The sequence below is a fragment of the Thiothrix sp. genome, assembly GCF_028714775.1.
Lineage (GTDB): Bacteria > Pseudomonadota > Gammaproteobacteria > Thiotrichales > Thiotrichaceae > Thiothrix.
In genome coordinates this window covers 54,244-111,914 of record NZ_JAQTLS010000010.1, presented here as the reverse complement: position 1 = coordinate 111,914, position 57,671 = coordinate 54,244, and the positions used below count along the sequence as shown (strand labels likewise).

Here is a 57,671-nt window from a genome sequence, read left to right as displayed (position 1 = left end):
AACGACACGCTATTCAGCAGAAGCTTGTTCAGCCACCGCAACCTCGCAGGACGGTTTCAAATTGGAACTGGACGATAGCGGACATGGCAGCGGCACTTCTGCGCCGGGAACACTCACATGGACAGGCGCGAGTGCAAAATGCGCAATCTTGGTTGGCAAAACAGAACAACAGCCCTCTGCCCCTATGCTCGCGACATGGCGCATTCTTGATGGAGTGCCGGATGATGGTTTCGGCGACCAGCAAACCAAATCCGCACTATGGAAACAGCTTGGGCAGGCCGAAGGGCCGCTTGCCCGCAAATGCTTCGAGGAGACATTTGCCAAGCTCAAGAAACCGGATAATGCGGAAATCAAGGGACGAATCGAAACCGCTGCTTACCAGCAGCACATGGTTGAAGTGGCAGTGGAAGCCGCCAAAGCCGATGATTTTGATCCAAACTGGCTGGAATCGGCCAAAAGCATTGGCGGTTCTGGTGATGCCAAGCAGCGGGTAACGGATACACTGGCAAAAGGTTTGCCGGGATTATTCGGGACGCTGGTGCGGCTTTCGCAAAAAGCTTACCGCCTCTCCAACGGCCTCAATGAAAAAGCACTTTTACCAAAGCTCAAAGGCAAACTCTATGATGCCTATGCTGCGGAACGTGCCCAACGCCCGAATGATCCGCCCGCCGAAGTTTTAAAAGATGCCAGCACCCATGTCGGCACTTGGGAAAAACTAAAAACCGATCTGATCAAACATTTCCCCGGCGCGAACGATGATGCCCGTGAGCGTGCAATGGCGGAATATCTCGCCGCCCGCTTCGATTTTTTGGCGAAAGTGCGTGAAATTGCCGCCAACAAGGAAAAACATCTGGCAGATGCGTGGAAAAATGCCGCCGATGACATTGCCCGCGTTAGGGGTGACATGCTCAATTGCATGGTGAAGTAGGGGTATCCGGCTTTCAGGCCACTTGCCCCGCGCACCACCCCGATGCCCACGCCCACTGAAAATTGTAACCGCCCAACCAGCCCGTTACATCCACGGTTTCACCAATAAAATACAAGCCCGGCACTTTCCGCGCCTCAAAAGTCTTGGAAGACAATTCGCGGGTATCCACCCCACCAACACTGACTTCTGCGGTGCGCATCCCTTCCGTACCTGATGGTGTCAGTTCCCACCCTTGTAATTGCTGCCCAATCGCCTGTAACTGCTTTTCGCCATACTGGCCGAGCGGGCGGTTAGGAAATAGGCTTTCACACAAGCGTTGCGCCAAACGATTAGGCAATATTTCCGACAATACCGTTTTCAATTCGGCCTTGGGGCGCTGCTTCTGCATAGCTTGCAACCATGCCGCCGCATCTTTGCCCGGTAACAAGTCGATCACTATGACTTCACCTTTCTGCCAATAGGATGAAATCTGCAAGATCGCTGGGCCACTCAAGCCCCGGTGAGTGAACAACATCTGCTCGCGGAAGTAACCTTCCCCACAACTTACAGCCACTTCCGTGCTCACGCCTGCTAGTCCTACGAACAAACCTTCCAGCACATCCTGCGGGAAGGTGAAAGGGACAAGAGCGGGGGAAAATGGGATACTTTTCAAGCCAAACTGTTTCGCTACGCGCACACCGAAGTCAGTCGACCCCATACGCGGAATAGAAGGCCCTCCTGTGGCGATGACCAGCGAAACAGCATCCAACCTACCTTGTGCGGTTTGCAGGCGAAAATTCGCCTCATTACGGCTAATTTCACCCACCTCGGCATTCAGACGCAAATCTACCCCGGCATCGCGGCATTCTGCCCATAACATTTCCACCACCGCAGGCGCTTTTTGGTCGCAGAAAAGTTGCCCCAAAGTCTTTTCGTGCCAGCTCAGATTGTGTTGGTGCATGAGGGCAAGGAAATCCTGCGGGGTGTAACGTGCCAGCGCGGATTTGCAGAAATGCGGGTTTTGCGACAAGTAGGCGGTCGGATTGACATGCAGGTTGGTGAAATTGCAGCGTCCACCGCCGGAAACGAGGATTTTGCTGCCGATCTTGTCCGCTTTGTCGAGCAGCAGCACACGCCGTCCGCGTTGGCCTGCTATCGCAGCACACATCAAACCGGCAGCGCCTGCGCCGATGATAATGACATCGTAGGGTTCTGTTATTTGCATGGGCGCATCATAAGCCGACTTCCCCAAAGAAAAAAGCCCGCATAAAGCGGGCTTGAGAGTTCTCCTTCAATCGATTCCGTCATCTTACCAATGGATGGTGACGCTGCGACGCCCCCAGAGCTTGGCTGCTTTACGATCTTTACCCATGTAGATGTCGATCTTTTTGCGCCAGCGCGGGTGCATCTTGTCAAGGACGGTGTATTCGCCCTCAAGACCTCTGATCTGGATTTTGTCACCACGGGACAAACCATATTGTCTCAGTAGGTCTTTGGAAACAGCGACGGCCTTCATGCCGGGGTGTAAGTAGTCGCCCCATGCGGCGAGGTTCGGATTACCATCCGTTTGTGACGGAAGCGAGTTGTAAGCAGTAGCGGTAACACTAAGGTTGTTTGACCGGCTTTTTCCTGCGGAGGCTGTTCCCACCATACTCATGGCGAGCGCAAGCACAACAAGAAAACGAGTTACAGTAAACATGACTTTTTACCTAAGTAATTGATTAATTGAATATTAACGAGGATTTAATTGAAGATTTAAGGATATGATTGAAGCGAGGATGCGAACGTTAGCATAGAATTATATGCTAATGGAAGCCTTCGGCTAAGATTCCGACTAACGGGGTCGGGGCGGAACGTACTAGATTTTTTAATTTGCCTGTACATATAAAATCTCTCCACGGGGACAAGCTACCTGCTAAAACGGAAACGCGCATCCTTTCGCTTCCCGCGTGTAATAGTTTGGATACGTTTTTTCTTGGGGTAAAATTAACGTAAGCAAACAACAACATACGATGCGCGGAGTGTAGTGCAGATTTGTGCGGATGTCATTTATTTGTGCAAACTTTCTTCTTTAATGGATATTGACAGGTATTTTTAAATAGAAAAAGATCACTATTAATCAATATATTATGTGATATAATTAACATTCCGCTTCCAGCAGTGTACCTCATGCCTGATATTGTCCTGACAACCCTAAATGCCCGTTACACCCACGCCTCTTTGGGGCTACGTTACCTGTATGCCAATCTGGGCGAATGGCAAGCAGGGGCACGGATTATGGAGTTCACCATTGCCATGCGCCCGTTGGACATTGCTGAACAATTACTCGCTGTTAAACCGCGCATCATCGGCTTGGGTGTCTACATCTGGAATATTAGTGAAACCACAGCGCTGGTCGAATTATTGAAAGCTTTAGCGCCCGAGATCACGATTGTCCTCGGCGGGCCAGAAATTAGCCACGAAACCGACAAACAGACCATTACCCAACTCGCCGACCACATTATTACGGGTGCGGGCGAGACCAGTTTCCGCCAATTATGTAGGCAATTGCTCAATGGACAGCCACCCGCGCGGAAAATTATTGCCGGGGAACAGGTTCCGCTCGACCAACTTGAGCCACCTTACGCTTATTATTCTGATGAAGATTTGCGCACACGCGCCATCTATGTAGAAGCCTCACGCGGCTGCCCATTCAAGTGCGAATTCTGCCTTTCGGCACTCGACAAGACTGCTTACCCCTTTGAATTATCCGGTTTCTTAGTGGAAATGGAGCACCTTTGGCAGCGTGGCCTGCGTCAATTCCGCTTTGTTGACCGTACCTTTAATCTGAAAGTCCAAACCACGGTTGCGATTCTGGACTTTTTTCTAGCACGTTTAGATGCGGAAACCTTCCTGCACTTTGAATTAGTGCCCGACCATTTGCCGGATGAACTCAAGGAACGCATCACCCGCTTCCCCGCCGGGACATTGCAGTTTGAGATCGGTATCCAGAGCTTTAACCCGACGGTACAAGCGCTGATCAGCCGCAAGCAAGACAATGGGAAATCAGCAGAAAATATCCGCTGGTTACGCGAACACTCCCATGCGCACCTGCACACTGACCTGATTTTTGGCCTACCGGGGGAAGATTTGCAAAGTTTCGGCGAAGGTTTCGACAAACTGATGGCGCTCGACCCGCACGAAATCCAGATGGGCATCCTCAAACGGTTGCGCGGCACACCCGTAATCCGCCATACACAAGCCTTCGGCATGGTGTTTAACCCGCAGCCACCGTACAACATTTTGCGCACGGATCGGGTAGATTTTGCTACCGCCCAGCAGATGGGGCGTTTTGCGCGTTACTGGGACATGATCGGCAATTCGGGGCGCTTTGCCCATACCTTGCCGTTATTGTTAGGAGATGCGCCGTTCTCACGCTTCTGGCAACTCTCGGAATGGATTTACACGCAAGCGCAGCAAACGCACCAAATTGCCCTGCCGCGCCTGTTCGTACTGGTACATCAGGGCGGGCAAGAAACATTGGGCTTGGAACGTGAGGCGCTGGAAAGCGCATTGCTGGAAGATTACGCCCGTACTGGGCAGAAAGGGCAGATTCCGTTCCTCACGGAATTCCGCCGCAATGCCCCGGCAACCAGCAGCGGCAACCAGCGGCAATTACGGCATACTTGAGATTATTTGCTGCAAACTTCCTTGGCGAAGGATTCGTAATCAGCGGGTTGTTGGCTGGCACAGGCGGCAATGCAGTGCTTATTAAAGGATGCAGCATCGAAACCGGGGAAATCAGCCATTGCTGCTACGCCACGTGACAAGTAACCGGCAAATTCGGCCTGCGGATCAGCGCATTTATCATCTACCTCATGGTAATCAACACAAGCACTTAGCCCATCGGTGTGTAACCATTGGCATTTTTCATCGCCAAGAAACGTTTTGGGTACGGTTTCCAGCACGACTTTCAGCGCATCGTCTTCCAACACCGCCGTTTTGTGTTTGCCTTTGTCAAAACCGAGGTCAAGCACGATTTTTTCACCATCCGTCTTGGCGCTCAGGTCGTCAGGATAAGCGGTGAAATCATCCAAGGTGACAGTTTGCGGTTTTGCATCCTTGCTCAACACCAAAAAGTAGAAATGGTTTTGCGGGCAACCTGTTCCGCCGCAATTGGAGCCGAACAGCACCAAGTCACGCTTGCCCTGCTGTATATACTGATGCAGGGAAAGGTAAAACGCTTCTTCGCGGAAAACTTGACCACCATCCAGTTTCAGGGTATCAGGCGGCATGTCCGCTTTCGCACGGGTAATTTCCAACTTGCCGTAACGGGTTTGGAGGGAATCATCTTCCAGCGCAATCGGCTGGATGTGGGTTTCCAGTACTTCGACCTTGGGTTCGCTTTTCTCGCCATCGTTGCAGCCCGGCAAAGCCAGCAACAACGCGCAACAGCAAATCCAAGTTAATGGTTTAAACACACTCATGTTATTCCTCATTCACAGTCCGTGCCCATAATAGCGGCAATTCCCTGTTTCCATACAGCTTGTATACGCTCGCCTATCGCTACGAACGCGGGGTTCTCCCGTTGGTATGCCTGTAATTCAGGCAATGTTGCCTCCAGACCGTGTGCTACCCACTCAAGTAGGCGGCTGGCGCGGCGTTCGTTGATGTTGCAGAACTGGCGGGCAAAGATCAATAAGGCTTTGCGTTCTGGAAACGATTTACTGCCCCCAAACAACAATGCCAACGTATCGTTGGGGATGTAGGGCGTGGTGGAAACAATATCGAAAGCCGGGGCAAATTGCACTTCGCCTTCCGGGTCATCGTACAGCACCCCAAAGTTTTTCAAATGCGCATCGCCGTTCCGCACCGCACACGTCAGCGCCAACGACAGGAAAAACTGTTCCAACGCCTCGTGCACCCGGTGCGGTGAAACAAATTGGCGGATACGTTGGGCGATGTCCTGATAACTGCCCACGTATTTGTCGTCGGTCGCAAGTCCGTTCAGTACGCAAAAATCCTCGAAGCCACGATAGCCACCTTTGCCATCCAAATCGAAGCGTTTGACGATCAACAAGCGCCCTTGGGCGACGAGTTCCACATCTGGCGTTTCCAACCCGGCTTTACGGGCAGCTTGCATACAAAAATATTCATTGGCAGCGAGTTGCGGGAAACGTTCCGGGTTCCATGCTTTGACGATGTGGGTAGCATCGCGGTAGCTGAATTGCTCCAATTGCGCGGTAGCGGAAACGGTTGCTGCATCCCGCACCAGTACTTTCGGTTGTACCCCAGAAATGCCGGAGTAGTTAGCGTAACGCTGCAACAAATCACTGAACAAGTCTTCCGTTCCTGTGTAGGTGCGTAATTCCTGCATATCTTGTAAAGGTATGGAATCCGGTTCACTGCCAGCCGCAGCCAGACGGATACGCCCAATCTGCGACTGCCCAATGATGCCCAGCAGCGCCAGATCGTCGAAATTCTGCACAGCTTTCTGGAAACGGTTGCGCAGCAGTTCGCGCAATTCGCCTTCCGGCAAATTCATCTGGAAAATCGGGTGGACGCCTTGCTGATAGCCGTACTGGTCAGGCATTACTGGCATCGTGAGGGAAACCGCCTGTTGCGGTTTGGCATCTGGCAAGTAACTGAACACATAAGTATGTGCGTGCACAGCACTACGTCCCAAATTACCGCTGCATGTCCCCTGCACATAAATGTCGAGGCTGCCTTGGTCAGTTTGCGGGTGTTTGCTCATGAGCTGCCTGTTTTGCGCTGGGTGGCTTCGTCAACGAGGGTGTGCAGGGTCGGGCGGCGTGAAGCTAGGGTTTGCACGGAAAGCTCAAGACCGAGCGCAGAACATAAAGCCATTACCTTGCGGATACCGACTTCGCCGATAGTGCCATTTTCGATACCGGATAGGGTAGCGCGGCTCATCCCCACCATTTCGCACAAGTGGGTTTGGGTAAGGTTGCGTTGTTTGCGGGCGGTACGCAGGGCTTCGCCCAGAGCTTGCATTTCCATGTCTAATATATAGTGCAATTTTTGTTAGTTATCAAGATATGAATAGTTTTTAGTGCATTTTTTACAGCATGTCCGCATGAGCATCAGCCTTTTTCAGGAGTGCCATGAACGCTTATGGGCTTGGGTGAGGATACGTTTGCCCACTAATGAAAAAAGCCGATCCAATAATGACCGACTTTTTTCACTATTAAGCGTTAATTAACGATATTGAATGACGCCACCAACAACCTTTGGTGCGGCAGTAACAGTTGGTATCGCCCCTAAAGTAGGAGTAGGAGATTGCAAATCACCAATGACAGGTAAGTCAAAAGATGTTGTCGTCATCCCTGTGCAACCGGCATCGTTCTTACGCATATGCTGCTCCATTCCCAGTCCTTTTACCAAATAAGTTGTACCATCTGAATCTGTAACTTCAGTTCCATCAGCTATACTGAATTCAGGAATCCAACGGGTATTTGGGCCACACGTAACAGACTCATGGGTAGACATACTGACACATTTTCCTGGAATCCCTTGTAAATTACCAAACCCAGCATATTCTAATCTAAATTGACTAGTAGTATCATCATTATTGGCATGAGCATATTTCACTTGCAAAGGTTGTGAAAAGCTTTCAAACGTACCGTCGGCTTTTCGTAGGGCAGTCAATTGATTCCAAGAGTTTGAACCTGTTTCCCAAGTATAAAAAGCTTCAAGATTCCAAGCCTTCCATGTACAGGTCTGTGGGTTTTGTGCCGTACTCCAATCACAAGCCAAGTTAGTACCAACCGGAACAAGTGCACCCGTATGTAAACCCTCTTGACTGGTTGAGGTAATCGGAGTGCCTCCAACCTTTAATAGCATATCTGTGCCGAAAGTATAATTGGTGGGGGTATCGCTATGATTTACCGTACTGCCATTTGCTTGTATACACTGGTCGTAGCATTGGAGAGTGACAGGCACAGCATCCCCCGGCATGACAGTTGTGCGTTTGTACAATGTAACAGCGGTGTCGGCTCTCAATGCTGCTTGGTTCCCATTGCCATCACGCAGTGGTATCCGTACATTCCCACCCAATGCATTTGAATAAGCATTTATATCATCGCTGTCAGCGGCAAATGTTAAGTTTGGATTTTGAACTGGTAGCCAATAACATTGCTGATTATTGCCACTACCTGTACATTCCATCTTCTGTGTTTTAATGAATGCCGAACCATTCCATTCAGCTTGATAATCTTGCCGACTCCCATTTTCATCTATACCAATATTAAGAGGCACGTTTTTAATGGCATTAAGGGTTAGTGTTTCTTTCTGATTCTTAATCAGTTTTCCACCTGTTTTCAGGACAGTATAAGCCGTACCTGCATCAGTCCCATCATTATTAACTTTATAAAGGGCTTGACCATTAGTCAGATTCTGACCGTTAGGTAGCCATACTCCCCAATAGCTTGCCCAGCCAGAATCGCGGTTATTGAGATCAGTTTTGACTTGAAAACCACTGTTTCGATTAACTCGCGCCCCATTGCTTGGATTGTATAAGCCATAACTCCAAACATTATTTACATAGTCATTACGTGAGAAACACATGTTTTCTGAGCCAGAATTACGCAAAAATTCATTTTCAGTAAATGCAATATTAAAACTTCCTTGGTATCCATCTTCCGCTGAGTAGGTACTTCCGTACCCCGCAGATGCGCTTGTCCGAATCAACGTTGCTTTCGTCTCGGAATCTCCTCTTGTATCTTGATCAAAGAATCGTAAGCGGGCACGATTTTGTGTATCGGTATCAGAGGTCATGAAACCCTTAAATATCACATCATTATAGTCAATTACTACATTACCAGTAGTGGCTGGATAACCTATCCAGTCCATACGAAACTTACCAAGCGGACTAGTGGCATTGGGCGTTTCCGTCACTGTCATTAAAAGTTGGATTTGCTGGTATGGATCACCAGTACGATCTCCCGCTGAAAGTATCCACATCTTTGCTTGCACAGGTGAGTTTGCATCCGCTTGTGTAACATCCATAGTAAACTTCTGATAATCAGGCGCTAAACTAGCGGCGGACTGTCCTTCGCCAGAGGAAGAGGCTGCATTAGAAGGGTTGGCTTTATCTGTCTTTCCGCATAAATTATTATCAACAAGAGCCACATACGACCCTTTATTTATAAATTCCTCAGCTTTTGTTTGCCCTACAAGACACATAATCTCATTAGCTGAGTCAAATGCACCTGCTGACACTTCATTAATATATTTATCAACGCGATCCGTGTAATAGGGCGTCCCCGCAGGGGGTGCTGCAAAAGCAGGCATTGCCAACAATACAGCAGCCACGATGAAAGTATGCTTAAACTTAGGTTTCATGTTTCAATCTCCAACTTACTTTGCATCGACAACGCTAACGGTTGTGGGAATAAGAGCAACACCCTGCTGGATGTTGACACCCGACGTTGTTGTGGTTGTGCCGCCACCGCCGCCGCCACAAGCTGCGAGAGACAAAGCCAGCAGCACACTGACAGCTAAAAGACTTTTTCTGAACATCCCAATTTCTCCTCTTGAACCTGAGCTAAAGTTAGCCACGATCTGCAACGCACGAGGGTACTACAAAAAATGTAAACTCAGGTTTACATCACGCATAAATAACTTGATGAATGTCATTATTGTGTAAATTAGCAATAAAAAAAGCCGGTCTATGCAGACCGGCTATCCAGTATGTCAGCGAGGGTTAGTTGAGGGAGTCAGGCTGACACGTGGAAGGTTAGCAGTGGTGCTTACTGCTTCCTGAGAAAGATGACTTCCACGATGCTAACAAAGAAAGTGTAAACTGCGGTTTACACCCCTAAACTTTTTTGCGTCATTTCAGCACAAAATGACGCATTTTTATGTTACCCACGCTTGCGGCGCGTAACCGTCACTTCCGAATATTGATCGCCCATCGCCACGCAGCGGCTTTGTTCTGCCCAAAATGAAGTAGGTGAGCGGTTGATTTTGTAGTAATAATCCATGTTCAGGTTGGGTCTGGTGGTCATATCCCCTTCATACATCAGGTTCATCAAGGATGCGGCGACACCTGTGACCAGATAATCGACCGGGTGGTCGGCGTAACCAAACCAGCGCAGATACCCCAGTGATTCATACGGACGCCATACCCGCACCACCAGCTTTTCCCCCGGAACCAGTTCCGCGACACGCCAAACACCCCAGCCCAGCGCGTTAATGACGGCAATAATGCCATGCAGCCAATCTTCGCGCTCCTGCACCATCGGCATCACCAAGCCATCCCACGCATCGGAACTCATGATCCCGCCCATGGTATTAAAGCCGCAAATATGCCCGGCTTCAGTCAGCAGGGTACGCGACAAGGCCATGCCTTCCAGATTGATATATTGTTTGTAAAAAAACAGTGCGGGGTAATCGTAGATCAGCAAATCCGCCAACGCTGGGCGTTTTTTCAGGACTTCTGCCAACTGGCGCTCAAAGCGGAAGGAAACCAAGTTGTAGTAATCGGCGTAGTGGCGGGTCAATTCCACACCGAAAGCCGGAATCAGCCCCTGTTGGTTGCCAAACAAGGGGGCTTGGCTAACGCCAGCAATGATCGCGGCTTCATCAATATTCCCGCTAAGGGTACGCTCCGGGATCACCGATGCCATGCCTGCCACTTCCAGATACGCGGGTGTGCCGCTTTCCAGCCCGAACAGGTATTCAAACTCATCCCCACCGACATAGATGTGGAAAGTGCTTTGCCGACCTTTGAGGGAAATCGCTTCCTTGGTCAACTCGCCGCTGAAGGCTTCGCCAAACACCGCCGAGAGTGCGCCGATGGTGAACCCCAGATCAAAGTATTCCCCCGCGCCGCGCCGTTTCTCGAAATTCAGCGCCAATGCCCGTCCGTAATGGGATGAATAGGTGGTCAGGTCAAACTCATTTTGACCCACGGCTTTTTTGACCGTCTCTGCTAAGGGCAACAAACCAAAACCGCAGAAGCTGTAAAGTTGTTCCGCATAACGCAAACGCTCGTCCGGTTTCATCCCCGGATGCTCGCGGAAGTGTTGTTGCAAGCCGAGGAATGCCACCTCAGCCGCTGATTGGATCAATACTTTCTGGTTGTCGATATGACGGCAGTTTTCAATCGTATTCTGCAATGTACGGTTGTAGTGGTTGCAGTGAAACACCACTGCTTGCCCGTCAATGGTGCAAATGCCAGTTGCCGCATCTGCTTGAGGATTAATGCCCATAGCCCACACCCTTCCTAATAAATAAGCTCTATGTATTTTTAGTACAAATCGAAGCCAAAGGCAGAAAAATCTGGATGAGCGTAACTATTTGATCAGAATGGTTAATTGCCTATCGGTGGTAAGCGCAATTTTTCAGCTTCGATCCAGTTTTCTACTTGTTGATTAATCGCATCCGCCTTCATATTTTTGGTGGAGAAAGCAGGACCAATGCTAACAGTGATCGTCCCCGGCCTTTTGATCCACGCATGACGCCGCCAGCTCATCCCCGCATTGTGTGCTACTGGCACAACCGGGAAACCGGCATGGGACGCCAAGATTGCCCCGCCAATTTTGTACGGCAGCTTTTCGTCCGGTGCAACGCGCGTGCCTTCGGGAAAAATCACGATGCTGATGCCTTCTTCCAGCAACGCTTTGCCTTGATGGGAAATCTGCTTCACCGCCGCACGCCCTGCCGCACGGTCAATCGCAATCGGACGAATCAGGCGCAAGCCCCAGCCAAAGAAAGGGATTTTCAGCAATTCGCGCTTCATGACCCAACTCAGGTGTTGCGGAAAAATGCACGGTATTGCGAAGGTTTCCCACGTTGACTGGTGGTTAGCCATGACAATGAATGCGCCCTCGGTAGGGATATTTTCGCGCCCGATGACTTGGTATTTCACCCCGCAGGTCACTTCCAGCCACCAGCGGTTGAAACAGTTCCACAGGGTCACGCCGGGGTAACGCAGCTTGAGTGGGACTAACCACAACAGTGGAGCCAACAAACCCGCCAGCACGGTGCTGATGGCAGAGCCAATCCAGAAAACAGTGGCGCGAGTACCTAGCCAGAGCGTTGTCAGTGCATTCATTTAAGTATCGGTTCCGGGAAGTGAGTCAACGTAGTGTGACAGGTTATCAAACACAGGTATATCCGCAGGCAACTTACCGCCTGCCAGCGTGCGTTCGCCTTTACCCGTGCGGACTTGCGCATAAGCAGCCCCCACCGCCGCCGCTGCTTGCCAATCACGCAGAGAATCCCCCACGACCGTGGTTTCGGTCAAATCAGCCGCAAAATATTGCGCAATTTCCAGCAGCAGACCGGGCTTGGGCTTGCGGCAATCACAGTGGTCATCACTGACATGCGGGCAATAGGCGATGTAATCCACTTTGCCGCCGTGTTCCGCCAATAAGCTGCGTAACTTTTCGTGCATGGCGTCCAACGTTGCCGTCGTGTAATAGCCACGTGCAATGCCGGATTGGTTGGTGGCAACCGCCAGCGTATACCCTGCCCGTGACAGTTTCGCCATTGCCTCAATGCTGCCGGGAATGGGAACCCATTCTTCCACGGACTTGATGAAATCATCCGAGTCGGCATTGATCACGCCATCACGGTCGAGGATGATGAGCTTCATGCCTTAGGTTCCCGCTCCAGCAATTCATGCAGTTTGCGCAGAGCTTGCCCGCGATGGCTGATGCGGTTTTTCTCTTCTGGTGGCAATTCGGCGGAAGAGCAGCCGTGGGTCGGCACGAAAAACAGCGGGTCATAACCGAAACCGTTTGCACCGCTGAGTCCGTGCAGGATGCGGCCTTCCCAACTAGCTTCGGCAATGATCGGCAGTTGGTCATCGGCGTGGCGCAGGTAAACGATGCAGCAGTAGAAACGCGCCGTGCGCTGTTCCTCTGGCACATCTTTTAAGGCTTCCAGCAATTTGGTGTTATTAGCAGCATCACCGCCGTGTTCCCCTGCATAACGTGCGGAATACAGCCCCGGTGCGCCACCGAGTGCATCCACCACAATACCGGAATCGTCCGCCATTGCAGGCAATCCCGTCATTTTCGCAGCGTTGCGGGCTTTAATCAGCGAGTTTTCGACGAAGGTTAGGCCATCTTCAATGGCATCAGGTACGCCGAGTTCACTTTGGCGCACGAATTCCAAGCCAAGATCAGCCATCATCGCGCTGAATTCGCGCAACTTTCCGGCGTTACCCGACGCCAACACAATGCGTTTGCTCATAAACCCAACACCTCTTGTTGCGCTTGCATGATTTCACGGATACCTTTTTCTGCCAGTGCCAACATCGCATCCAACTCGTCGCGGCGGAATGCATGGCCTTCTGCCGTGCCTTGCAGTTCGATGAATTGGCCTGCCTCGTTCATGATCACGTTCATGTCAGTTTCGGCATTGGAATCTTCCGCGTAATCCAAATCCAACACCGGCACGCCGTTATAGATGCCCACGGAAACGGAGGCGATTTGCCCGTGCAGTGGATTCTTTTTCAGGCGGCGGTTTTTTTGCAACCACTTGATCGCATCGCACAAGGCCACGTAAGCACCACTGATAGAAGCCGTGCGGGTTCCGCCGTCGGCTTGGATCACGTCGCAGTCGAGGGTAATTTGGAATTCGCCCAGCGCTTCGAGATCAACAATTGCACGCAGGGAACGCCCAATCAGGCGCTGGATTTCCATCGTGCGCCCGCCTTGCTTGCCTTTGGCGGCTTCGCGGGCAGTACGGCTGCCGGTGGAACGCGGCAACATGCCATATTCCGCCGTCACCCAACCTTGGCCTTTGCCTTTCAGCCAACCGGGCAGTTTGTCTTCAACGGTTGCGGTACACAGCACCTTGGTATTACCAAACTCCACCAGCACGGAACCTTCAGCATGGCAGGTGTAGTTGCGGGTGAACTTGACGGTTCGCATTTGCTCGGGTGCGCGTGCACTGGGTCTCATCGGGATTCCTTTTCATCAACTGTTAGGCTGGCGATTATACGCATCCTGCCCCTGCGTTTCACGGTAATGCGCAACAAAGCCCGGACTTTTCGTAGCACACAGACGTTGGTAATCGCGCTACCAAAGTGATATAGATAAGCACTTGTCACTACAGTAAAAAATGAGGAGGAACTATGCGTACTTTGGTAAAACTCTGGCTGGCATTACTGTGCCTTTTACCGGCATTCAGCCATGCTGCCGACAACTTTACTGCCCAACAAACCTTTGCCGGACAAGCCCTGAGCCTGAACGGCAAAGGCGTCCGTACTAAGGCAATTTTCGACCTCTACACTGCCGGTTTGTACTTGCAGGCAAAAAGCAGCGATGCGCCTGCGATTTTGGCAGGCAACCAAGCGATGGCAATACGGCTGGAAGTGACCTCATCCATGATCACCAGCGAACGCATGGAAGAAGCCGTGCGCGAAGGCTTCAAGAAATCCACTTCCGACCCTGCGATCCAACCACGCATTGAGCAATTGATCGCGGTGTTCAAGGAAGAAATCAAGCAAGGCGACCTCTACGATTTCGTCTACAAACCGCAAAGCATTGCCATCATCAAGAATGGCAAATCATCCGCCACTATCGCCGGGAATGATTTCAAGCAAGCGTTTTTCGGTATTTGGTTGGGCGAGAAGCCTGTACAGGCAAGCTTGAAGAAGGCGTTGCTGGGGCAGTAAGCAGTAGGGCAGGCTTTTTAGCCTGCCCAACCTCACCCACAACAACTACAATTCCTCTTATACTTCTCCATCTTCCCAATCCCCGGATTAAACGTATTGGTCGGATCAAGCCGCTTGTAAAACTCCCGTAAGCCACTTTCCGCCTCATACAAATGCCCGACATTATGCTCCGCCGGATACTTCGCCCCCCGCGCATCCAGCAACGCCAACATCGCCTTCTTCACCGCATGGGCATCCGCACCCTTTTTCAAAATATAATCCTGATGGAAAACATGGCACATGAAATGCCCGTAATACAAGGTATGTTCAATCTGGCTGCGAATGTGTTCCGGCAACACTTCCACCCAATCCGCATCATTGCGCCGCAACGCAATATCCAACGCCAGCATCTCGCCGACCTCATTGCTGTGCAAGGTCTGGCAACGAATCGCCGCACCCGCCGCCGCAAACCGCTGCAAGAATGCCTTACTCGCCTCCTGCGGCGTACACTCAAAATACGCCCCCGCATTGCCCGCATCCGCGAAGAATTCCGGCAAAAACGCCTGCGCCTCGGCAATCCCACCCTCACTCATTTTCAGAATCAAGTGATGCTCATAACGGTCACGGAATTCCAGCAAACGATCCGGCAAATGCTGCGGAAACAAATGACTAACGCCCTGCATCACCCGATCACTCAAATATTTGGGCAGCAACGGCAGCTTGTTCAAGGTCGCATCGGTACGCCCCTTGTACGCAAACAGTTTGGGCATCACATCCGTCCCCAACTTTTCAATCGTCAGAAACGTATCCTTGCCGTACTTTTCCGCAATATTGAAAATATCGCGGTGCATGTATTCGCCCACTTCGGGCACATTTTCAAACTGGCTGAGGATGTGCCGACGCAAGCGCGTCAACACCTGCGGGTCATTCGTGCCGATGTAAAACGCTTGTTCCTGCTGCACCATCGGAAACGTATCCAAGCGCACCGCAAACACCGCCAATTTCCCCGCGCACCCACTGGCTTCAAACAAACGGCTTTCATCGGCATTGAAACGCGCTGGTGTTGCCGCATCCACATCGCGCAAGCGCACCACGTAGTCGCGAGCCGATGCCAGCTTACCGCCATCATCCACCCCGTCTTTGGCAAAATCGCCAGACTCCAGCCGTGCAATCATCTCCTCCGGCGACTCACCCAAGGCAATGCCCAAATGGTTAACCATTTCCAGCTTGCCCTGTTCATTCACCTGCGCAAACAGCGCCATTTCAGTGTAAGCGGGGCCACGTTTGACCAATGCCCCGCCCGAATTATTCGCCACGCCGCCGACAATCGACGCGCCCAAACAGGACGAGCCGATCACCGAATGCGGCGCACGTTTCAACGGTTTCAGCAGTTTTTCCAGCTTATGCAACGTCGCACCGGGGAAACTCAATACCTGAGCGCCGCCGTTCAACAGCACCAGATCATCCATCGCCAGTGTATTGATCACCACCACCTCACGGTCGTAATCGTTACCGCTGGGGGTCGAGCCTTCGGTCAGACCAGTTTTCGCCGCCTGCATAATGATGATGGTGTTGGCATCCACACAGGCTTGCAACACGCGCCACAAATGCAGCAGCGTTTGCGGAAACACCACCGCCAAGGCCGTGCCGCAGCCCGACCGGAAGCCGCTGCGGTAATACTCGGTTTTACGTGGATTGGTGGCAATGTTGGCTTCACCGACAATTTCGGCTAATTGCTGCACGAGTGTATGGCTGGGCATTAAGTTTCTCCTCTCGATAGTCCTGCTTTTGGTCTTACCAAATTATCACGAATTTAGGTGGTAACGCTATAAAATCATTGACAATCTGTTGGTTCTGCCCATAGTATCGCAAAACTGGTAAGTTGGTAATACCAAATAACCAGTTTCGGAGGAAATTTTACCGCTAGTTCGTTCTCTATGGAGGAGACCCCTATGCAAACCTGGGCGCAAGTCTATGACCCGCTAGGCAATATCTGGCTGTCCAGCCTGATTGCTTTGATTCCTATCGCTTTTTTCTTCATGGCACTCACTGTGTTGCGTATGAAAGGGCATATCGCTGGCACGATTACCGTGGTGCTGGCGTTGGCAGTTGCCATTCTGTTCTACCAAATGCCTGTACCGATGGCGTTGGCATCTGCCGGATATGGCTTCCTGTATGGCTTGTGGCCGATTGCATGGATTATCATTACTGCGGTTTTCCTTTACAAAATCACCGTAAAAACGGGGCAGTTTGATATTGTCCGCAGCTCGGTGCTGTCGGTAACAGAAGACCAACGCTTGCAAATGTTGCTGGTCGGCTTTGCTTTCGGCGCGTTCTTGGAAGGTGCGGCAGGCTTTGGTGCACCCGTTGCGATTACCGCCGCCTTGTTGGTTGGCTTGGGTTTCAACCCGCTGTATGCCGCTGGTTTGTGTTTGATTGCCAATACCGCCCCGGTGGCGTTTGGCGCAATGGGCATCCCCATTACCGTTGCTGGGCAAGTGACTGGGATTGACCCGTTCCACATTGGGCAAATGGCAGGTCGTCAATTGCCGTTGCTGTCGGTCATCGTCCCGTTCTGGTTGGTCGCAATTATGGATGGTTGGCGCGGTATCAAAGAAACCTACCCGGCGATTTTGGTGGCAGGTGTTACCTTCGCGATTACCCAATTCCTGACCGCTAACTTCATTGGCCCTGAACTGCCGGACATCACCTCTGCGATAGTGAGCTTGATCAGCTTGACCCTGTTCCTGAAAGTGTGGAAGCCGAAAAACATCTTCCGTTTCCCCGGTCAAGAACGCACCAAAGCGCAACAAAAGGCTGAGCCAACCCATGATGCTGGCAAAATCTTCAAAGCATGGTCGCCGTTCATTATCCTCACCGTGATGGTGACGATTTGGAGCTTGAAACCGTTCAAAGCCCTGTTTGGTAAAGACGGTATGTTGGAAAGCTGGGTGTTCAAGTTTTCGATTCCCTACCTCGACAAACTCGTCACCAAAATGCCGCCGATTGTTGCCGAAGCCAAGCCCTATGAGGCGATGTACAAGTTTGACTGGTTCTCCGCGACAGGCACTGCCATCCTGATTGCTGCCATTATTACCTTGTTCGTATTGCGCATGAAACCGCTGGAAGGGCTGCGTACTTTTGGCGAAACCATCAGCGAATTGAAACGCCCGATCTACACCATCGGCATGGTATTGGCGTTCGCGTTCATTGCTAACTACTCCGGTTTGTCTGCAACCTTGGCGTTGCTGTTGGCGGGTACTGGCGCAATGTTCACTTTCTTCTCGCCGTTCTTGGGCTGGTTGGGTGTATTCCTGACAGGTTCGGATACCTCGTCCAACGCGCTGTTCTGTAGTTTGCAGGCGAATACCGCGCATCAAATCGGCGTGCAAGACACCTTGTTGGTAGCAGCGAATACCACGGGTGGCGTAACCGGCAAGATGATTTCACCGCAATCCATCGCGGTCGCTTGTGCGGCAACCGGGTTGGTGGGCAGAGAGTCGGATCTGTTCCGCTTTACGCTCAAACACAGCCTGATGTTTGCAACCATCGTGGGTATTATCACTACGCTGCAAGCGTATGTGTTCCCGTGGATGATTCCTTGATTGGGTGATTAAAACCCCCTACACTCGGTCTTATCAAAATTGGTAAGACCAGAGTGCATGAAGAAGACCAGACTTTCCGACCAGATTGCCGAGCAACTCGAAACCATGATTGCTACGCAGGGACTCAAACACGGGGATCGTTTACCCGCTGAACGCCAACTAGCTGAACAATTGGAGGTGTCACGCCCTTCCTTGCGTGAAGCCATCCAGAAATTGATCAGCAAGGGCCTGTTGGTCAGCCGTGCTGGGGGTGGGACATTTGTGCAGAGTGCCCCCCAAAACCATTGCGCCGATCCGTTGGTGGCACTGTTCCGCGATAACCCTGAATACCGTTTCGATGTGCTGGAAATCCGCCATGCAATGGATGGCAATGCCGCGTGGTATGCCGCATTACGGGCGACGGAGGCTGACAAAGCGAATATCCGCGCACGCTTTGACGAAATGATTGCGCTGCATGGCAGTGATGACCCAATGGATGAAGCGCACGCTGATGCGGCGTTTCACTTATCTATCGTCGAAGCCTCGCACAATTTGGTATTGCTGCACGTCATGCGCGGGCTGTTTGAACTGCTGCAAAACAGCATTTCACACAATCTGGATAAGCTTTACACCATCCCACGGGTATTTGATCCGCTCAAGGAGCAGCACCGTGAACTGATGGAGGCAGTGGTTGCCAGTGACCCCGAACGCGCACGCAAGGCAGCACAAGAACATCTGGCTTTTGTGGAAGATTCCCTCAAAGACATCGACGCTGACGAAGCCCGCAAGGTGCGTTCGCTGCGTCATCTAACACTCGTTGGAAGGTAAGCATTATGGCTACACGACCCGATACGATTTACTTTTTCGGCACTTGCCTGATTGATCTGATGTACCCGCAAGCGGGCGTATCGGCGATGCAACTCATCCAGCGCGAAGGGGTGAACGTGATTTTCCCACAAGCGCAAACCTGTTGCGGACAACCCGCGTGGAACTCAGGCTACCGCGACGAAGCGCGAACCGTTGCCCGTGCGCAAATCGCACTATTCCCCAAACCGATTCCCGTCGTCATTCCTTCCGGCTCGTGTGCGGGAATGATGAAAGTGCATTACCCGGAACTCTTCGCTAATCAGCCTGACGAAGCGCAAGCTCTGGATGTGGCGGGGCGCGTGTACGAACTTACCGAATTTCTGGTCGATGTGTTGCAGATTGAACTCAAGGATTTGGGTGAACCCGTGAAAGTCGCGGTACACACCTCTTGCTCCTCCCGCCGCGAAATGGGTGTGGCGGACAAGATCGAATCGCTGTTAGGGCAGCTGAGCAATGTGAAACGGGTCGAGCAAATCCGTAAGGCCGAATGCTGCGGTTTCGGCGGTACGTTTGCGGTCAAGCAGCCGGAAATTTCCGCCTCAATAGTGTTAGAAAAGGTTGAAACCATCCGCGCTACCCAAGCCGACCGGCTAGTTGGGCAGGATGCGGGTTGCCTGATGAACATTGGTGGGGCAATGGAAAAACAGGGCGACGCGATTCCACACCAACATATTGCCGAATTTTTGTGGGAACGTACCGGAGGTGTAGCATGACCACCGAATTCCGTCACAACGTCACCCTCAACCTCGCCAAACCCAACGTCCGCGCCAACTTCCGCAAGGCGATGGATGGCCTGATGTCACGCCGCCTCGACCAGTTTCCCGACAAGGCTGAACTCGAACGTTTGCGCACCCAAAGCATGGCGATCCGCGCCAATGCCTTGAGCAAACTGCCCGAATTGCTGGAACAGCTTGAAACCAACCTGACCCGCAACGGCATCCACGTCCACTGGGCCGAAACGCCGGATGAAGCCAACCACATCGTGCTTGCCATCCTGCAACAGCACAACGCCAAATCCCTGATCAAGGGCAAGTCGATGGTGTCGGAAGAAATGGGCATGAACCACTTCCTCGAAGGCCACGGCATTGATTGCCTCGAATCTGACCTCGGCGAATTCATCATCCAGTTGGCGCAAGAACCGCCTTCGCACATCGTTGCCCCCGCGATCCACAAAAGCCGTCAGGACGTGGCGAAACTGTTCAACGAAAAATTCCCCGACATCCCCTACACCGAAAACATCGACGAGCTCACCCAAGCAGCACGGCGCATCCTGCGTGACAAGTTCTACGCCGCGCCGGTGGGCATTTCCGGGGTCAATTTCGCCGTGGCTGAAACCGGCACACTGTGTCTGGTGGAAAACGAAGGCAACGGGCGCATGTCCACCACCGTTCCCAAAGTCCACATCGCTGTCACCGGCATCGAAAAAGTGGTGGAAAAACTCAGCGATGTACCGCCCTTGCTCAGCATTCTGACCCGTTCCGCCACCGGGCAACCGATCACCACTTACTTCAACATGATCAGCAGCCCACGCAAACCCGGCGAAAAGGACGGCCCCGAAGAAGTTCATCTGGTGCTGCTCGACAACGGGCGTTCCAACATTTACAGCGACCCGGAACTGCTGGCCACCCTGCGCTGCATCCGCTGCGGCGCATGCATGAACCACTGCCCGGTCTACACCCGCATCGGCGGGCACAGCTACGGCACGGTCTACCCCGGCCCCATCGGCATCATTCTGGAACCGCAAAAAGCCGGGCTGGACGTACACGGCGAACTCACCCAAGCCTCGACTCTGTGCGGCGCGTGCGGCGAAGTCTGCCCGGTGCGCATCCCGATTCCGACCCTGATCAACCGCCTGCGTTACGACGGCGTGCGTAAGGATGCCAGCACCACGGTCGGCACGGGTTCGCGGCGCAAAACGGGCGAAGCGGCTGCGTGGAAAAGTTGGGCATGGGCTGCCAGCCACCCTGCCATTTACAATTTCGGCGCAAAAACCGCCACGCGCTTGCATGGCCTCTTTCCCAGCAATATGGGCGCGTGGACGAACGTGCGCAGCGCCCCGCAACTTGCCGAACAAACCTTGCACGAACGCCTGAAAGCCATGGGAGTCGACCATGAGTAATGCCCGTACTAATATTCTTAGCCGCTTGTGCCAATCTAGTATTCAAGAAACCCCTCCCCAGCCCTCCCCTTATCAGGGAAGGGAGCAAGAAAAAGACGATTGGGATACTGCCGAACGTGTGCGCCGTTTTACCGAACGCATGGAAGCGGTACGCGCTGAAATCCATCACGCCAGCCGCACCGACTGGCTGGATGTGCTGGCAGAAATTTGTAAGGCCAAGGGGCTGAACAACCTGCTGGTTGCCGCCGAAACAGAGTGGGGCAGCGCGATACATGCCCAAGCGCAACGCTTTCCCGCGCTCAAAACCTACCAGCAACCGATTGAAACTTGGAAATCCGAACTGTTTTACGGCATTGATGCGGCATTTACAGGTACGCGCGGCGGCATTGCCGAAACTGGCACGCTGATCCTGTGGCCTGACGCACACGAGCCACGCACGATGTCGCTGGTTCCGCCGATACATATCGCATTACTGGAAACCGACAAGCTTTACACCACCTTTGCCGAAGCAATGCAGGCCGAAGGCTGGGTGGAAACGGGGATGCCAACCAATGCGCTGCTGGTGTCCGGCCCGTCGAAGTCGGCGGATATTGAACAGACGCTGGCGTATGGCGTGCATGGGCCTAAAGAACTGGTGGTGATATTAGTGTGAGGGATGCGCTACTATTCAAGTATCGGAAGTAACAGGTTTTTCTCATGCTTGGAACAAATATCACATTCACAGGCGTAAAGGGGGTCGGCACGGTAGCGTTGGAGCTACAGCCCGACCAGCGCGTCTACACGTTGATCGGCGTGAATGGCGTGGGCAAGACCAAGACATTGGAATCATTATTTCAACTACTATTTTTTACTCAAAGTTTTGTAAGAAAATTAGGCTTGAACTCTAGTCAAGAGATTTTAGTCAGTAACGAAGTTAAGGTTTCTAACTTACTGTTACAAAGTAGACCAATGTCTATTATAGATTTTATTCCTAGTCGGATGCTTACAGGATTAGGCCAACAACATGAGCTACCTATTGTTTTTCTTGTGTCACAAAACCGAGGATTTATTCAGCATTACGCTAAACTTATAAAATCTATTGGCTCTTTTGAGAAAAGACGCACCAATTATCTGAAACGCTTATATCAAGGCATGAAGGTGAGCTTTTCTAGCACTGTGATGGATTCTAGCGTTGAAGAGTGGTTTGTTTCGATTGCACAATCATCAAATCCATATCAAAAGCAAGAAGATAATCGTGAAATTGAGATTGAAACCGTCCTAAAACTATTACATGAAATTGATAGTACAATTGATGCAGAATTCATGGAAATAAGCGGGGATGATCGTGTTAGTCTAAAAATTGACGGGCAGAAACGAGAACTCTCTCACCTCAGTACAGGCTTTGCATCAATCCTAAAAATGATCCAAGCGATTGTGTCCGGCTATGGCTATTTCACCAACGAAACCCAGCTACAAAACGTGAAAGGCATCGTGTTGATCGACGAGATTGAGAGCCACCTGCACCTGTCATGGCAGGCGCATATTATCCCATTACTCAAACGCCTGTTCCCCAACACCACGTTTTACATCACGACCCATTCCTCCATCGTGCTTTCCCAGCTTGAGGAGGGCGAAGCCTACCGGCTGGAGCGAGACGATCAGGGCGTGGTGCGTACCCATTTAATCAAAGCCCCCAACAAAGCCGCAATGGTGGATGTGCTGAAAGATGCTTTCGGCATTGACCTCAACCAGATGAAGCTCGAACGCATGTCAGCAGAACAACAACAAACAGCCAAGCAACGTCTGCTTTCGCTCATCAACCAATAATAGAGGGCGTAAGGATGACACGACGTGTATTGTTGGATACCAACTTACTCATTGCAGCGCTGGATGCAGGTGGAACAACTTCTGATGAACAACGCACTGAAGCTAAACAAAAGCTCAATGCCTTATTGAGTGATGCAACGGTTGCCTTAGCCATTACGCCACTCATTCGTTACGAAGTGCTGCGCGGCATTGCTTGGGATGAAAATGAACGCTACCAACAGCTTCAACAAATTTTAGCGGATTTTGAAGAATTCGATATTAGCCGTGACGTATCCGAATTGGCCGCCAATCTCTTCCGTTTTGACGTGAACAACGCAAAAACGCTGAAACAACCGCGCAATTTTGAAAAACGTAAGTTTGATGTTTTTCATCTTGCCAGTGCGCAATGTAATGCTTTGGAGCTGGACTCTCAGGATACTGATATTGCCAAACTCTACCAGCAATATGCCCACTATCTCGCTGAAATCCGATGAAATCCTTTCTCTTCATTCTGTTTCTCAGCCTGTCGATTCTTTCGGCAGCGAATATCACGGCTGCGGAGCAAACCCCGAACACCGCAGGCGTTGCCCTGACCGAAGCGGAAACAACGTGGCTCGCACAACGCAACGGCGCTCCCCTGCGCTATTGCTTCAGCCCGGTGTGGAAACCCTATGATTTCTTGGAGGATGGTCAACACAAGGGCATTTTTGCCGATTACCTGCAACTCCTGCCCAAGCGGCTGAATATTCCTTTGCAGCCGGTGGTGAGCGGCAGTTGGGGCGAAGCACTGGAGTTTGCCCGTGAGCGGAAATGTGATTTCGTCTCAGGCGCGGTCAAAACCCCTGAGCGCGAAACCTTTCTGGCTTTTACGACGCCTTATTACCAGACATCGCATGTCCTGCTCGCCAAGCCTGACCAGCCCTTCATCCAGTCGATTGCGGATATTGCCGACAAAAAAATCGTTGTACCCAGCAACGGCGCAATCGGAACCGTGCTGCGGCAGGCTTACCCAACGACCGCATTTATCAACGCCGAAACCCCGGACGATCTATTCAGGATAGTCGAAAAGGGCGATGCCTACGCAGGTGTTGCCTCACTGGAACACGCGCTGCAAATCATCCAGCAGGGCATGTACAACCTGAAAATTATCGGCAAACTCGATTACACCTACCCCATTTCCATTGCGGTGCGCAAAGATTCCCCGCAACTGCTCGGCATCATGCAAAAAGCCGTCGATTCACTGAGCCAAGCTGATCACAATGCCATCAAGCACAACTGGAGTTCCGTCAACGTTGTCGAAACGATGGACTATTCCCTGATCTGGAAGCTCGCTATCGCGGCAAGCCTCCTCTTCTTGGGAAGCGTTTACTGGAACCGTAAACTGACCCGTTTGAATACCGCGCTTCAGCAAGCCAAGGACGAAGCGATCAGGGCTAATCAGGCCAAAAGCGAATTTCTGGCGAACATGAGCCATGAAATCCGCACGCCCATGAATGCCATGATCGGCTTGGGTTATCTGATGCAGCAAACTAGCCTCAACGAACAGCAAGCCGACTATTTAAACAAAATGCAGTCATCCTCCAAGCTGCTGCTGGGCATTATTGACGGTATTTTGGATGTCGCGAAAATCGAAGCGGGCAAGCTCACCTTGAATGCCTCCGCCTTTCGGCTCAGTAATGTGTTGCAGCAAATGACCTACCTGTTTGAAGAGCAGGCGCGGCAAAAAGGCTTGAGCTTTCACATTCAAGTGGCAGAGGATGTTCCTGCCTGTTTGGTGGGCGACCCGCAGCGTCTTGCCCAGATTTTGCTGAATCTGGTGAGTAATGCCATCAAGTTCACCCAAACGGGCGACATCCGTATTGGTATCGAACAGTTAGCGCAAATGGATGGTAAATCCCGGCTGCAATTCAGGGTGGCAGACACCGGCATTGGTATCAGCGCCACACAACAGGCAAAACTGTTCCAACCGTTTTCGCAAGCGGACAGTTCCTTTTCCAGACGCCACGGTGGTAGCGGTTTGGGGCTGGTGATCAGCCAATCGCTGGCACGTCTGATGGGCGGTGACATCCAACTGGAAAGCCAAGCAGGGCGGGGCAGCACCTTCACTTTCACCGCCGTTTTCACAACTTGCACGGATAACATGCCTGCCAACACCGCATCAACGGCAGCAGCGGGATCATTCACCGCTGCTCAGGTGTTGCTGGTGGAAGATGATGTCCTGAACCAAATGGTGGCGAGTGAATTGTTGAAAAAATTAGGAGTGACGGTCACGGTGGCGAATAACGGCATCGAAGCGCTTGAAGCACTGGAAAAAGCCACGTTCCACCTGATTTTCATGGATATTCAAATGCCAGAAATGGATGGCTATGAGGCCGTCAAGCTAATCCGCCAACGGCACGGCTGGCATCATTTACCCATTGTTGCCATGACCGCCCATGCCATTTCCACGGAACGGGACAAATGCCTTGCTGCGGGGATGAACGATTACCTGACCAAACCCATCGACCCCGCCGGGCTGGCGGCTATGCTGTCGAAATGGGCAGAAGTTCCACTTGCCTCACCCGCAACGCAGGCAAGGCAGGGAAACAAGGCTTAAACGCAGCCAGTCGGTTTTGGCAGACCACCGTATTTAGTGATGGGCTTCATCGGGCCGGTTTTCCACATGCTAAACAGCAACTTTTGATCCATGTCGATGTATTTGGAAAATTTGCGGATCGGTGGAACCGTCGCTTGGTCTTCAAAATATTCGCGGGCTTTGAGTATTTGCTCCCACTTCTCGTCGGTCATGTCGACGCCATCGAGTTCTGCCATCGCTTTACCGATTTCCGGCGTCCAATCGTTCATGTTCAGCAGGTAGCCATCGCCATCGCGACCGGGTATTTCAATGCTCATTGAGTCTCTCCTCAAATTACTTAGTAAACTTATCGGGTATTGCTATGAAATGATAAATGGCAGGGTAGTGTCAATATTCATATCAGGCATGGGGTTTTCACATAGGCGTCAGTGAGCCTCGTCCCAGTTATCGCCCACTCCCGTGTCCACCACCAAAGGCACAGCAAGTGTTACAGCATTTGTCATCAACGCGGTGACATTTGTCCGCACGGTATCCAGTTCATTTTCCGGCACTTCAAACACTAGTTCGTCGTGCACCTGCATGATCATTTTGGTGTGCAAACCGCTAGTCCGTAACCACCCATCCACCGCAATCATGGCCTTTTTGATGATGTCCGCAGCCGTGCCTTGCATCGGGGCATTGATGGCAGTGCGTTCGGCATACTGGCGGGTGGCGGCATTGCGGGCATTAATGTCGGGCAGGAACAGGCGGCGACCGAACAAGGTTTCGACGTAACCTTGGGCACGCGCTTGTTCACGGGTATTGTCCATGTAGGTTTTCACGCCGGGGTAACGGGCGAAATACAGGTTAACGTAATCTTGCGCATCGCGCCGGTCTACGCCCAATTGTTTGGCAAGCCCAAATGCCGACATGCCGTAAATCAGCCCGAAGTTGATGGCTTTGGCAGCGCGGCGCTGTTCATGGGTAACGTCCGCCAGTGGTGCGCCGAACACTTCCGCCGCCGTCGCCCGATGTACATCCAAACCATTGGCAAAGGCATCCAGCAAACCGGGGTCGCCAGAAAGGTGCGCCATGATACGCAATTCGATCTGGGAATAGTCCGCCGCCAGCAATTGACAGCCCTTTTCGGCAATGAAAGCTTGGCGGATACGGCGGCCTTCTTCAGTACGCACCGGAATGTTTTGCAGGTTTGGGTCTGTAGAAGATAAGCGCCCGGTGGAAGCCACGGCTTGGTGGTAAGAAGTATGCACGCGCCCAGTGCGCGGGTTGATTTGTTCCGGCAACTTGTCGGTGTAAGTGGATTTAAGTTTTGCCAGCCCGCGATGTTGGAGGATCAGGGTGGGCAATTCATGGCCTTGCGCTGCCAGCTCTTCCAGCACATCCTCGGCGGTGGAGGGCTGCCCCTTGGGCGTTTTGCGCGGCGCAATCAGACCGAGTTTGGTATAGAGGATTTCCCCCAGTTGCTTGGGCGACGCCAGATTGAATTCCTGTCCGGCGGACTCGTAGGCTTGCGCCACCACGGTTTGCATCCGTGCCTCCAACTCCTTACTTTGCTTTGCCAGCATCGCCGCATCGACTTTCACGCCGTTACGCTCAATGGTGGAAAGCACGCTCACCAACGGCACTTCCACTTCCTCGTACAACTTGCGTTGCCCGTCAAGCGCTTGTAGTTGCGGCCAGAAATGGCGGTGCAATTGCAAAGTCATGTCAGCATCTTCGGCAGCGTAAGGCGTGGCCTGTTCCAAGGCAATCTGGTTGAAAGTAAGCTGTTTTTTACCCTTACCCGCAATGTCGGTAAAACTGATATTAGTGTGGCCTAAGTACTTTTCACACAGCGTATCCATGTCGTGGCGGCTGGCGGTGGAATCCAATACGTAGGATTCAAGCATGGTGTCGTGGGCGATGCCGCGCAATTCAATGCCGTGGTTGAGCAACACGCTACGGTCGTATTTGAGGTTTTGCCCAATTTTGCGTAAGGCCGGATTTTCCAACAGCGGTTTAAGTTGGGCAAGTGTGGCGTCGCGGTCAAGCTGCGGCGGTGCGCCGAGGTAGTCGTGGGCAAGCGGTAGGTAAGCGGCTTCACCGGGCTGGATGGCGAACGATACACCGACGATTTCGGCCTCCATATAATTGAGGCTGGTAGTTTCGGTGTCGAAGGCGAATTCGGTGGCGGTTTGCAGGCGTTGTAACCAAGCGTCGAGGTCGGCTTGAGTAACAATGCTTTGGTAGGAAACGCCCTCGGTGGAAGAAACCCCCTCTAACTCCCCCTTATCAGGGGGAGAACTGGATGTGCCACCTTCTTGCTCCTCCCCTGATAAGGGGAGGGTGGGAGGGGTTTCCCTCCCCAGTGCCGCCAACCGCGTCCGAAATTCATACCGCTCGTACAACTCCCGCAACCTGTCCACATCCTGCGGATTGAACGCCAGCGTTTCCGGCTGCAAGTCCAATTTCACATCGCATTTGATTGTCACCAGTTCATACGACAGCGGCAGGTGTGCGAGTGCTTCGCGCAGGTTTTCGCCGATCTTGCCTTTGAACTCGGCAGCGTGCGCCATGATATTTTCCAGCGAACCGTATTCTTCCAGCCATTTGACTGCCGTTTTGGGGCCGACTTTGTTGACGCCGGGGACGTTATCCACCGTGTCGCCGATCAGGGCGAGGTAATCGCGGATGCGTTCCGGCGGCACACCAAACTTTTCCACCACACCTGAGGGGTCGGAATAGAGGCCACTCATGGTGTTGATCAGATGCACACGCTCGTCTACCAATTGCGCCATGTCCTTATCGCCGGTGGAAATGATAACCTTGCCTGCGTATTCCTGCGCCAGTGTGCCAATCACATCGTCGGCTTCCACGTCGGGGATGATCAGCAGCGGGTAGCCTTGCGCCCGGATGATGTCCAGCAGCGGCTCAATCTGGCAGCGTAAATCGTCCGGCATCGGTGGGCGGTGCGCCTTGTACTGCGGGTACATAACATCGCGGAAGGTTTTGCCGGGGGCATCGAAAATCACCGCCATGTGTTCGGGGGCGTAATCCTTGCGCAGCTTGTCGAGCATATTGAGTACGCCATGCATCGCACCCGTAGGTTCGCCGTGCGAATTGGTCAGCGGCGGCAGCGCGTGGAAAGCGCGGAACAGGTAGGAAGAGCCGTCAACGAGCACCAAGGGTTTGCTGGCAGGGTTACTGTTAGTCATGTGGCAATGCTGGCAGGTTGCAAAGCCACAGTATACCTGATTTACACCCCGCCTGACGGGATCAGGCCGATTAGTTTACGACCTGTTCCAAGGGTTTGCCGGTTTCGTCAGTGGCTTGGTAAGCGGTGAGGAACTCGTGCGGGTTGACGTAAAACACCCGATCCAGCCCAAACGGTTTATCCGGTTCCCATTCGGAAACCTGCGGTGTCAAGCTGCGGATGGAGTAGTACAGGTTGGCTGGGCGCGGTTTGGCAGTGGCACTCACTGGCGTACCGATAGTGCCGATCCGCTCGCCGGTTTTGACCCAAGCAGCCGGTTTTACTTCGACGTGATCAAGGTTGGCATAACGGTGCAGACGCCATTTTGCCCCCAACACCCACACGGAATTGTCGCCTTCTGGGGCATTTTCGCGGTAAATGACCCAACCACCCGTGGTAGCTTCCACTGGAGTGCCTTTATTGGCGAAAATATTGATTCCTTTTTGCGCATTCAATCCGCCCACATACCAAAATGAGGCAGGGTTCCAGTCATACGGTTTTGCACCCTCGACAGGCACATGACGGTCTTCTGGTATCCAGTATCCCATCATGAAAATAGTTAGTGCTCCTAGCAACCATAGCGGCTTGTTCATGGCTTATTCCCCTCATGCGCATTCTTCTTAATTCTTATTGATAAGGCTAATGCCGAAAAGTTCATCTTGTTATTGCTAATCATAATAGGCTTTTTTAATCCTCAACAAAACCCGTTTCAGAAGAACGGTTTATCATTGCGGCTTTAAAAGCAATTGGCGAATGCTTTCTACCGGGGCGCGTAAATCTGGCGGGGCGTTGTCTTGCCAGTCCTGCAAGTGCTTGTCCAGCGAGGTCGCGCTGCTGTCATCCCCAAGGTTCAGGTAGTTGATCGCAGCCCACTTGTCTGGGGCGATAACGAAAATCGCCAATAGCCGGTTGCTGAGCAATTCGTTCAAATGGCGGTCTTGAGCATAAGGGTCAACGCTGAGCAGGCTGCTATTTTGCTGATACCAGTCGGACAGTTTCATACCATCGGGCAATTTGCGGTGGGCTTGTTGCAGGTTATCGCGTTCGTATTCGCTGAAATGCGGCGCGTACTCCTGCCAATTCGGGTAAGGCGGGTTGGTTTCCCACTGCTTGCCCATCTTCTCCAGCGAAAACAAGCTGAAGGCTTCACACAGGGACTCCTCGAACCACTGCTGGTGGGAAACGTTATTGGGTGCAAGATCGTAATTGCTCATCAGATGGCACATTTCGTGGGAAAACTGGTAAGCAAATTGTGCCCACTGGCGTCCGCTGACCGCCAGTTGCACGATGTATTCACCGTTTGCGCCTTTTTCATTGAGGGAACGTGGCACATCCGTGCTGTGGCGCACGATGACCGTACCGAAATGGCGGGTGGCAATGTAGGGGGAAATGGTTTCAATGACAGAATTCAGCACTGCCTGCACATCTTCCGGGGAAGCATCACCCCATTCGGCTGCTTCAACTTTGATTTGGGCGGGCGGGGCAAAAGCATACAGTTGCGCCGGGAGCAGTACCAGTAACAGGCAGAAAAAGCTGAATAAACGGCGGATGTAGTTCATTGCGCGGCTTTTCCTGAAGGTTTTTCTGGAGGCAAATCGAGGATGAATTCCGCTCCCTGTACAGTATCCCCCACACGGATGCTGCCACCGTAAGCTTTGAGGATGGACACAATGATTTCCAATCCTAGCCCGGTCCCGCCTTTGCTGCGTTTGGTGGTGAAAAAGGGGGTAAATATCTTGTCGCGGTTGGCGGGGGAAATACCTTCGCCATTATCATGCAGGCCCAGTTGCAAGTGGTTTTCCCGCAAGCTGGCCTGAACCTGCATCTGGTTAGCACCGTGTTGCAGGCTGTTATCCAGCAGGTTGGTGATGACCGCTTCCAGCGCATCCGGGGCAATCGCCAGTCGGGTATCCGGTAGCGGGGAGGTGAACAACAGTTCCAGCCCGCGTTCTTGGTAACGGTTTTGCAGTGCTTTGAAAGTCTCTGGCAAGTTGCTGGTCTGTTTGCTGGGTTCAAGCGAATCAGCACGCGCCAATTCCAACAGGCGGTTAACCAGTTGCTTGAGACGCTGGGTATCGGCTAACAGATTACCGATGAAATGCTCGCGGCGTTCCGGCTGCATCGTGTCGAGGTGTTCGCGCAACAATTCCAACGCACCCTGCATTGAGGTCAGCGGGGTCTTGAATTCGTGCGAGACGTGCGTGGCAAAACGGCGGATGTAGTCTGTGCGCTCCGCCAGTGCTTGCGACATTCCGGCAAAGCTTTCCGACAATTGCGCCACTTCTTGGGTAACAGGGTGCTGCAACGGGGCAATTTCACGCTGTTCCCCTTGACGCACACGTTCGGTTTGCTGGAGCAATTCGCGGATCGGGCGCGAAATGGTGGAAGAAACAAACAACACCAGCAACACCGTCAACGCCAGCAAACTCAAGGTGGCGAGAAACACCACATCCTTCACTTCGTACAGGTGCTTGATAATATTAGTTGGGGTGCGCGATAGGTAGATCACCCCCTGCAAGCGCCCATTTTCAATCACCGGAAACGCGGTAAATACGCGGATATTGGTTCCCCGGCTGATCGAATACAGCGGCGGGGCGGGCTGGTCGGAAATGCGCTGACGGATCACGCTGGCGTATTGCCCATGCAATGCCTGTTTCACTTCCGGGATGTGTGCCAGCGACAAGCCAATTTCTTCGTGCCCGGCAATCACCGTGCCGTTCATGTCCAACAGGCGGATACCGGATAGCGTTACCTGTTGCATGTCTTGGATGATGCGCCCCATGCGTTCGCCAATCTGGTGCGCCAATGGGTCAGTGGCATGGGTACTGGGGCGGGCATCCGGGCGCGGCGAAGCAATCGGTTCGATCAAATCCACCTTGGGCGTGATGGGGGCGTAATAGGTATCTGCGGGTTTGGGGTTGCGGGCATAGGGTGCGTAAGGCTCGGTCAACGAAGGGGCAAACTGCACATAACCGTAATCGTTTGCACGTTGCTGGTCACGCACCATCTGGCGGAAGGTTGCCCCTAATGCAGCCGACTGGGAAATCAGTTCCAACTCTGTTTGCTGCACCAAACCATTTTCGTAAATGCGGAAAAAATACACCCCACCCAAGGGCAGCGCCAACACCGCCAGCATCACGACCAGCAGGATACTGCGCAGCCGGAATAGCTTTTTGCGGGGTAAGGGGAGGCGGGCGTTGATTAACATGACGCAAGTTTATAGCCAACGCCGTGCACGGTTTCGATCACATTTTCGCAACCTACATCGGCGAATTTCTGGCGGATATGGCGGATGTGGCTGTCAATGGTGCGGTCACTGACGTACACATTGCCGTCGTAGGCGTTGCCCATGATGCTGTCGCGGCTAAACACGCGGGTCGGCTGGCGGGCAAACATTTGCAACATGGCAAATTCGGTGGCGGTCAGGCTGATACCACGCCCGTTCCAACTTGCGGTGTGTTGTTCCGGTTGGATGCTAATTTTGCCGTGGCGTAATTCATTGCTGGGCGTTTCCGCCGCTTTCGGGGCAGCTTGGGTGCGCTTGAGGATGACATTGATGCGAGCCACCAATTCACGCGGGCTGAAGGGTTTGGTGACGTAATCATCCCCACCGATTTCAAGGCCGAGGATACGGTCAATTTCATCATCACGCGAAGACAGGAACAAAATCGGCGCATCGGAAAACTTACGGATTTCGCGGCACACTTCCAACCCATCGAGTTCCGGCATATTGATGTCGAGCACGATCAGGTCAGCCGATTGGCGGCGGAAAGTGTCCAATGCTTGGCGACCGTCTTCTGCCAAGGTGGTTTGCATCCCCGCCTTTTCCAGCGCGAAACTGATCACGTCACGGATGTGCGGGTCGTCGTCAGCGATAAGGATGTGTTTGTTCATGGAATTACTATAAAACATTTTGTCCCCGGCTTGCGGCGATTTCCGCCCAGATTGCGGTTGCCGTGGATAAAGGGATAAAGATTATGGATTCCAGCCAGCGGGGCTTATATCGCTGACCGGAACCCGAGGAGTCTTTCTGGGCTATAAAACCCGCTGCAACCACTGACAGTAATGTTAACCAGATTATTTTTTTCATGGTCAGCTTGCAGCTCGGTGAGTAGTGTCAGGGAAGGATATTACACAAGGCTTGTGCAGGGATTAGCGGGACGATGTGGAGAGATGGCAGAAAGATTTTGCAGATTTTGTGCAGGGAAGGTCTACTTGCCGATACAAAACGAACTGAATATCTCACTCAACAAGTCATCCGGCGTAAACCGCCCAGTAATCTGCCCCAGCGTATCCTGCGCGATACGCAATTCCTCAGCCATCAATTCCCCGGCGTTGAACTCGCGGAGCTGGAATTCGGCACGGTCGACCGCCGCTTGGGTTGCTTCCAACGCTTGCAAATGGCGGCGGCGGGCAATGAACGTATCTTCGGCTTCGCCCTGATAACCCATGCGGGTTTTCAGTTCCGCCCGCAAGTCTTCAATGCCTTGCGCGTGTTTGGCGGAAATGTAGAGGTGTCCACCCTGTTTGCCGACGGCTTTACCACTGAGGTCAACTTTATTGTGGACGGTAATCAGCGGCAGGTTGGGGGGAAGCTTTGCGAGGATTTCAGCATTTTCGGGGGCTTCTGGGCGGGTATCGTCCACCAGCAAAAGGATCAGGTCAGCTTTGGCAATTTCCGCCCAAGCGCGTTCAATCCCAATTTTTTCTACCGGATCATCACTGTCACGCAAACCCGCAGTATCGACAATGTGCAGCGGCATCCCCTCAAGGTTGATGCGTTCGCGTAACACGTCGCGGGTGGTTCCGGCAATGTCGGTGACAATCGCGGTTTCTTGCCCGGCGAGCGCATTCAGCAAACTGGATTTACCGGCATTGGGCCTGCCGACGATCACCAGATGCATCCCGTCACGCAGTAAACTGCCTTGGCGGGCTTTGAGGAAAATCGTGCGCAATTGCTGCTTAATACTTTCCAGTCGCTTCGTGACCGCGACATCGGCAAGGAAATCAATTTCCTCATCGGGGAAATCCAGCGCTGCCTCCACATACACCCGCAATTCGACCAGCCCCGTCAGCAGCACATTCACCGCTGCGGAAAACTCGCCTTGCAGGGAGCGCAGCGCCGAACGTGCCGCCTGTTCCGACCCCGAATCAATCAGGTCGGCAATCGCTTCCGCCTGTGCCAAATCCAGTTTATCGTTGAGGAATGCGCGTTCGGAAAACTCACCGGGGCGAGCCAACCGCGCACCCAGTTCCACACAACGCTTGAGCAGCATATCGAGGACAACCGTACCGCCGTGGCCTTGCAGTTCCAGCACATCTTCGCCGGTAAAAGAATGGGGGGTAGGGAAGTAGAGCGCAATGCCGTCATCCAGTGACGAGCCATCGGCAGCTTTGAATAAACGGTGGACTGCTTTACGCGGGGAGGGGAGAGAACCGAGGATAGCAATAGCAAGCTCAGGAACGCGCTTACCGGAAATACGGATAATCCCGACCCCACCGCGCCCCGGCGGCGTGGCTACGGCAGCGATGGTGTCAGGATTGTTCCACATGAAACATCAGCCTCTTAAGCGTGTCCCACGATTTTCTTATTGATGAACCACTGTTGGGACATCGACAGGATATTATTGACTACCCAGTACAGCACCAAACCCGCCGGGAAGAACAGGAACATCACGGTAAAAATGATCGGCATGAACTGGAAGATTTTCTGCTGCATCGGGTCAACCTGTGGCGGGTTGAGCTTTTGTTGCAGGAACATCGACGCGCCCATGATCAGCGGCAGCACGTAGTACGGATCCATAATCGACAAGTCTTTGTACCACAGCAACCACGGTGCTTGGCGCAATTCCACGCTTTCCAGCAATACCCAGTACAGCCCCATGAACACCGGAATCTGGATCAAGATCGGCAAACAGCCACCCAAGGGATTGATCTTTTCCTTGCGGTAAAGCTCCATCATGGCCTTTTGCTTACCTGCGGCATCATCCGCAAAGCGCTCATTGAGCTCCTTAAGCTTAGGTGACACCGCCTTCATTTTCGCCATCGACTTGTAACTCATTGCCGACGGGTAGAAGAACGCTACTTTAATCAGGATGGTGAGGAAAATGATTGTCCAGCCCCAATTGCCGACAACATTATGGATCATCTGCATCAGCCAGAAAATTGGCTTGGAAATGAACGCGAAAATACCATAATCCACCGTCAGGTCGAGGCCATCGGCAATGCTTAACAGCGTATCTTGGTCTTTAGGCCCCACGTAGAAACCGCTCTTGAAAACGCCTGTTGCACCGGGAGCAACCTGTTGGACAACACTACGCATCCCCAAGACATAACCTTTCACGCCTTGGTTTTGGGACACCATACTGTAGTACTCGGTTTCTTGGTCTTGCTGCGGAATCCACGCACTCAGGAAATAGTGTTCCTGCATCGCCACCCAGCCACCGTTGACGGTTTCATTGACCTGCTTTTCATCCAAATCAGAGAATGACAGTTTGGTGTATTTGCCTTCGTGGTAGTAAGCACCACCGACATAGGCTTGCACACCGCCCAGCAGGCTGCCCTTGCTTTCTGAATGACCGTGCTTAAGCTGACGGTATTCCGTGCCACTCCATATGCTAGTGGATTGGTTATTGACTTCGTGCTCGACATTTACCAAGAAACTGCCACGCTTGAACACAAAACGTTTGGTGACGGTCACACCATTGGCACTCTGCCACGTCAACGGCACGACCAACTCATTTTGACCCTCTGCCAAGGTGTAATCGTTCTGCGCGGCGCTATAGGTTGCCAAATGGTCGGGGGCAAGTGCCTTGGCATCTACACCTTCCACCACTTGGTGTTGCAAACCGGACTGCGCGACGTAGTTACGCCCGTTCAAGTCAAGTATCCGTACCGACTTATCCGGGGTATCAAGGCTGATCGGATAGCTTGGCAGGTCAGCCTCCAATATTTCACCACCGCGGGTATTGATGCGCAATTGCAGTGTATCGGTACGCACCGTCACGGTTTGCCCTGCCGCACCATTTTCTGCGAGGGCGGGAGCTGCGGCAGTTTGTCCCGGTACGGCCGGGGCAGCGCCCTGTACAGGTATATCTTGAGTGGCATTGCCGCTATTGGCGGGGGCACTGACCGTGCTGGCAGCCGTCGCTGGCGGTTTCGGGGCATGGTCTTGCTGCCACGTTGTCCAGATCAGGAACAGCAGGAACAACAAGGTGAGATACAAGAAGGGACGTTGCGAATCCATAGGGTGTGCAATCCGGGTTATTGACGGTTAGGGCAGGGCAGTAGCTTTACTCAGGCTGCCCAGACCCGCCAGAGTATAGCTTGTGCAGGCGCAACCATAAACCTTCCAATTGCTGGAAAAGTTCGGTATTAGTCATATTCAGGACTTCGGCGCGGCACATGATCACCAGATCGACCGCAGGCAGGCGTGTTTGATGGGCACGGAAGCTCTCCCGTACCAAACGGCGGATACGGTTGCGTTCGTGCGCACGGCGTAAGGCTTTCTTGGCGATAGCCATCCCCAAGCGGGGGAAACCTTCACCGTTGAGTGCTGCACGCGCATTGAGGCCATTCACATGCAGGCGTTTGCCGTGCTGGAAGACCCGCTGGAATTCAACCCCTCGGGTCAGGCGTACACTGCGCGGAAAGCTTGCCGCTTCCTGCTGGCCTGCATCCAAGGTCTTATGGGATCAGACGGGCGCGGCCCTTGGCGCGGCGGGCGCTCAGGACTTTACGGCCATCCGCAGTTGCCATACGTGCGCGGAAACCGTGGGTACGGGCACGGTGTATTTTGCTCGGTTGGAAGGTTCTTTTCATGACAAGTCACCAGTTAATACATCAAATCGGTTGTTTGAGCCACCCAGAAAAATTTCTACAGTTCCCGGACGGTCAAAAAGGTCAGGCAAGATAAGGGATTACACCACTATTGTCAATAGGATGATCAGCTTGTGCGTGTAGCTTGCGCTTGTGGATAACTCGGCTGGAGCGCTATAATCGCGGCTTCCAACACACCACACCTTACCCGTTTCAACCACCTTGGAACCGCCTTTCTATGCTCTGGCAACAATGTTTACAACAACTGGAACAGGAAGTCCCTGACCACGAAATCAACACTTGGCTACGCGCTTTACATGCGGTGGAAAAACGCCACGCGCTGTATTTGCTCGCCCCCAATACCATCGTTTTACAACAAGTACATGAACAATACCTACCCCGTATCCTGTTCCATGCGCGTATTTTACGCGGGGACAATGAATACGATGTGCTGCTGCAAATTGGGTCTTCCACCCCGGCTTCACGCCCTCCTGTTACCCAACTGCCCCCGGTAACTGTTGCTGAACCAACGGCTGTACGTGAACCTTCCAACCCATCCACCAACGGTTACAGCACCAGCACCTCCAGCCCCGCGCCAGTTAGCGAACGTTTCGCCAACACCTTGAACCAGCGCATGACCTTTGCCAATTTCGTCCAAGGCAAATCCAACCAACTGGCGTGCGCGGCTGCACAACAAGTCGGGGAACGCGATGATACCGGCTACAACCCTTTGTTCATTTACGGCGGGGTTGGTTTGGGTAAAACCCATCTGATGCACGCCATCGGCAACCGCATTATTGAATGTAACCCGGACGCGCGGGTCATCTATGTTTACGCCGAACGTTTCGTCAATGACATGATTTCCGCGATCCGCAATTCGCGCATGGATGAATTCAAACAGCATTACCGTAGCGTTGATGCCTTACTGATTGACGACATCCAGTTCTTCGCCGGAAAAGACCGTTCAATGGAAGAATTCTTCCACACCTTCAATGCGCTCTTGGAAGGGCAAAAACGCATTATCCTCGCCAGCGACAAATACCCGCGTGACTTGGAAGGCATCGAAGACCGCCTCAAAACCCGTTTCAACTGGGGGCTGACGGTACAGATCGAATCGCCCGACTTAGAAACGCGCGTGGCTATCCTGCGCAAGAAAGCCGAAGACGCCGGGTTACGCTTGCCCAACGATGTCAGCTTTTTTATTGGCAAACGCTTCCATTCCAACATCCGTGACCTTGAGGGCGCTCTGCAACGGGTGATTGCCAGTATGCGCCTGAAATGCGTAACCCACGTCACCATGGAATTCGTGCAAGATGCCCTGCGTGACCAGTTGGCAAGCCAAGATAAAATGGTGTCGATCACCAACATCAAGAAAATCGTTTCGCAGTACTACAATATCCGGGTAACGGACATGGATTCGCAGCGCCGCAACCGCTCGCTAGCGCGTCCACGCCAGATAGCCATGGCCTTGGCCAAGGAACTGACTAACCACAGCTTGCCGGAAATTGGTGAGGAATTTGGCGGACGTGACCATACCACCGTCCTCCACGCCATCCGCAAAGTGGCGGAACTGCGCGAGTCTGACCCCAAGCTGGAAGAGGACTACCGCATCCTCTTACGCACCCTAACAAGCTGAGGATAACTGCCCGAATACAAACCGGAGTAAGATGTGGATAAACTAGGGATGGAATTCCATCCACAACAAACTGACAGGAAGTCCAAAGTTATCCACAAGCCTTTCCCACAACCCTAAAAGGGCAAAGGGAATCGGTAAATCAGGCAGATACGGAAAGTATCCACATTCCAAGACTGCCTCTATGATTACTACTATTTTTTTAAATATATAAGATATATAAGTAATGAGACTGACACAGACACGTGAACACTTGCTCGAATCCCTCCAAGCCACCTTGGGGGCAATCGAAAAACGGCATACCGCACCTATTCTGGAAAATGTCCTATTGCGTATGGATGGGACGAAATCCTACTGGCGTGGGACTGACCTAGAATTGGAAATTGCTACCCATGCCCCAGTCATGGATGGTGCAGATGGTGAAATCACCCTGCCTGCGCGTAAGTTGGCGGACATCTGCAAATCCTTACCTGCGGAAAGCATTGTCAATTTGGAAATACAGGACGATAAGCGTGCCCGTATCACTTCCGGGCGCAGCCGTTTTGAATTGGCAACCTTGCCAGCCAGTGAATTCCCTGAGCTGGAAGACATCGGTGAGGTACACACCTTTGAGTTACCGGAAAACGCGCTCAAACACCTGTTGGAGCGCACCGCTTTTGCCATGGCTAACCAAGACGTGCGTTATTACCTCAACGGTATGTTGCTGGAAGTGACTGCCGAAGGCGTGCGTACTGTTGCCACCGACGGGCATCGTCTTGCTTTGTGCTTCTACCCCGATGCGATGCCCGGTATTGAACAGCCCCGCCAGTTAATCATTCCACGCAAAGGCGTATTGGAACTGTCACGCCTATTACGTGCTGATTGCCAAGTGCCGGTACAGGTGCAAAGCAGCCAGAACCATCTGCGCGTGCAACTCGACAACCTGCGCTTTACCACCAAATTGATTGACGGACGTTACCCAGATTACCGTGCTGCCGTACCGCAAAGTGGGCAGATGCAAGTTGACCTTGACCGTAAAACCTTCAAGGACATGCTCAACCGTGTGGCAATTTTGTCGAATGAAAAATTCCGGGGAGTACGCCTTTCCCTGAGTGAAAACCTGTTACAGATACAAGCACACAACCCGGAACAGGAAGTGGCGAGCGATGAGCTTGATGTGAATTACGCGGGTAAAGATTTCAGCATCGGTTTCAATGTTACCTATTTGCTGGATGCGGTAAACCACCTGCAAGGCGAAACCTTACGTTTGCACTGCAATTCCCCTGAAAGCAGTGCATTGATGACTGACCCGGATGATGACAGCGTGCGCAATGTCATTATGCCTATCCGGCTATAAGGCTAGGATGCTGCTAGCGTGTGGTTAAGCAAGGTCATGGTCAGTGGCTGCCGTGCCGTTGCCCAGACGGAATTGGAGCTGGCTCGCCACGCTAATATCCTCTACGGGGACAATGCTTCCGGCAAATCGAGTTTGCTGGAGGGTTTAGCAGTGTTGTCACGCGGACGCTCTTTCCGTACCCCACGCATTGCCGAAGTGATCCGGCGCGGGGAAACGGAACTGACCGTCAGCGCCCGCGTGGAAAGTGGTGTACTGGCAGATAACAATTATCCGGTCGGTATCAGCAAAACCACCCATGCCACGCGCATCCGTATCAACCATGCAGACGTGCAGCAACAAGCGGAACTCAGTTCCCATGTTCCCCTTACCCTAATCCATCCGGGATCAGTGGAATTGGTAACGGGCAGCCCTACCCTGCGGCGGGCTTTCCTCGACTGGATCGCGTTTTACCGTTTTGCCGATTTCAACCTGACATGGCGTAACTACCAGCAGGTCTTGAAACAACGCAATGTTTGCCTGCGTGACCCTAAGCAACGTTATGCTTTGGGACATTGGACGCAGCAACTGGTTGCCTTGCAACCCCCGCTGTACCGATACCGGGTATTGGCTTTGGAAGCCCTGATGCTTGCGTTGCAAACCACCCAGCCGGTGCTGGAAGTGATTGGCCTTCCGCAACTGCATTTGACCACCGGCTTTCCCGCTGGGGTGGATACTCAAGACGAAACCGCCCTGCACCGTTTTTTTCACGAGAAAGCCGAGGCGGAACTCAAACAAGGTTTCAGCCTCTACGGTGTGCACCGCGCTGACTTGCATATTCTGCTGGATGGCATCCCCGCAGTACGGGTGGCGTCACGCGGGCAACTGAAACTGCTGGCGGTTGGTTTGCTGCTCGCACAAAGCCATGCCATCAGCGAGGCCGATACAAAACGTGGTATCATTGCCATCGACGACCTAGCCTCGGAATTGGATGAGCGCAACCAGCAGGCGTTGTATAATGCGCTGCACACAACACGGCAACAATTGATCATTACAGGTACACGCCATGAACCCTTGAAACATGGGGTTGGTGAGGCCAGAGTGTTCCACGTGGAACGCGGACGCGCTACGATGGTGTGATGGAATATCCCAATAACAGCAATATCTGGAAGCAAGATGACTGAGCAAACTTACGACTCGTCGAACATCAAAGTACTCAAAGGACTGGAAGCGGTGCGTAAGCGCCCCGGCATGTACATCGGTGACACGGATGATGGTACGGGTCTGCACCACATGGTATTCGAGGTCGTGGACAACTCCATCGACGAAGCATTGGCGGGTTACTGCAAGGAAGTCCGGGTTGAACTGTTCAGCGACGGCTCGGTAAAAGTTACCGATGACGGGCGGGGTATTCCAGTCGACCTTCACGAAGAGGAAGGCCGTTCTGCCGCCGAAGTCATCATGACGGTGTTGCACGCAGGCGGTAAGTTCGATGACAACTCTTACAAGGTTTCCGGTGGTTTACACGGGGTCGGTATTTCGGTAGTCAATGCGCTGTCGTCCGATCTGGAACTGACCATCCGCCGTAATGGCAAGTTATACCAGCAGATGTACAAACTGGGTGACCCGGTAGCGCCATTGGCGATCATTGGTGATACGGAAGGCACGGGGACATCGGTACGTTTCTGGCCCAGCACCACCATTTTCACCTTGACGGAATTCCATTACGACATCCTCGCCAAGCGCTTGCGTGAACTGTCGTTCCTCAATTCTGGGGTACGCATCCACCTGATCGACCGCCGTGGCGAAGGCCGCGAAGACGTGTTTGAATACGAAGGCGGCATTAAAGCCTTCGTTGCCCACCTGAACCGCAACAAGTCGCCGATCCACAATAACATCATTTATTTTTCTACCGAACGCGATGGCGTGGGTGTGGAAGTTGCCCTGCAATGGAACGATTCTTATCAGGAAAATATTTTCTGTTACACCAACAATATCCCACAGCGGGATGGCGGTTCGCATTTGTCCGGCTTCCGCTCTGCCCTGACCCGCACCCTGAACAGCTACATCGAAAGCGCAGGTTTGGCGAAAAAGGAAAAAGTCAGCCCCAGCGGCGATGATGCCCGCGAAGGTTTGACCGCAGTATTGTCGGTGAAAGTGCCAGACCCGAAATTCTCATCCCAGACCAAAGACAAGCTGGTGTCATCGGAAGTCAAAGGCATTGTCGAGTCAGCAATGAACGAGCGCTTGGGTGAATTCCTGCTGGAAAGTCCCAGTGAGGCTAAGCTGATTGCAGGCAAAATGATTGAAGCCGCGCGGGCGCGGGAAGCCGCACGTAAAGCCCGCGACATGACCCGCCGCAAAGGTGCGTTGGACATTGCTGGCTTACCCGGCAAACTCGCAGATTGCCAAGAAAAAGACCCTGCCCTTTCCGAACTGTTCCTTGTGGAAGGGGACTCGGCGGGTGGTTCCGCCAAACAAGGCCGTGACCGCCGCACCCAAGCGATCCTGCCGCTCAAGGGCAAAATCCTCAACGTGGAACGTGCACGTTTCGATAAGATGATCAGCTCCCAAGAGGTCGGTACGCTGATCATTGCCCTCGGTTGCGGTATCGGGCGTGAGGAATACAACGTCGAGAAACTGCGTTACCACCGCATCATTATCATGACGGATGCGGACGTGGATGGTTCGCACATCCGTACCCTGCTGCTGACCTTCTTCTACCGCCAGATGCCGGAACTGATTGAGCGCGGTTACATCTACATTGCGCAACCGCCACTGTACAAAGCCAAGCGCGGTAAGCAGGAACAGTACGTCAAAGACGATGCCGAAATGGAACGTTACCTGCTGCAACTGGCGCTGGATGATGCCCGCCTGCATTTGAACGCCGCTAGCCCCGCGATCAGTGGTGTTGCACTGGAAGCGTTGGTACGCCAGTACCATGCGGTTAAACAGGTCATCAACCGCCTCTCACGCCGTTACGACCGCAACCTGCTGGATGCACTCTTGTTTGAATCACTGCCCTCCACCGATGAGTCTGGGGCGATTTCAGCGGAAGCCTTTATCGGCTGGATCAGTGCGGCGATTGCTACCTTGAACCAAGGGGATAATGGTTTACGCACCTATTCTGCGACGTTAAACAAAGTTGATGACAGTGCGTGGACGATTAGCGTTAACCGCCGCCAGCACGGGCTGGATCATGTGATTTCGCTAGACCGCGATTTCTTCCTGATGCCAGAAATGAAATTGTTGCTCACTGCTAACCGTGAATTCGACGGATTGCTGGGTGAAGGTGCTTTCATCCAACGTGGTGAACGCAAACTGGCAGCTAACCGTTTCGACCAAGTGGTGAACTGGCTGATGCAGGAAGCCAACCGTGGGCTGCAAATCAACCGCTACAAAGGTCTGGGTGAAATGAACCCCGACCAGTTGTGGGAAACCACCCTCAACCCAGAAACCCGTCGCCTGATGCAAGTACGCATTGAAGACGCGATTGCCGCCGACGAGGTGTTCACTACGTTGATGGGCGATCAGGTCGAACCACGCCGTGACTTCATCGAAAAGAACGCGCTGTCGGTTTCCAATCTGGACGTGTGAGGTTTCACGTGGAACAAGAAAATCCCTTGTTGGATGGCGGCAAGCTGCCGCTGTTCTCCCTGATCAAGCCGGAACATATCTCTCCGGCGCTGGATGTAGTGTTACAGGAAAACCGTGCTTGGTTGAATAAAACACTGGAAACAGCCACCCATTTCACGTGGAATGCTTTGGTTGCCCCCATGAATGAGGCAGCTAACCGTCTGGAACGCGCATGGTCGCCAGTTAGTCACCTGAACGCAGTGGTTAACAGCGATGAACTGCGCAAGGAATACAACGCCAACCTGCCGCGCTTGAGTGACTACCACACTGAGATGGGGCAAAACGCCAAGTTGTTTACGGCTATCGAGTCGATCCGTGCGCAAGAAAGTGGGTTGGATACTGCCCAGCAAAAGAGCCTTGATGACAGCTTGTTAGGTTTCAAACTTTCCGGTGTTGCCCTGCCCCCCGCACAGAAAGAACGTTTCCGTGAAATCAGCCAACAACTGTCACAACTGAATTCGCGTTTTTCCGACAACGTGCTGGATGCTACCAATGCGTGGCTCAAACAGATTACTGATGTCACTGAACTGGCAGGCTTGCCCGAATCTGCGTTGGAAATGGCAGCCCAAACAGCGCAACAACGCGAGATGGAAGGCTGGGTGATTACCCTGCAATTCCCTTCCTACTTCCCGGTCATGACTTACGCCGATAACCGTGAGTTGCGGGCGGAGCTTTACCAAGCCTACACCACCCGTGCATCGGAACTGGGGGCAAACCCTGATTGGGATAACACCCAAGTGATGCGTGACATCCTGCGTTTGCGCCAAGAAGAAGCCGCCCTGCTCGGTTACGCCAATTACTCCGAATTGTCGCTGGCTACCAAGATGGCGGAAAGCCCACAAAAGGTGCTGGATTTCCTGCAAGACCTTGCCAGTAAAGCTAAGCCGTTTGCGCTAAACGAATTCGCTGAGGTGCAGGCGTTTGCCCGTGAGCATTTAGGGCTGGAAGACGTGCAGGCATGGGATGTGGCTTACGTCAGTGAAAAGATGAAACAAGCACGTTTCGATTTCAGTGAAGAAGACCTGAAACCCTACTTCCCTGCCGACCGGGTAATCAGCGGACTGTTTACACTGGTAGAAAAGCTGTTTGCGGTGCGCATCGTCCCGCACAGTGAGGGCGTTGACCTGTGGCATCCCGATGTGCGTTTCTACCGGGTGTATGACCGTACCGATACGCTACAGGCGTGTTTCTACCTTGACCTGTACGCACGCCAGCACAAGCGCGGTGGGGCGTGGATGAGCGATTTCTGCGGGCGCTTCCGTCGTGACGAGGGTTTGCAGATTCCGGTAGCGTTCATGACCTGCAACAGCAGTGCGCCGGTGGGTGATAAACCTGCGCTGTTTACCCACGACGAAGTGGTGACGTTGTTCCATGAATTTGGGCACGGCTTGCACCACATGCTCACCCAAGTCGATTACCCCGATGTTGCCGGGATCAATGGTGTGGAATGGGATGCCGTCGAACTGCCCAGCCAGTTCATGGAAAACTGGTGTTGGGAACGCAGTGTGCTGGACATGATTGCCGCGCATTGGGAAACGGGTGAACCGTTGCCGGATGACCTGTACCAGAAAATGCAGGCCGCACGGCATTTTCAAACAGCGATGGCAACCGTGCGCCAGTTGGAATTTTCACTGTTCGATATGCGTTTGCACCTTGATCCGCAATCCGCCGAAGCGGGTCGGCTCGAAGCCATCCAACAGGAAGTGCGTAATCAGGTTGCGGTAGTTAAGCCACCTGCGTTCAACCGTATGGCGCACAGTTTTAGCCATGTGTTTGCTGGCGGCTATGCGGCTGGCTACTACAGTTACAAATGGGCGGAAGTGCTGTCTGCTGATGCCTTTGCGCGTTTCGAGGAAGAAGGTTTGTTTGATGCGGGCGTGGGTGAAGCCTTCCTGCACGAAATCCTGCAAGTCGGCGGCTCACGTAAAGCGATGGAATCGTTTGTGGCTTTCCGGGGACGTAAACCTTCGGCAGATGCCTTACTGCGTCACAGCGGGCTTCTATGAAAATCGCTACGTGGAACGTCAATTCCCTGCGGGTACGTCTTCCCCACGTGCTGCAATGGCTGACTGCTAACCAGCCAGATGTGTTGGCTGTTCAGGAAACCAAAACGGTTGATGAACAGTTTCCCTTGGCTGAAATCGAAGAGGCAGGTTACAAAGCGGTTTTTGTGGGGCAGAAGACTTACAACGGTGTGGCGATCCTGAGCCTGCTGGAGGCCGCTGAGGTCGTTACCGACATTCCCGGCTTGGATGACCCGCAACGTCGCATCCTTGCCGCCACGGTTGGCGATGTGCGCATCGTTAACCTGTATGTTGTAAACGGTTCTGAAGTCGGTTCCGAGAAATACGCTTACAAACTGGATTGGTTGGCAAAAGTCGGTGCTTGGCTACACGGACAAGCACAACAGTACCCCAAACTGGTGGTATTGGGGGATTTTAACATTGCCCCGGAAGACCGTGATGTACATGATCCGGCTGCGTGGCAGGGGAAAATCCTGTGTTCCGAGTTGGAGCGGCAAGCTTTGCAGTTTATGTTCGCACTGGGGTTGCGTGATACCTTCCGCCAGTTTGAGCAAGCTGAAAAGAGCTTTAGTTGGTGGGATTACCGTGCCGCTGGTTTCCGCCGTAACCAAGGTTTACGTATCGACCTGATCCTCGCCAGCAAAGCACTGGCAGATACGTGCCAATCGTGCGTGATTGACCGCGAACCGCGCACTTGGGAAAAACCTTCCGACCATGCCCCCGTGGTCGCGGAGTTTGTGGGATGAAGCGCATTCTCCTGTTAGCGTTAGCTTTCTTGCTGAGCTTGAGCAGTGCTGTTTATTTTTTTGGCCCGTGTCATAAACAAGTAGCCAGCGTTTTGACGCTCCAACAACCTTGCGATTTACATGCAGCCCCTTGCCTTGCGCGTGATGCCGCAGGCCATGCCATCCGTTTCAGCCTTTCCCCTGCTACCTTGCCAGTGATGCAAGAGTTGACCGCCAACGCCGAGCTGCAAGGGCTGGGTGGGGTAACTTCAGCGCGTTTGACGGTGGAAGGGGCTAATATGTACATGGGCTACCAATATGCCGAACTGAAGGCAGCAGAACCCGCCAATGAGTTGCGTGGTAAGTTCATTTTGCCGGTTTGCAGCACTGAAAAAATGCAATGGAAAGCTACCGTCAGCATTAATTCACCAACAAATTCCTTCAGTGCGGTGTTTCCCTTCGAGACAATACGGCGCTAAACCGCTCCCCCGCCGTTGCTGCGTGTGTCAACCCTTTCAGCAAGCTGTGCGTTGAAGGCGTACAAACCACTCCGTCCAGCGTAAGAACCCGATAGCTTATCGGTCGGTGATTGTTATCGCGCCGATAATATCATTCCATTGGGATTGTGTCAGAACGCGGTATAGAGTCATGAATGGGCATAACAATATCAATCCGCCCGGAATATTGCGGGCATTACAAAATTTTTTAAAAAAATGGTCAGGGGGTCGGGGATCAGCCCCCATAATGCGCTGAGCAAGGAAGGCTTTCATGCATACCAAATTGTATTCGGCAAGAGTGGTGCGTTACGCGCTGCTGCTTGCTTTGAGTCTGTCCTGTGCGGATAGCATCGCGGGCATTTCCCGCTATGAACAGGCACAGGCAAGTGTTTCCAACAATAGCTTATGGGTAAAAGTTTCCGCTTGGTTGCGGGAGCTGCCGTTGTTGGCAGACGATGAAACACGCGGTTTTCATTGGGTTGAAACCAGCAAAGTGATGGATGATCCCCGCCAAGATATGCGCATGATGGGGAAACAACATGCCCTGAACTATCAGCGGGTTATTGCACCTGCGGGTATGTTCCGCCGTATTGAAAGTGGGCCGCACTCCAGCGTTAACGGCGTGCAGTTACGCCAGCACGTCAACGCTGCCATCCCTGCTGAACAGAACCTCATGCTTAGCGCCAATATTCCGCCGGGAATCTTGGTTGCAGATACGGAAATCATTTGGCGGGTTCGCCCCTTGGATGCAGGTAGTGAGCGGCAGTTGGTTGGGCAAGGGATAAGTTTGTCCTTACCCGATGGCAAGTATGCGATCAGCTTGCTGATTGGTGCTTACGAAGAGCATACCGTGGTTGAAGTCATGCACAGCAGGCAGGTAGCTCCCGTATTCGCCACCCACATTGGGCGCTTACAGGCCAATGGCGAAAGGCTGGCTGGGTGGGATGTTTTCCTGATGCAAGGCCAAACCCCGCTGCGTAAAGTCCTCAGTCACGGCGGTACTTATCAGCTCAATGAAATCGTTGCTGCTGGTGAGTATGACGTGGTTGCTACGATTGGCGATGCCCGTCAGCGTGCGCGTGTACGGGTAGGTCAGGGTGAAACGGCAGTTGCCAGACTAGAAATTCCCACCGGGCGCATCAATCTGGTGGCGACACTGGGTAATACACCAGCAATGCGCCAAATGGGGTGGAAAGTGTTCCGTTTGGACGGTGGACGCCGCGAAGTTGCCGCGCCAAGACGCCACAGTGCGACCTTAGTTGTACCGCCGGGGCATTACGAAGCGATTGCCACGCTGGACGGTAAAGAGCGGCGGCGTGAATTCACCGTGACTGACGGCACGGATAACAGCATCGTTTTGGCGATGGATTAACTGTTGCGGGTGCGCTCTGCCAGCTTGTGGTAATAGGCGGCAGAGTAGCCTAAGTAAGCTTTTTCCTTGTCGGTCAGCGGGCGTGCCTGCTTGACCGGGCTGCCTACGTACAAATAGCCGCTTGCCAGTATTTTACCGGGCGGAACCAAGCTTCCTGCCCCGATCATTACTTCATCTTCGACCACTGCCCCATCCAGCACGATAGCGCCCATGCCGACCAAGCAACGGTTGCCGATGGTGCAGGCGTGTAACACAGCGCGATGCCCGATGGTGACTTCCGCACCAATGATGAGTGGCAAACCACCGGGGCGGGTGTATTCGCCGCCGTGCGTGACATGCAATACCGCGCCATCCTGCACATTGCTCAGCCGCCCGATGTGGATGAGGTTGATGTCACCACGCACTACTGCCATCGGCCATACCGAAGCCCCCTCTTCCAGCTTGGTTTGCCCGCTGACATACGCTGCCGGGTCAACGTAAGCGTTTGGGTGGATGTCGGGTGTGTAGTTTTCAAAGCATTTTACGGTCATGGGGATTTTCTAGCAGGCCAGTTCTTCATTGGGAGGCAGTTGCAGGAAGAAACCGTTTTCGCGGATGACCCGGCGGACTTCAGGTGTTTCCGCCTTGATCATGAGTGTGCGGTCAACCGATAGGTCGAAGTCGAAGGAAAACTCCGGTTCGCCAAAGATTTTCAACAAGACTTCAGGCACTTGGGTGAAGTTATCTTTTTCCGGCAGAAACAGGAAAGAGCCGGGTTTGCGGCGGCTGCGGTAAACGTAGCATTGCATCTTAGTCGCTGTCCTTTTTATTGGTCATGATGGATACAGTGCGGATGTCGCTGACCTTGATGGGGTGTGTCACCAGTCCGCTTTCCTCACGCTCTTCCAAGGAAATTTCCCCCGCCGCGCCAATGTGTATTTTGCCTTCGCGCCGCCGCCCGTCTTTCTGCACGAGGCGCACGTATTTGCTATCACTTGTTGTCAGTTTGGCGACGGGCAAGTCTTCAAAAGTGATTTGGTACAAAGCACTGTGTGGCAAGTCTTCGGTGGGGGGCAATGCGGGTGCGGGTGCGGGGGCTGGTGCTGCCGCCACCGTTGGGGCAGGTGCGGCGGGAACGGGAGCAGCCTGTACTGGGGCGCTAGGCGCAGCCGTCGCCGCCGCTGCAACGGGCGGTGTCGCTGTTTGGCTAGCGGTCGCGGATGGCAGCGCTAAGGGGGTAGTAGTAACTGTGGGTGCTGGTGCTGCCGGTTTGGCGGCTGTTGCAGGCGTTGCTGCGGGTGCTGGCTGCGATGTATTGGTAACAGGTGCAACCACGGCGATATTTGCGCCCAAGACTTGCGCTTGCTGGTACAAATTGTTTTTTGCGCCGCCCAACCAAGCGCCGGTAGCCAGCAAAGCGCCAACAAAGCCAATGATCGTCCAAGCCGAAACCCGATGCCACAAGGATGGCAAGGTAATGATGTTTAAGACCGGAATCATGGCAAACAGCCCCGTAACCGGGTGGCGTTGGAAACCTGCCACCACCACCATCAGCCAACCAATGGCAAACAGTAAAATGCCTAAAAACAACGCGCCCAACAGTACGTATTCCATGTTTTCCCCTCTATTCCCGAGTTAATCTTCCAGATAAGTGTAACCGATCAAACCAGCTTCAATTTCACGCAGCAACATTTTTTGCCGCTCGGTATCGTCCACGGCTGCCGCCAGTTTTTTGCGGCACTGCGCCAGCAGGTCTTTTGGCTCAAAGTGGATATAGCGTAGCAATTCGTCAATGGTATCGCCACGTTCCGGTTCGGAAAGTTGGTAGCTGCCATCGGCGAGCAATTCCACATTGATCGAATCGGTGTCGCCGAACAGGTTGTGCAAATCGCCAAGGATTTCCTGATACGCGCCAATCAGGAAAATGCCCAGCAAGTATTGTTTGCCGCTTTGCAGCGAATGCAGCGGCAAGGTGCTTTCCAGCCGCCCGCTATCGACGTAATGCGAAACCGTGCCGTCGGAATCGCAGGTCATGTCTTGCAAAGTTGCCCGCCGGTCGGGGCATTCATCCAAACGGTGCAACGGCATAATGGGGAAAATTTGCTCGATTGCCCATACGTCCGGCATCGACTGGAACAAGGAGAAGTTACAGAAATACTTGTCTGCCAATTTTTCCTGCAAACCCGTTTGGATTTCTGGGTCGAGTGCGCCGAACAGTTCTTCTTGGGTCAGCAGCTTTTGGCAGATGGCGCGGTGGAATTCTTCCGCGTGGGCACGTTGACTGAGGTTGATGGAACCGTGCGCGTACATGCCGTGCGCTTCCCCCAGCCAATACGCCGCGTCGTGGTAGATTTCCGAGGGCGGCAACTGACGGCGGTTTTGGTAAAGGCGGAACAGGTTGTGCAAGATCATCGGCTCCGCATCGTCCGGTTCGCGCAATTCGGGCACTTTTTCCGGCTGTTCCGGGTCAGTGTCGATGACGTTGGTAATCAGCACCGCGTGATGCGCCGTCATGCCGCGCCCAGATTCGGTGATGAAGTCGGGGAATGGCAGTTCGTATTCCTCGCACACATCCAGCACGCTGCGCACGATGGTGTTGGCGTATTCCTGCAAGCTGTAATTGATGGAACAGTCATTGCGCGAGCGCGAACCGTCGTAATCCACGCCTAAGCCGCCGCCCACGTCCACCACGCGGATGTTTGCGCCTAAGCGGTGCAATTCGGCGAAATAGCGGCTGGCTTCGCGCATCCCGCGCTGAATGTCTTGGATATTGGCAATCTGCGAACCCATGTGGAAATGCAGCAGTTGCAAGCAATCGAGTTTGCCCGCTGCATCCAAGGTTTCCAGCAAATGCAGGGCTTGCGCAGCAGAAAGGCCAAACTTGGATTTTTCCCCGCCAGTATTCTGCCATTTGCCTTTGCCGAGCGAATACAGGCGCACGCGGATGCCCAGCAGCGGTTCAATGCCCAGCTTGGCGGCTTCTTCCAAGGTTTCCAGCAATTCGGAAGGCTTTTCCACCACGATGAAAATGCGGTGTCCCATCTGCCGCCCGATCAAGGCGAGGCGCAGGTACTCACGGTCTTTGTAACCGTTGCAAATGATGGTACTGCCTGCCGGGGCGGAACCCAGCACTGCCATGAGTTCGGGTTTGCTGCCTGCTTCCAGCCCTACCTGTTCGCCGCCACCCGCGAGAATTTGTTGCACGACACTGCGTTGCTGGTTGACTTTGATGGGGTAAATCGCGGTGTAACGGCTGTTTTGCCCGCAGTCGGCAATCGCGTGGTTGAAAGCGGTTTGCAAGCGCTGCACGCGGTCATGCAGGACATTGACGAAACGCACCAATAGCGGGAAGCGCATCCCGTCTTCGTTATGCACGCGCATGGCAAGGGCGTGCAGGTCGATTTGGCCTGTTTTACCGGGTAGTTGCATGGCAACATTCCCCGCATTATTAATGTCGAAATAGCCATCGCCCCAGTGCTGGATGCTATACAGGCGGCGGGCGGCGTCAAGGTTCCAGTTTTTGTTGGGCATGATGTTCCTGTTACGCAGGGGTGGCACGGTTTCAAGGTGTGCAGGATACTAGCAAAGCGCTTGGCAGGCTATCCCAAGCAGGAACCATTCCGCACGGCTAGACTCTATGCTTACACGACCGGCAAGGACAACACCATGAAAACATTAGCTCTCCACCGTTACCTTCCGCACTTGATCTTGTGTGGCAGCGCCCTCTTGCCTGCATCGCTGTCTGCTGCGCCCACGATAGGTGAGGTCAAGGTGTTTAATGATTGGGCAGTGGCCTGCAACAATATCCGGGCGTGTGAGGCGACTTCCTTTTTGTTCAAGGAAGATGGTTCCGACGAAATGGATGCCACGTTACAACTGCAACGCGGTGGACAGGCGCAAGACGCGCCGCATTTCAGCCTGACCTTGGGTTTCGAGCCACTGGCAGCAAATTTGCGTGGCAAACCCGTGACCTTACAAGGCGGCGGCAAAAGCGTGCAACTCGGTAACTTGAGCAAAAGTCAGCAGAAAAATGCCGCGATTGATATTCCTCCCGCCCAAAATGCTGCATTTCTGGAATTGGTTGCCAAACCAGCGCAACTGACTATCAGTATCGGTGGGAAAACCTTCAAAGCTTCACTCAGCGGTTTATCCGCGAGTTTGTTGTACATGGATTCCCAGCAACAGCGTGTGGATACCACCACTGCCCTTGCACGCAAAGGCAGCAAACCGATGACCGCCGTGCCGCCCGTTACTCCCGTGCGGACTGCGGTATTAGCACCGAAAGGCATGAAAGCCCCGGCAGGTTTGGCAGGCAAGGTACGCACGGTCATGGCTGACAGCCTCAAGGAGTGCGATGCGGATGAGACGGACAACAAAATAAGTGACAGTGATTTTGTGGAAGTGCTGGATGCCAAGCATTATCTGGTCGGGGTCATGTGCTTCCGGGCAGCTTACAACGAAGGCTATGAAATGTTTGTGGTAGCGGCTGATTCCGCCAGTTTCGCCCAACCGAAAGTGACGCCTGCCAAGTTAGATGTGCATTCGGGGGATCAATCGGAATTGGTTAATGCTTCGTTTGATCCTAAAACCGGGCATTTGGCGGAGTACAACAAAGGCCGTGGCATTGGTGATTGTGGCACGTCGGTGGAATGGGTGTGGACAGGGGCGCAGTTTGAGGCGATCCGTTATGATGAAATGCCTGAATGCCGTGGCTCACTGGACTATCTAAACCTGTGGACGGCAAAATAAATACCCCCACCGTGTTACCGGCAGGGGGATGAGGAGTCGAGGCGGTCAGGCGCTTTATTGTTATTAATGTTTATGCCTGCTCTTACGCCTCTTGGGGCTTGCTGATAAATTCTTATTGTTAGGCTGTTCGTTGTTCTGACAGGAAACCTATTGCAACCCCTGTGCCAACTCATCAACTTATTTTCAAGCTATTGATATTTAACAAGTAGCTTGGGGCAGGTAAAAATAAATCCGAGCGTGTCAGGTGGAAAACTGTCAGAAAGCGACAGGTGTGGCGTCAGAGGGTGACAAGTGTGGGCAGAGTGTCAGTTCATGCCCATCAGCTTACTGATACCTGAAAAATCGCTGAATGGGCATCTTTGTCCTTGAATTTCCTCTTACTCCGTGCATCAAGATGCATTACAATCGCCCCCTTATCCGCAGTTCCTGCGTTTTTCTTTGAGATTTGGACAAATGACTGACTTAACACTTTACCGGAATATCGGCATTTTCGCCCACGTTGACGCGGGCAAAACCACCACCACCGAACGTATCCTGAAACTGACGGGCAAAATCCATAAAATTGGTGAAGTGCATGACGGCGCGACCACCACTGACTTCATGGTGCAAGAGCGTGAACGCGGGATCACCATCCAGTCCGCTGCTACCACCTGTTTCTGGAAAGACCACCGCTTCAACATCATCGACACCCCTGGGCACGTTGACTTCACTATCGAAGTTTACCGTTCACTGAAAGTGTTGGATGGCGGCGTTGGCGTATTCTGCGGTTCCGGCGGTGTTGAACCCCAGTCTGAAACCAACTGGCGTTATGCCAATGACTCCGGCGTTGCCCGTGTCATTTTGGTCAACAAACTCGACCGTTTGGGTGCCGATTTCTACCGTGTTGTTAAGCAAGTCGAAGATGTACTCGGCGCACGCCCAATGGTGATGGTGCTGCCAATCGGTACAGAAGACAACTTCTCCGGCGTGGTCGACCTGCTGACCCGTAAAGCATGGGTCTGGGATAACTCCAGCGACCCGATGAACTACGTGATCCAAGACCCACCAGCCGACATGGCTGATCTGGTCGAAACGTGGCGCGAAAAGCTGATCGAAATGGCAGTCGAGCAAGATGACGACGCGATGGAAATGTACCTCGGTGGTGAAGAGCCGCCAATGGACGTTATCAAGCGTTGCATCCGTAAAGGTACTATCGGTCTGGACTTCTTCCCAACGTTTGCAGGCTCTGCCTTCAAAAACAAAGGCATCCAGTTGGTGTTGGACGGGGTTATTGACTACCTGCCTAACCCAATGGAAGTTAAGCCACAGCCTGAAACTGACTTGGAAGGCGTACCGACTGGCGAATTTGCTATCGTTGATGCTGCCCGCCCACTGCGTGCTTTGGCGTTCAAAATCATGGACGACAAATACGGCGCATTGACGTTTACCCGTATCTACTCCGGTACACTGAAAACGGGCGACACCATCCTCAACACTTTCACCGGCAAAACCGAACGGGTTGGCCGTATGGTGGAAATGCACGCGGATGACGCAAACTCCATCGAATCCGCACAAGCGGGTGACATCATTGCACTGGTTGGCCTGAAAAACGTGCAAACTGGTCATACCCTGTGTGATCCGAAAAACCCAGCGACACTTGAACCGATGGTCTTCCCTGATCCGGTCATCTCCCTCGCCATCTCACCGAAGAACAAAGCCGGTGCAGAAAAAATGGGTATCGCGCTGAACAAAATGGCGAAAGAAGACCCGTCTTTCCGTATTGAAACTGACCAAGAAACGGGTGAAACCATCCTCAAAGGCATGGGCGAACTGCACTTGGACATCAAGGTCGACATCTTGCTGCGTACCCACGGTGTAGAAGTTAACGTCGGTAAACCACAGGTTGCTTACCGCGAATCCATCACCAACCGCATCGAAGACAGCTACACCCACAAGAAGCAGTCGGGTGGTTCTGGTCAATACGGTAAAATCGACTACACCATCGAACCGGGCGAACCGGGCACGGGTTATGTCTTTGAATCCGTGGTTGTCGGTGGTTCTGTTCCGCGCGAATACTGGCCTGCGATTGACAAAGGCTTCAAAGAAAGCATGGGCAAAGGCCCATTGGCGGGCTACCCTGTCGTTGACGTGAAATTCACGTTGCGCGAAGGTGGTTTCCACGCGGTTGACTCCTCTGCCATCGCGTTTGAAATTGCGGCGAAAGGCGGCTTCCGTCAAACCATGCCGAAAGCTGGCCCACAAATCCTCGAACCGATCATGAAAGTGGACGTGTTTGCACCGGATTCCCACGTGGGTGACGTTATCGGTGACTTGAACCGTCGCCGTGCGATGATCAAATCCCAAGATACCGCACCTATCGGTGCACGTATCAAGGCAGAAGCGCCATTGTCTGAAATGTTTGGTTACATCGGTTCACTGCGTACCATGACTTCCGGTCGTGGTCAGTTCTCGATGGAATTCTCCCATTACGCTGCTTGCCCTAGATCGGTTTCTGATCAGGTCATCAAAGAAGCGCAAGAACGTAAGAAAGCGATCGAAGCAGAGAAGTAATTACCTCCTTACCAGTCGTTATAAAAATCCCCGCTACGGCGGGGATTTTTTTGTCCTGTCACTCTGGATTTTTAGCGGGAAACACTTTTCTTACTGCCACAAAAAATACAGGCACAAAGAATATCCCCAGCAGTGTCGCAGCGATCATTCCGCCCATAACACCCGTGCCTACCGAATGTTGGCTGCCTGACCCTGCCCCGTTACTGATGACCAGCGGCAGTACCCCAAGGATGAAGGCGAACGAAGTCATCAGGATCGGGCGCAAGCGTATCCGCACTGCTTCTAGCGTGGCTTCGATCAGGCCGTAGCCGTGCGCCATCAGTTCCTTGGCGAACTCGACGATCAGGATGGCATTTTTCGCCGACAGCCCAATGGTGGTCAGCAACCCGACCTGAAAATACACGTCATTGTTCAAACCGCGCCCATAAGTTGCCAGCAACGCCCCGATCACCCCGAGTGGCACGACCAGAATGACCGCAAATGGGATCGACCAGCTTTCATACAAAGCCGCCAACGCGAGGAACACCACCAGAATGGAAATGGCGTACAACAGCGGCGCTTGTGCCCCGGATGCCTGTTCCTGATGTGACATGCCCGTCCATTCGTAACCGATACCGGGCGGCAGTTCCTTGATGAAACCTTCCACAATGTCCATTGCCGTGCCGGAACTCACCCCCGCGACTGGCGCACCCGTGACTTGCACTGCTGCCATGCCATTGAAACGTTCCAACATCGGCGAACCGTACACCCATTTGCCTTTGGCGAAGGCTGAAAACGGCACCATGTCGCCCGCAGCATTGCGCACGAACCACAGGTTCAGGTCGTCAGGCAACATGCGGCTGGAGGCTTCACCTTGCACATAAACCTTTTTCACCCGCCCCTTGTCGATGAAATCGCCCACATACGAGCCGCCCCATGCGGTCGACAGCGTGTCATTGATGCTGGTGACGGATACGCCCAACGCCCCAGCCTGCGGGATGTCGAGGTCAATCTGGTACTGCGCGGTATCTTCCTGCCCATTGGCACGCACCCCGGTCAGGCGCGGCTCCTGCGTGGCTTTTTTCAGGAAATCGTCACGTGCTGCCAGCAGGGCTTCATGCCCCAACCCGGCGCGATCCTGCAATTCCACGTCGAAACCGGAAGCATTGCCCAAGCCGCGTACTGCCGGAGGTGCGGTTGCCACCACTTTGGCATCGCGGATACGCCCGAGTTTCGCCATTGCCCGTGCGGCAATCGCCTGTGCGGTTTTATCCGCGCTAGGGCGCTGTGACCAGTCGGTGAGGCGCACGAATACCCGCGCCACGTTTTGCCCGTTCCCGGCGGAGCCTGAACCTGCCACTGCAAACAGGGTTTCCAGCACATCCTTTTCCTGTTCCAAGAAATGCTTTTCAACTTGCTGGATGACTTTCAGGGTACGTTGCTGGGTTGCGCCCGGCGGTAACTGGATTTGCACGAACAAAATGCCTTGGTCTTCATCCGGCAAAAATGAGGTAGGCAAGCGCGTGAACAGGAAGCCCATCAGCGCCACGATCAGCCCGTACACCAGCAGGTAACGCCCGGTGTTGCCCACGATTTTCCCGACCTTGGCTTGATACGCCAGCGTACTGCGGATAAAGCCCCGGTTGAACACCCCCAACACCCCGTGTTCCCCATGCCCCTCCGATGGCGGTTTAAGCAAGGAAGCGCACAAGGCGGGCGTCAGCACCAGCGCTACCACCACCGACAGCACCATTGACGATACCAGCGTGATGGAAAACTGGCGGTAAATTACCCCGGTGGAGCCACCGAAAAACGCCATCGGTACGAATACCGCCGACAGCACCAGCGCAATCCCCACTAGCGCCCCGGTAATCTGCCCCATCGACTTGCGGGTAGCCTCACGCGGTGGCAATTTCTCTTCGTGCATCAGGCGCTCGACGTTTTCCACCACCACGATGGCATCGTCGACCAGCAGCCCGATTGCCAGCACCATGCCGAACATGGTCAGGGTATTGATGGAATACCCCGCAATTTCTAGGATTGCAAACGTCCCCAGCAGCACCACTGGCACGGTAATCGTCGGGATCAAGGTGGCTCGGAAGTTTTGCAGGAACACGAACATCACCACGAATACCAGCGCTACCGCTTCCAACAGGGTATACACCACCCCTTCGATGGAAATCTTGATGAACGGCGAAGCATCATAGGGGATCACCGCTTTCAAGCCGGGGGGGAAATATTCCTGCAAATCTTTGAGCTTGGCCTTGACTGCTTCCGCCGTATCCAGCGCGTTTGCCCCACTCGCCAGCGTTACCGCCAGCCCGGAAGACGGGTTGCCCTTGAAGCGCGAAATCACCTCGTAGTTTTCGCTGCCCATTTCCACTTTTGCCACATCGCCCAAGCGCACCACTGCACCTTCCGCCGTGGTTTTGAGGACAATGGCGCGGAACTGTTCGGGGGTTTGCAAGCGCGATTGCGCGGTTACGGTGGCGTTCAATTGCTGGTCGGGGACAGACGGTGTGCCACCCAATTGCCCAGCGGATACTTGGGTGTTCTGCGCTTGGATGGCGCTTTTCACTTCCGCCGTGGTCAGCTTGTAATTGTTGAGTTTGAAGGGGTCGAGCCAGATGCGCATCGCATATGCAGCACCAAAAATCTGGGTGCTGCCCACGCCTTCCACCCGGCTGATTGGGTCTTGGATGACCGTGGCGATGTA

The 57,671-nt window shown here is 53.2% G+C and carries 49 protein-coding genes (2 of these 49 only partly in view); 21 read left to right on the top strand and 28 right to left on the bottom strand.

Annotation, left to right across the window (positions count from 1 at the left end; genetic code table 11):
- Positions 1–928: the 3' portion of a hypothetical protein gene (locus tag PHE17_RS11240; RefSeq protein WP_301015944.1), read on the top strand. The gene continues 290 nt to the left of window position 1, outside the view; 928 of the gene's 1,218 nt are visible here — the last part of the coding sequence; the start codon falls outside the window, past its left edge; it ends in the stop codon at positions 926–928.
- Between the two features lie 13 nt (positions 929–941).
- Here PHE17_RS11240 and PHE17_RS11235 read toward each other — a convergent pair whose 3' ends face one another.
- Positions 942–2,132: an NAD(P)/FAD-dependent oxidoreductase gene (locus tag PHE17_RS11235; protein ID WP_301015943.1), complete on the bottom strand. Its 1,191-nt coding sequence runs from the start codon at positions 2,130–2,132 to the stop codon at positions 942–944.
- Positions 2,133–2,216: 84 nt separating this feature from the next.
- Positions 2,217–2,606 carry a hypothetical protein gene (locus tag PHE17_RS11230; protein WP_301015942.1) on the bottom strand — a complete coding sequence of 130 codons (390 nt, stop codon included), beginning with the start codon at positions 2,604–2,606 and terminating at the stop codon, positions 2,217–2,219.
- Between the two features lie 470 nt (positions 2,607–3,076).
- On the opposite strand from PHE17_RS11230, the gene PHE17_RS11225 reads away from it, so the two are divergent.
- Positions 3,077–4,576 (top strand): DUF4080 domain-containing protein, encoded by a 1,500-nt coding sequence (locus tag PHE17_RS11225; RefSeq protein WP_301015941.1) that lies wholly within the window; start codon positions 3,077–3,079, stop codon positions 4,574–4,576.
- 2 nt (positions 4,577–4,578) lie between these two features.
- Here PHE17_RS11225 and PHE17_RS11220 read toward each other — a convergent pair whose 3' ends face one another.
- The 10 genes from PHE17_RS11220 to rph form a co-directional block, all read right to left on the bottom strand.
- Entirely contained in the window at positions 4,579–5,373 is a 795-nt protein-coding gene (locus tag PHE17_RS11220; RefSeq protein WP_301015940.1) for a hypothetical protein, read from the bottom strand.
- A gap of 8 nt (positions 5,374–5,381) precedes the next feature.
- On the bottom strand, positions 5,382–6,641 hold the full coding sequence (locus PHE17_RS11215) for a type II toxin-antitoxin system HipA family toxin (RefSeq protein ID WP_301015939.1): 1,260 nt from the start codon (positions 6,639–6,641) through the stop codon (positions 5,382–5,384).
- Entirely contained in the window at positions 6,638–6,907 is a 270-nt protein-coding gene (locus PHE17_RS11210) for a helix-turn-helix transcriptional regulator (RefSeq protein WP_301015938.1), read from the bottom strand. The genes PHE17_RS11215 and PHE17_RS11210 overlap by 4 nt, the downstream gene beginning before the upstream one ends.
- Before the next feature lie 198 nt (positions 6,908–7,105).
- Positions 7,106–9,250 (bottom strand): hypothetical protein, encoded by a 2,145-nt coding sequence (locus tag PHE17_RS11205; protein ID WP_301015937.1) that lies wholly within the window; start codon positions 9,248–9,250, stop codon positions 7,106–7,108.
- Positions 9,251–9,265: 15 nt separating this feature from the next.
- Complete coding sequence (locus tag PHE17_RS11200) at positions 9,266–9,427, bottom strand: hypothetical protein (RefSeq protein ID WP_301015936.1); 162 nt, start codon at positions 9,425–9,427, stop codon at positions 9,266–9,268.
- Positions 9,428–9,771: 344 nt separating this feature from the next.
- The gene (locus tag PHE17_RS11195) at positions 9,772–11,121 is read right to left on the bottom strand and encodes a hypothetical protein (RefSeq protein ID WP_301015935.1); all 1,350 of its coding nucleotides are present in this window, start codon (positions 11,119–11,121) and stop codon (positions 9,772–9,774) included.
- Between the two features lie 101 nt (positions 11,122–11,222).
- On the bottom strand, positions 11,223–11,966 hold the full coding sequence (locus PHE17_RS11190) for a lysophospholipid acyltransferase family protein (RefSeq protein WP_301015934.1): 744 nt from the start codon (positions 11,964–11,966) through the stop codon (positions 11,223–11,225).
- Positions 11,967–12,509: a D-glycero-beta-D-manno-heptose 1,7-bisphosphate 7-phosphatase gene (gene gmhB / locus PHE17_RS11185; protein WP_301015933.1), complete on the bottom strand. Its 543-nt coding sequence runs from the start codon at positions 12,507–12,509 to the stop codon at positions 11,967–11,969.
- Positions 12,506–13,111: an RdgB/HAM1 family non-canonical purine NTP pyrophosphatase gene (gene rdgB, locus PHE17_RS11180; protein ID WP_301015932.1), complete on the bottom strand. Its 606-nt coding sequence runs from the start codon at positions 13,109–13,111 to the stop codon at positions 12,506–12,508. The genes gmhB and rdgB overlap by 4 nt, the downstream gene beginning before the upstream one ends.
- Positions 13,108–13,824, bottom strand: a complete 717-nt coding sequence (gene rph / locus PHE17_RS11175; protein WP_301015931.1) for a ribonuclease PH — start codon at positions 13,822–13,824, stop codon at positions 13,108–13,110. Before rph ends, rdgB begins: the two co-directional genes overlap by 4 nt.
- 173 nt (positions 13,825–13,997) lie before the next feature.
- Between rph and PHE17_RS11170 the strand changes: the two genes are divergently transcribed.
- Positions 13,998–14,540, top strand: a complete 543-nt coding sequence (locus PHE17_RS11170; protein WP_301015930.1) for a chalcone isomerase family protein — start codon at positions 13,998–14,000, stop codon at positions 14,538–14,540.
- Between the two features lie 32 nt (positions 14,541–14,572).
- Here PHE17_RS11170 and dld read toward each other — a convergent pair whose 3' ends face one another.
- Positions 14,573–16,279 carry a D-lactate dehydrogenase gene (gene dld, locus PHE17_RS11165; protein ID WP_301015929.1) on the bottom strand — a complete coding sequence of 569 codons (1,707 nt, stop codon included), beginning with the start codon at positions 16,277–16,279 and terminating at the stop codon, positions 14,573–14,575.
- A 192-nt stretch (positions 16,280–16,471) separates the two neighbouring features.
- Between dld and lldP the strand changes: the two genes are divergently transcribed.
- From lldP to PHE17_RS11125, 8 genes are read left to right on the top strand one after another with little or no spacing between them, the layout of a single operon-like run.
- On the top strand, positions 16,472–18,124 hold the full coding sequence (lldP, locus tag PHE17_RS11160; RefSeq protein WP_301015928.1) for an L-lactate permease: 1,653 nt from the start codon (positions 16,472–16,474) through the stop codon (positions 18,122–18,124).
- Between the two features lie 57 nt (positions 18,125–18,181).
- Complete coding sequence (locus PHE17_RS11155; protein ID WP_301015927.1) at positions 18,182–18,931, top strand: FCD domain-containing protein; 750 nt, start codon at positions 18,182–18,184, stop codon at positions 18,929–18,931.
- A 5-nt stretch (positions 18,932–18,936) separates the two neighbouring features.
- On the top strand, positions 18,937–19,683 hold the full coding sequence (locus PHE17_RS11150) for a (Fe-S)-binding protein (protein WP_301015926.1): 747 nt from the start codon (positions 18,937–18,939) through the stop codon (positions 19,681–19,683).
- Positions 19,680–21,089: a LutB/LldF family L-lactate oxidation iron-sulfur protein gene (locus PHE17_RS11145; RefSeq protein WP_301015925.1), complete on the top strand. Its 1,410-nt coding sequence runs from the start codon at positions 19,680–19,682 to the stop codon at positions 21,087–21,089. The genes PHE17_RS11150 and PHE17_RS11145 overlap by 4 nt, the downstream gene beginning before the upstream one ends.
- Entirely contained in the window at positions 21,082–21,741 is a 660-nt protein-coding gene (locus PHE17_RS11140; protein ID WP_301015924.1) for a lactate utilization protein, read from the top strand. Before PHE17_RS11145 ends, PHE17_RS11140 begins: the two co-directional genes overlap by 8 nt.
- A 44-nt stretch (positions 21,742–21,785) precedes the next feature.
- Complete coding sequence (locus PHE17_RS11135) at positions 21,786–22,895, top strand: AAA family ATPase (RefSeq protein ID WP_301015923.1); 1,110 nt, start codon at positions 21,786–21,788, stop codon at positions 22,893–22,895.
- Positions 22,896–22,909: 14 nt separating this feature from the next.
- A complete protein-coding gene (locus PHE17_RS11130; protein WP_301015922.1) occupies positions 22,910–23,368 on the top strand; it encodes a PIN domain-containing protein in 459 nt (152 codons plus the stop codon).
- Complete coding sequence (locus PHE17_RS11125) at positions 23,365–25,470, top strand: transporter substrate-binding domain-containing protein (protein ID WP_301015921.1); 2,106 nt, start codon at positions 23,365–23,367, stop codon at positions 25,468–25,470. The genes PHE17_RS11130 and PHE17_RS11125 overlap by 4 nt, the downstream gene beginning before the upstream one ends.
- Here PHE17_RS11125 and PHE17_RS11120 read toward each other — a convergent pair.
- The 10 genes from PHE17_RS11120 to rpmH form a co-directional block, all read right to left on the bottom strand.
- Positions 25,467–25,766, bottom strand: coding sequence for a TusE/DsrC/DsvC family sulfur relay protein (locus tag PHE17_RS11120; protein WP_301015920.1), 300 nt, complete (start codon positions 25,764–25,766; stop codon positions 25,467–25,469). The two genes, PHE17_RS11125 and PHE17_RS11120, sit on opposite strands and share 4 nt — an antisense overlap.
- Before the next feature lie 108 nt (positions 25,767–25,874).
- Entirely contained in the window at positions 25,875–28,643 is a 2,769-nt protein-coding gene (gene polA, locus PHE17_RS11115; protein WP_301015919.1) for a DNA polymerase I, read from the bottom strand.
- Between the two features lie 70 nt (positions 28,644–28,713).
- Entirely contained in the window at positions 28,714–29,274 is a 561-nt protein-coding gene (locus PHE17_RS11110; RefSeq protein ID WP_301015918.1) for a M23 family metallopeptidase, read from the bottom strand.
- Positions 29,275–29,406: 132 nt separating this feature from the next.
- Positions 29,407–30,240, bottom strand: a complete 834-nt coding sequence (locus tag PHE17_RS11105; protein WP_301015917.1) for a hypothetical protein — start codon at positions 30,238–30,240, stop codon at positions 29,407–29,409.
- Positions 30,237–31,889: a HAMP domain-containing sensor histidine kinase gene (locus PHE17_RS11100; RefSeq protein WP_301015916.1), complete on the bottom strand. Its 1,653-nt coding sequence runs from the start codon at positions 31,887–31,889 to the stop codon at positions 30,237–30,239. The genes PHE17_RS11105 and PHE17_RS11100 overlap by 4 nt, the downstream gene beginning before the upstream one ends.
- Positions 31,883–32,593, bottom strand: coding sequence for a response regulator transcription factor (locus tag PHE17_RS11095; RefSeq protein ID WP_301015915.1), 711 nt, complete (start codon positions 32,591–32,593; stop codon positions 31,883–31,885). The genes PHE17_RS11100 and PHE17_RS11095 overlap by 7 nt, the downstream gene beginning before the upstream one ends.
- A gap of 299 nt (positions 32,594–32,892) precedes the next feature.
- Positions 32,893–34,233 (bottom strand): tRNA uridine-5-carboxymethylaminomethyl(34) synthesis GTPase MnmE, encoded by a 1,341-nt coding sequence (gene mnmE / locus PHE17_RS11090; RefSeq protein ID WP_301015914.1) that lies wholly within the window; start codon positions 34,231–34,233, stop codon positions 32,893–32,895.
- 14 nt (positions 34,234–34,247) lie between these two features.
- Positions 34,248–35,927: a membrane protein insertase YidC gene (gene yidC / locus PHE17_RS11085; protein ID WP_301015913.1), complete on the bottom strand. Its 1,680-nt coding sequence runs from the start codon at positions 35,925–35,927 to the stop codon at positions 34,248–34,250.
- 46 nt (positions 35,928–35,973) lie between these two features.
- On the bottom strand, positions 35,974–36,363 hold the full coding sequence (gene rnpA, locus PHE17_RS11080) for a ribonuclease P protein component (protein ID WP_301015912.1): 390 nt from the start codon (positions 36,361–36,363) through the stop codon (positions 35,974–35,976).
- A 4-nt stretch (positions 36,364–36,367) separates the two neighbouring features.
- Positions 36,368–36,502, bottom strand: coding sequence for a 50S ribosomal protein L34 (gene rpmH, locus PHE17_RS11075; RefSeq protein ID WP_002708931.1), 135 nt, complete (start codon positions 36,500–36,502; stop codon positions 36,368–36,370).
- Positions 36,503–36,737: 235 nt separating this feature from the next.
- Between rpmH and dnaA the strand changes: the two genes are divergently transcribed.
- From dnaA to PHE17_RS11035, 8 genes are all read left to right on the top strand, one after another.
- Positions 36,738–38,135 (top strand): chromosomal replication initiator protein DnaA, encoded by a 1,398-nt coding sequence (dnaA, locus tag PHE17_RS11070; RefSeq protein WP_301015911.1) that lies wholly within the window; start codon positions 36,738–36,740, stop codon positions 38,133–38,135.
- A 223-nt stretch (positions 38,136–38,358) separates the two neighbouring features.
- Positions 38,359–39,468 (top strand): DNA polymerase III subunit beta, encoded by a 1,110-nt coding sequence (dnaN, locus tag PHE17_RS11065; protein WP_301015910.1) that lies wholly within the window; start codon positions 38,359–38,361, stop codon positions 39,466–39,468.
- Positions 39,469–39,486: 18 nt separating this feature from the next.
- Positions 39,487–40,584, top strand: coding sequence for a DNA replication and repair protein RecF (recF, locus tag PHE17_RS11060; protein ID WP_301015909.1), 1,098 nt, complete (start codon positions 39,487–39,489; stop codon positions 40,582–40,584).
- A 36-nt stretch (positions 40,585–40,620) separates the two neighbouring features.
- Positions 40,621–43,041 carry a DNA topoisomerase (ATP-hydrolyzing) subunit B gene (gyrB, locus tag PHE17_RS11055; RefSeq protein ID WP_301015908.1) on the top strand — a complete coding sequence of 807 codons (2,421 nt, stop codon included), beginning with the start codon at positions 40,621–40,623 and terminating at the stop codon, positions 43,039–43,041.
- An 8-nt stretch (positions 43,042–43,049) separates the two neighbouring features.
- Entirely contained in the window at positions 43,050–45,086 is a 2,037-nt protein-coding gene (locus PHE17_RS11050) for a M3 family metallopeptidase (RefSeq protein WP_301015907.1), read from the top strand.
- On the top strand, positions 45,083–45,850 hold the full coding sequence (gene xth / locus PHE17_RS11045; RefSeq protein ID WP_301015906.1) for an exodeoxyribonuclease III: 768 nt from the start codon (positions 45,083–45,085) through the stop codon (positions 45,848–45,850). The genes PHE17_RS11050 and xth overlap by 4 nt, the downstream gene beginning before the upstream one ends.
- On the top strand, positions 45,847–46,308 hold the full coding sequence (locus PHE17_RS11040) for a hypothetical protein (protein WP_301015905.1): 462 nt from the start codon (positions 45,847–45,849) through the stop codon (positions 46,306–46,308). Before xth ends, PHE17_RS11040 begins: the two co-directional genes overlap by 4 nt.
- Positions 46,309–46,597: 289 nt before the next feature.
- Complete coding sequence (locus PHE17_RS11035; protein WP_301015904.1) at positions 46,598–47,698, top strand: hypothetical protein; 1,101 nt, start codon at positions 46,598–46,600, stop codon at positions 47,696–47,698.
- Here the strand turns inward: PHE17_RS11035 and PHE17_RS11030 are convergent.
- From PHE17_RS11030 to speA, 4 genes are read right to left on the bottom strand one after another with little or no spacing between them, the layout of a single operon-like run.
- Complete coding sequence (locus tag PHE17_RS11030) at positions 47,695–48,228, bottom strand: gamma carbonic anhydrase family protein (RefSeq protein ID WP_301015903.1); 534 nt, start codon at positions 48,226–48,228, stop codon at positions 47,695–47,697. The two genes, PHE17_RS11035 and PHE17_RS11030, sit on opposite strands and share 4 nt — an antisense overlap.
- A gap of 9 nt (positions 48,229–48,237) precedes the next feature.
- On the bottom strand, positions 48,238–48,486 hold the full coding sequence (locus tag PHE17_RS11025) for a YcgL domain-containing protein (RefSeq protein ID WP_301015902.1): 249 nt from the start codon (positions 48,484–48,486) through the stop codon (positions 48,238–48,240).
- Between the two features lies 1 nt (position 48,487).
- On the bottom strand, positions 48,488–49,291 hold the full coding sequence (locus tag PHE17_RS11020) for a hypothetical protein (RefSeq protein ID WP_301015901.1): 804 nt from the start codon (positions 49,289–49,291) through the stop codon (positions 48,488–48,490).
- Positions 49,292–49,312: 21 nt separating this feature from the next.
- Positions 49,313–51,208 (bottom strand): biosynthetic arginine decarboxylase, encoded by a 1,896-nt coding sequence (gene speA / locus PHE17_RS11015; RefSeq protein ID WP_301015900.1) that lies wholly within the window; start codon positions 51,206–51,208, stop codon positions 49,313–49,315.
- Positions 51,209–51,343: 135 nt separating this feature from the next.
- Here speA and PHE17_RS11010 point away from each other — a divergent pair, with 135 nt between their 5' ends.
- Together PHE17_RS11010 and fusA are read left to right on the top strand one after the other, a co-directional pair.
- Positions 51,344–52,426, top strand: a complete 1,083-nt coding sequence (locus tag PHE17_RS11010; protein ID WP_301015898.1) for a DUF1176 domain-containing protein — start codon at positions 51,344–51,346, stop codon at positions 52,424–52,426.
- Between the two features lie 453 nt (positions 52,427–52,879).
- Positions 52,880–54,976 carry an elongation factor G gene (gene fusA, locus PHE17_RS11005; protein ID WP_301015897.1) on the top strand — a complete coding sequence of 699 codons (2,097 nt, stop codon included), beginning with the start codon at positions 52,880–52,882 and terminating at the stop codon, positions 54,974–54,976.
- Between the two features lie 58 nt (positions 54,977–55,034).
- On the opposite strand, the gene PHE17_RS11000 is transcribed toward fusA, so the two are convergent.
- Positions 55,035–57,671, bottom strand: partial view of an efflux RND transporter permease subunit gene (locus PHE17_RS11000; protein WP_301015896.1) — the 3' portion only. The gene runs 468 nt beyond the window's last position; only the last 2,637 of its 3,105 coding nucleotides appear in the window; the start codon falls outside the window, past its right edge; the stop codon is at positions 55,035–55,037.

Coding starts and splice junctions, on each gene's coding strand:
- PHE17_RS11190 (WP_301015934.1), bottom strand. CDS start 11,966: ATGAATGCACTGACAACGCTCTGGCTAGGTACTCGCGCCACTGTTTTC.
- PHE17_RS11105 (WP_301015917.1), bottom strand. CDS start 30,240: ATGAACTACATCCGCCGTTTATTCAGCTTTTTCTGCCTGTTACTGGTA.
- PHE17_RS11210 (WP_301015938.1), bottom strand. CDS start 6,907: ATGGAAATGCAAGCTCTGGGCGAAGCCCTGCGTACCGCCCGCAAACAA.
- PHE17_RS11150 (WP_301015926.1), top strand. CDS start 18,937: ATGGCTACACGACCCGATACGATTTACTTTTTCGGCACTTGCCTGATT.
- speA (WP_301015900.1), bottom strand. CDS start 51,208: ATGCCCAACAAAAACTGGAACCTTGACGCCGCCCGCCGCCTGTATAGC.
- fusA (WP_301015897.1), top strand. CDS start 52,880: ATGACTGACTTAACACTTTACCGGAATATCGGCATTTTCGCCCACGTT.
- dnaN (WP_301015910.1), top strand. CDS start 38,359: ATGAGACTGACACAGACACGTGAACACTTGCTCGAATCCCTCCAAGCC.
- PHE17_RS11195 (WP_301015935.1), bottom strand. CDS start 11,121: ATGGGCATTAATCCTCAAGCAGATGCGGCAACTGGCATTTGCACCATT.
- PHE17_RS11145 (WP_301015925.1), top strand. CDS start 19,680: ATGACCACCGAATTCCGTCACAACGTCACCCTCAACCTCGCCAAACCC.
- PHE17_RS11100 (WP_301015916.1), bottom strand. CDS start 31,889: ATGTTAATCAACGCCCGCCTCCCCTTACCCCGCAAAAAGCTATTCCGG.
- xth (WP_301015906.1), top strand. CDS start 45,083: ATGAAAATCGCTACGTGGAACGTCAATTCCCTGCGGGTACGTCTTCCC.
- dnaA (WP_301015911.1), top strand. CDS start 36,738: ATGCTCTGGCAACAATGTTTACAACAACTGGAACAGGAAGTCCCTGAC.
- polA (WP_301015919.1), bottom strand. CDS start 28,643: ATGACTAACAGTAACCCTGCCAGCAAACCCTTGGTGCTCGTTGACGGC.
- gyrB (WP_301015908.1), top strand. CDS start 40,621: ATGACTGAGCAAACTTACGACTCGTCGAACATCAAAGTACTCAAAGGA.
- PHE17_RS11030 (WP_301015903.1), bottom strand. CDS start 48,228: ATGACCGTAAAATGCTTTGAAAACTACACACCCGACATCCACCCAAAC.
- PHE17_RS11010 (WP_301015898.1), top strand. CDS start 51,344: ATGAAAACATTAGCTCTCCACCGTTACCTTCCGCACTTGATCTTGTGT.
- PHE17_RS11095 (WP_301015915.1), bottom strand. CDS start 32,593: ATGTTTTATAGTAATTCCATGAACAAACACATCCTTATCGCTGACGAC.
- rdgB (WP_301015932.1), bottom strand. CDS start 13,111: ATGAGCAAACGCATTGTGTTGGCGTCGGGTAACGCCGGAAAGTTGCGC.
- PHE17_RS11125 (WP_301015921.1), top strand. CDS start 23,365: ATGAAATCCTTTCTCTTCATTCTGTTTCTCAGCCTGTCGATTCTTTCG.
- mnmE (WP_301015914.1), bottom strand. CDS start 34,233: ATGTGGAACAATCCTGACACCATCGCTGCCGTAGCCACGCCGCCGGGG.
- PHE17_RS11225 (WP_301015941.1), top strand. CDS start 3,077: ATGCCTGATATTGTCCTGACAACCCTAAATGCCCGTTACACCCACGCC.
- rph (WP_301015931.1), bottom strand. CDS start 13,824: ATGAGACCCAGTGCACGCGCACCCGAGCAAATGCGAACCGTCAAGTTC.
- PHE17_RS11140 (WP_301015924.1), top strand. CDS start 21,082: ATGAGTAATGCCCGTACTAATATTCTTAGCCGCTTGTGCCAATCTAGT.
- PHE17_RS11040 (WP_301015905.1), top strand. CDS start 45,847: ATGAAGCGCATTCTCCTGTTAGCGTTAGCTTTCTTGCTGAGCTTGAGC.
- PHE17_RS11230 (WP_301015942.1), bottom strand. CDS start 2,606: ATGTTTACTGTAACTCGTTTTCTTGTTGTGCTTGCGCTCGCCATGAGT.
- yidC (WP_301015913.1), bottom strand. CDS start 35,927: ATGGATTCGCAACGTCCCTTCTTGTATCTCACCTTGTTGTTCCTGCTG.
- PHE17_RS11220 (WP_301015940.1), bottom strand. CDS start 5,373: ATGAGTGTGTTTAAACCATTAACTTGGATTTGCTGTTGCGCGTTGTTG.
- PHE17_RS11025 (WP_301015902.1), bottom strand. CDS start 48,486: ATGCAATGCTACGTTTACCGCAGCCGCCGCAAACCCGGCTCTTTCCTG.
- PHE17_RS11170 (WP_301015930.1), top strand. CDS start 13,998: ATGCGTACTTTGGTAAAACTCTGGCTGGCATTACTGTGCCTTTTACCG.
- PHE17_RS11205 (WP_301015937.1), bottom strand. CDS start 9,250: ATGAAACCTAAGTTTAAGCATACTTTCATCGTGGCTGCTGTATTGTTG.
- PHE17_RS11135 (WP_301015923.1), top strand. CDS start 21,786: ATGCTTGGAACAAATATCACATTCACAGGCGTAAAGGGGGTCGGCACG.
- PHE17_RS11200 (WP_301015936.1), bottom strand. CDS start 9,427: ATGTTCAGAAAAAGTCTTTTAGCTGTCAGTGTGCTGCTGGCTTTGTCT.
- PHE17_RS11235 (WP_301015943.1), bottom strand. CDS start 2,132: ATGCAAATAACAGAACCCTACGATGTCATTATCATCGGCGCAGGCGCT.
- lldP (WP_301015928.1), top strand. CDS start 16,472: ATGCAAACCTGGGCGCAAGTCTATGACCCGCTAGGCAATATCTGGCTG.
- PHE17_RS11110 (WP_301015918.1), bottom strand. CDS start 29,274: ATGAACAAGCCGCTATGGTTGCTAGGAGCACTAACTATTTTCATGATG.
- PHE17_RS11035 (WP_301015904.1), top strand. CDS start 46,598: ATGCATACCAAATTGTATTCGGCAAGAGTGGTGCGTTACGCGCTGCTG.
- gmhB (WP_301015933.1), bottom strand. CDS start 12,509: ATGAAGCTCATCATCCTCGACCGTGATGGCGTGATCAATGCCGACTCG.
- PHE17_RS11020 (WP_301015901.1), bottom strand. CDS start 49,291: ATGGAATACGTACTGTTGGGCGCGTTGTTTTTAGGCATTTTACTGTTT.
- PHE17_RS11215 (WP_301015939.1), bottom strand. CDS start 6,641: ATGAGCAAACACCCGCAAACTGACCAAGGCAGCCTCGACATTTATGTG.
- PHE17_RS11155 (WP_301015927.1), top strand. CDS start 18,182: ATGAAGAAGACCAGACTTTCCGACCAGATTGCCGAGCAACTCGAAACC.
- PHE17_RS11130 (WP_301015922.1), top strand. CDS start 22,910: ATGACACGACGTGTATTGTTGGATACCAACTTACTCATTGCAGCGCTG.
- PHE17_RS11120 (WP_301015920.1), bottom strand. CDS start 25,766: ATGAGCATTGAAATACCCGGTCGCGATGGCGATGGCTACCTGCTGAAC.
- dld (WP_301015929.1), bottom strand. CDS start 16,279: ATGCCCAGCCATACACTCGTGCAGCAATTAGCCGAAATTGTCGGTGAA.
- rpmH (WP_002708931.1), bottom strand. CDS start 36,502: ATGAAAAGAACCTTCCAACCGAGCAAAATACACCGTGCCCGTACCCAC.